At 69.1% G+C, this 56512-nt stretch carries 49 protein-coding genes and 1 rRNA gene (1 of these 50 cut by a window edge); 26 read left to right on the top strand and 24 right to left on the bottom strand.

Going from position 1 to position 56512, the window contains the following annotated elements:
* Positions 1-498, top strand: the 3' portion of a protein-coding gene (locus tag ACFQ9K_RS42480) for an MspA family porin (protein WP_378722281.1). Its footprint begins 102 nt before the window's first position; the window shows 498 of its 600 coding nt (coding positions 103-600); its start codon lies beyond the left edge, outside the window; it ends in the stop codon at positions 496-498.
* 65 nt (positions 499-563) lie between these two features.
* Here the strand turns inward: ACFQ9K_RS42480 and ACFQ9K_RS42475 are convergent, their stop codons facing one another.
* The 3 genes from ACFQ9K_RS42475 to ACFQ9K_RS42465 form a co-directional block, all read right to left on the bottom strand.
* On the bottom strand, positions 564-1403 hold the full coding sequence (locus ACFQ9K_RS42475; protein ID WP_378722280.1) for a glycosyltransferase family 2 protein: 840 nt from the start codon (positions 1401-1403) through the stop codon (positions 564-566).
* 3 nt (positions 1404-1406) lie between these two features.
* Positions 1407-2786 (bottom strand): polysaccharide pyruvyl transferase family protein, encoded by a 1380-nt coding sequence (locus tag ACFQ9K_RS42470; protein WP_378722279.1) that lies wholly within the window; start codon positions 2784-2786, stop codon positions 1407-1409.
* Between the two features lie 125 nt (positions 2787-2911).
* Positions 2912-3607 (bottom strand): TetR/AcrR family transcriptional regulator, encoded by a 696-nt coding sequence (locus ACFQ9K_RS42465; protein WP_378722278.1) that lies wholly within the window; start codon positions 3605-3607, stop codon positions 2912-2914.
* 100 nt (positions 3608-3707) lie between these two features.
* Between ACFQ9K_RS42465 and ACFQ9K_RS42460 the strand changes: the two genes are divergently transcribed.
* From ACFQ9K_RS42460 to ACFQ9K_RS42405, 12 genes are all read left to right on the top strand, one after another.
* Entirely contained in the window at positions 3708-5513 is a 1806-nt protein-coding gene (locus ACFQ9K_RS42460) for an FAD-dependent oxidoreductase (RefSeq protein ID WP_378722276.1), read from the top strand.
* Positions 5514-5663: 150 nt separating this feature from the next.
* Entirely contained in the window at positions 5664-6731 is a 1068-nt protein-coding gene (locus ACFQ9K_RS42455; protein WP_378722275.1) for a glycosyltransferase family 4 protein, read from the top strand.
* Positions 6728-7909 (top strand): glycosyltransferase family 4 protein, encoded by a 1182-nt coding sequence (locus ACFQ9K_RS42450; RefSeq protein ID WP_378722274.1) that lies wholly within the window; start codon positions 6728-6730, stop codon positions 7907-7909. The genes ACFQ9K_RS42455 and ACFQ9K_RS42450 overlap by 4 nt, the downstream gene beginning before the upstream one ends.
* A 73-nt stretch (positions 7910-7982) precedes the next feature.
* The gene (locus tag ACFQ9K_RS42445) at positions 7983-9266 is read left to right on the top strand and encodes a lipopolysaccharide biosynthesis protein (RefSeq protein ID WP_378722285.1); all 1284 of its coding nucleotides are present in this window, start codon (positions 7983-7985) and stop codon (positions 9264-9266) included.
* Positions 9263-10267 carry a glycosyltransferase gene (locus tag ACFQ9K_RS42440; protein ID WP_378722273.1) on the top strand — a complete coding sequence of 335 codons (1005 nt, stop codon included), beginning with the start codon at positions 9263-9265 and terminating at the stop codon, positions 10265-10267. Before ACFQ9K_RS42445 ends, ACFQ9K_RS42440 begins: the two co-directional genes overlap by 4 nt.
* Before the next feature lie 9 nt (positions 10268-10276).
* Positions 10277-11677, top strand: coding sequence for a hypothetical protein (locus tag ACFQ9K_RS42435; protein ID WP_378722272.1), 1401 nt, complete (start codon positions 10277-10279; stop codon positions 11675-11677).
* Positions 11668-12948 carry a Wzz/FepE/Etk N-terminal domain-containing protein gene (locus ACFQ9K_RS42430; protein ID WP_378722271.1) on the top strand — a complete coding sequence of 427 codons (1281 nt, stop codon included), beginning with the start codon at positions 11668-11670 and terminating at the stop codon, positions 12946-12948. The genes ACFQ9K_RS42435 and ACFQ9K_RS42430 overlap by 10 nt, the downstream gene beginning before the upstream one ends.
* Positions 12949-12992: 44 nt before the next feature.
* Positions 12993-14330 (top strand): glycosyl hydrolase family 28-related protein, encoded by a 1338-nt coding sequence (locus ACFQ9K_RS42425; protein ID WP_378722284.1) that lies wholly within the window; start codon positions 12993-12995, stop codon positions 14328-14330.
* Between the two features lie 6 nt (positions 14331-14336).
* Positions 14337-15716 (top strand): GNAT family N-acetyltransferase, encoded by a 1380-nt coding sequence (locus ACFQ9K_RS42420; protein ID WP_378722270.1) that lies wholly within the window; start codon positions 14337-14339, stop codon positions 15714-15716.
* 159 nt (positions 15717-15875) lie between these two features.
* Entirely contained in the window at positions 15876-17243 is a 1368-nt protein-coding gene (locus ACFQ9K_RS42415; RefSeq protein ID WP_378722268.1) for a glutamate-1-semialdehyde 2,1-aminomutase, read from the top strand.
* A complete protein-coding gene (locus ACFQ9K_RS42410) occupies positions 17240-18349 on the top strand; it encodes a glycosyltransferase (protein WP_378722267.1) in 1110 nt (369 codons plus the stop codon). The genes ACFQ9K_RS42415 and ACFQ9K_RS42410 overlap by 4 nt, the downstream gene beginning before the upstream one ends.
* An 87-nt stretch (positions 18350-18436) precedes the next feature.
* Positions 18437-19201: an SDR family oxidoreductase gene (locus tag ACFQ9K_RS42405; RefSeq protein ID WP_378722266.1), complete on the top strand. Its 765-nt coding sequence runs from the start codon at positions 18437-18439 to the stop codon at positions 19199-19201.
* A 51-nt stretch (positions 19202-19252) separates the two neighbouring features.
* On the opposite strand, the gene ACFQ9K_RS42400 is transcribed toward ACFQ9K_RS42405, so the two are convergent.
* Positions 19253-19729, bottom strand: coding sequence for a hypothetical protein (locus tag ACFQ9K_RS42400; protein ID WP_378722265.1), 477 nt, complete (start codon positions 19727-19729; stop codon positions 19253-19255).
* Between the two features lie 129 nt (positions 19730-19858).
* On the opposite strand from ACFQ9K_RS42400, the gene ACFQ9K_RS42395 reads away from it, so the two are divergent.
* Both ACFQ9K_RS42395 and ACFQ9K_RS42390 read left to right on the top strand, forming a co-directional pair.
* Complete coding sequence (locus ACFQ9K_RS42395; RefSeq protein WP_378722264.1) at positions 19859-21562, top strand: bifunctional metallophosphatase/5'-nucleotidase; 1704 nt, start codon at positions 19859-19861, stop codon at positions 21560-21562.
* A 315-nt stretch (positions 21563-21877) separates the two neighbouring features.
* Positions 21878-23893 carry an SDR family oxidoreductase gene (locus ACFQ9K_RS42390; RefSeq protein WP_378984447.1) on the top strand — a complete coding sequence of 672 codons (2016 nt, stop codon included), beginning with the start codon at positions 21878-21880 and terminating at the stop codon, positions 23891-23893.
* 44 nt (positions 23894-23937) lie between these two features.
* On the opposite strand, the gene ACFQ9K_RS42385 is transcribed toward ACFQ9K_RS42390, so the two are convergent.
* The 3 genes from ACFQ9K_RS42385 to ACFQ9K_RS42375 form a co-directional block, all read right to left on the bottom strand.
* A complete protein-coding gene (locus ACFQ9K_RS42385) occupies positions 23938-24156 on the bottom strand; it encodes a hypothetical protein (RefSeq protein WP_378984444.1) in 219 nt (72 codons plus the stop codon).
* Positions 24157-24356: 200 nt separating this feature from the next.
* On the bottom strand, positions 24357-25013 hold the full coding sequence (locus ACFQ9K_RS42380; protein WP_378721469.1) for a cutinase family protein: 657 nt from the start codon (positions 25011-25013) through the stop codon (positions 24357-24359).
* A gap of 163 nt (positions 25014-25176) precedes the next feature.
* On the bottom strand, positions 25177-26232 hold the full coding sequence (locus tag ACFQ9K_RS42375; RefSeq protein WP_378721468.1) for a zinc-binding alcohol dehydrogenase family protein: 1056 nt from the start codon (positions 26230-26232) through the stop codon (positions 25177-25179).
* Positions 26233-26397: 165 nt separating this feature from the next.
* Here ACFQ9K_RS42375 and ACFQ9K_RS42370 point away from each other — a divergent pair, with 165 nt between their 5' ends.
* A complete protein-coding gene (locus tag ACFQ9K_RS42370) occupies positions 26398-27036 on the top strand; it encodes a TetR/AcrR family transcriptional regulator (RefSeq protein ID WP_378721467.1) in 639 nt (212 codons plus the stop codon).
* Between the two features lie 2 nt (positions 27037-27038).
* On the top strand, positions 27039-28718 hold the full coding sequence (locus ACFQ9K_RS42365; protein ID WP_378721466.1) for an FAD-binding dehydrogenase: 1680 nt from the start codon (positions 27039-27041) through the stop codon (positions 28716-28718).
* Here the strand turns inward: ACFQ9K_RS42365 and ACFQ9K_RS42360 are convergent.
* A complete protein-coding gene (locus ACFQ9K_RS42360) occupies positions 28715-29650 on the bottom strand; it encodes an expansin EXLX1 family cellulose-binding protein (RefSeq protein WP_378721465.1) in 936 nt (311 codons plus the stop codon). The genes ACFQ9K_RS42365 and ACFQ9K_RS42360 overlap by 4 nt on opposite strands.
* A gap of 187 nt (positions 29651-29837) precedes the next feature.
* The gene (locus ACFQ9K_RS42355) at positions 29838-30980 is read right to left on the bottom strand and encodes an acyl-CoA dehydrogenase family protein (protein ID WP_378721464.1); all 1143 of its coding nucleotides are present in this window, start codon (positions 30978-30980) and stop codon (positions 29838-29840) included.
* A gap of 163 nt (positions 30981-31143) precedes the next feature.
* On the opposite strand from ACFQ9K_RS42355, the gene hemC reads away from it, so the two are divergent.
* A complete protein-coding gene (hemC, locus tag ACFQ9K_RS42350) occupies positions 31144-32073 on the top strand; it encodes a hydroxymethylbilane synthase (protein WP_378721463.1) in 930 nt (309 codons plus the stop codon).
* A gap of 8 nt (positions 32074-32081) precedes the next feature.
* Here hemC and ACFQ9K_RS42345 read toward each other — a convergent pair whose 3' ends face one another.
* Together ACFQ9K_RS42345 and ACFQ9K_RS42340 are read right to left on the bottom strand one after the other, a co-directional pair.
* Positions 32082-32924, bottom strand: a complete 843-nt coding sequence (locus tag ACFQ9K_RS42345; RefSeq protein WP_378721462.1) for an IclR family transcriptional regulator — start codon at positions 32922-32924, stop codon at positions 32082-32084.
* A gap of 145 nt (positions 32925-33069) precedes the next feature.
* Positions 33070-33327, bottom strand: coding sequence for a three-helix bundle dimerization domain-containing protein (locus tag ACFQ9K_RS42340; protein WP_378721461.1), 258 nt, complete (start codon positions 33325-33327; stop codon positions 33070-33072).
* Positions 33328-33498: 171 nt separating this feature from the next.
* On the opposite strand from ACFQ9K_RS42340, the gene ACFQ9K_RS42335 reads away from it, so the two are divergent.
* Complete coding sequence (locus tag ACFQ9K_RS42335) at positions 33499-33981, top strand: nuclear transport factor 2 family protein (RefSeq protein WP_378721460.1); 483 nt, start codon at positions 33499-33501, stop codon at positions 33979-33981.
* 75 nt (positions 33982-34056) lie between these two features.
* Positions 34057-35106: an aminotransferase class V-fold PLP-dependent enzyme gene (locus ACFQ9K_RS42330; protein ID WP_378721459.1), complete on the top strand. Its 1050-nt coding sequence runs from the start codon at positions 34057-34059 to the stop codon at positions 35104-35106.
* A 10-nt stretch (positions 35107-35116) separates the two neighbouring features.
* Here ACFQ9K_RS42330 and ACFQ9K_RS42325 read toward each other — a convergent pair whose 3' ends face one another.
* Positions 35117-35977, bottom strand: a complete 861-nt coding sequence (locus ACFQ9K_RS42325; protein ID WP_378721458.1) for a fumarylacetoacetate hydrolase family protein — start codon at positions 35975-35977, stop codon at positions 35117-35119.
* Positions 35974-36855 (bottom strand): amidohydrolase family protein, encoded by an 882-nt coding sequence (locus ACFQ9K_RS42320; protein ID WP_378721457.1) that lies wholly within the window; start codon positions 36853-36855, stop codon positions 35974-35976. Before ACFQ9K_RS42320 ends, ACFQ9K_RS42325 begins: the two co-directional genes overlap by 4 nt.
* 40 nt (positions 36856-36895) lie before the next feature.
* On the opposite strand from ACFQ9K_RS42320, the gene ACFQ9K_RS42315 reads away from it, so the two are divergent.
* On the top strand, positions 36896-37564 hold the full coding sequence (locus tag ACFQ9K_RS42315; protein ID WP_378721456.1) for a FadR/GntR family transcriptional regulator: 669 nt from the start codon (positions 36896-36898) through the stop codon (positions 37562-37564).
* 8 nt (positions 37565-37572) lie between these two features.
* Here ACFQ9K_RS42315 and ACFQ9K_RS42310 read toward each other — a convergent pair whose 3' ends face one another.
* From ACFQ9K_RS42310 to ACFQ9K_RS42285, 6 genes are read right to left on the bottom strand one after another with little or no spacing between them, the layout of a single operon-like run.
* On the bottom strand, positions 37573-38487 hold the full coding sequence (locus ACFQ9K_RS42310; protein WP_378721455.1) for an aldo/keto reductase: 915 nt from the start codon (positions 38485-38487) through the stop codon (positions 37573-37575).
* Entirely contained in the window at positions 38480-38809 is a 330-nt protein-coding gene (locus ACFQ9K_RS42305) for an L-rhamnose mutarotase (RefSeq protein ID WP_378721454.1), read from the bottom strand. Before ACFQ9K_RS42305 ends, ACFQ9K_RS42310 begins: the two co-directional genes overlap by 8 nt.
* A 2-nt stretch (positions 38810-38811) precedes the next feature.
* A complete protein-coding gene (locus tag ACFQ9K_RS42300; RefSeq protein ID WP_378721453.1) occupies positions 38812-39810 on the bottom strand; it encodes an ABC transporter permease in 999 nt (332 codons plus the stop codon).
* Positions 39807-41303 (bottom strand): sugar ABC transporter ATP-binding protein, encoded by a 1497-nt coding sequence (locus ACFQ9K_RS42295; protein WP_378721451.1) that lies wholly within the window; start codon positions 41301-41303, stop codon positions 39807-39809. The genes ACFQ9K_RS42300 and ACFQ9K_RS42295 overlap by 4 nt, the downstream gene beginning before the upstream one ends.
* Positions 41300-42397 (bottom strand): sugar ABC transporter substrate-binding protein, encoded by a 1098-nt coding sequence (locus ACFQ9K_RS42290; RefSeq protein WP_378721450.1) that lies wholly within the window; start codon positions 42395-42397, stop codon positions 41300-41302. The genes ACFQ9K_RS42295 and ACFQ9K_RS42290 overlap by 4 nt, the downstream gene beginning before the upstream one ends.
* On the bottom strand, positions 42394-43731 hold the full coding sequence (locus ACFQ9K_RS42285) for an enolase C-terminal domain-like protein (RefSeq protein WP_378721470.1): 1338 nt from the start codon (positions 43729-43731) through the stop codon (positions 42394-42396). The genes ACFQ9K_RS42290 and ACFQ9K_RS42285 overlap by 4 nt, the downstream gene beginning before the upstream one ends.
* Before the next feature lie 213 nt (positions 43732-43944).
* Here ACFQ9K_RS42285 and ACFQ9K_RS42280 point away from each other — a divergent pair, with 213 nt between their 5' ends.
* Positions 43945-44721 (top strand): SDR family NAD(P)-dependent oxidoreductase, encoded by a 777-nt coding sequence (locus ACFQ9K_RS42280; protein WP_378721448.1) that lies wholly within the window; start codon positions 43945-43947, stop codon positions 44719-44721.
* On the top strand, positions 44718-45950 hold the full coding sequence (locus ACFQ9K_RS42275; protein WP_378721447.1) for an alpha-hydroxy-acid oxidizing protein: 1233 nt from the start codon (positions 44718-44720) through the stop codon (positions 45948-45950). Before ACFQ9K_RS42280 ends, ACFQ9K_RS42275 begins: the two co-directional genes overlap by 4 nt.
* Before the next feature lie 2 nt (positions 45951-45952).
* Here ACFQ9K_RS42275 and ACFQ9K_RS42270 read toward each other — a convergent pair whose 3' ends face one another.
* Together ACFQ9K_RS42270 and ACFQ9K_RS42265 are read right to left on the bottom strand one after the other, a co-directional pair.
* Positions 45953-47020 carry a diacylglycerol kinase gene (locus ACFQ9K_RS42270; RefSeq protein WP_378721446.1) on the bottom strand — a complete coding sequence of 356 codons (1068 nt, stop codon included), beginning with the start codon at positions 47018-47020 and terminating at the stop codon, positions 45953-45955.
* Positions 47017-47811, bottom strand: a complete 795-nt coding sequence (locus tag ACFQ9K_RS42265) for an SDR family oxidoreductase (protein ID WP_378721445.1) — start codon at positions 47809-47811, stop codon at positions 47017-47019. The genes ACFQ9K_RS42270 and ACFQ9K_RS42265 overlap by 4 nt, the downstream gene beginning before the upstream one ends.
* Before the next feature lie 125 nt (positions 47812-47936).
* Here ACFQ9K_RS42265 and ACFQ9K_RS42260 point away from each other — a divergent pair, with 125 nt between their 5' ends.
* Together ACFQ9K_RS42260 and ACFQ9K_RS42255 are read left to right on the top strand one after the other, a co-directional pair.
* Positions 47937-48815: a helix-turn-helix domain-containing protein gene (locus ACFQ9K_RS42260; RefSeq protein WP_378721444.1), complete on the top strand. Its 879-nt coding sequence runs from the start codon at positions 47937-47939 to the stop codon at positions 48813-48815.
* Between the two features lie 313 nt (positions 48816-49128).
* The gene (locus ACFQ9K_RS42255; RefSeq protein WP_378721443.1) at positions 49129-50415 is read left to right on the top strand and encodes a DUF2786 domain-containing protein; all 1287 of its coding nucleotides are present in this window, start codon (positions 49129-49131) and stop codon (positions 50413-50415) included.
* Positions 50416-50417: 2 nt separating this feature from the next.
* Here the strand turns inward: ACFQ9K_RS42255 and ACFQ9K_RS42250 are convergent, their stop codons facing one another.
* Positions 50418-51431, bottom strand: a complete 1014-nt coding sequence (locus ACFQ9K_RS42250; RefSeq protein WP_378721442.1) for a LysR family transcriptional regulator — start codon at positions 51429-51431, stop codon at positions 50418-50420.
* A 153-nt stretch (positions 51432-51584) separates the two neighbouring features.
* Between ACFQ9K_RS42250 and dnaE the strand changes: the two genes are divergently transcribed.
* Complete coding sequence (gene dnaE / locus ACFQ9K_RS42245) at positions 51585-55124, top strand: DNA polymerase III subunit alpha (RefSeq protein ID WP_378721440.1); 3540 nt, start codon at positions 51585-51587, stop codon at positions 55122-55124.
* Positions 55125-55127: 3 nt separating this feature from the next.
* Here the strand turns inward: dnaE and ACFQ9K_RS42240 are convergent, their stop codons facing one another.
* On the bottom strand, positions 55128-56261 hold the full coding sequence (locus ACFQ9K_RS42240; RefSeq protein ID WP_378721439.1) for a hypothetical protein: 1134 nt from the start codon (positions 56259-56261) through the stop codon (positions 55128-55130).
* Between the two features lie 160 nt (positions 56262-56421).
* Positions 56422-56512 (bottom strand): 5S ribosomal RNA (gene rrf, locus ACFQ9K_RS42235); the annotation flags it as partial.

Below are 56512 nucleotides of genomic sequence, written 5' to 3'. Positions count from 1 at the left end.
CGTTCGATCGAGGCGATCCAATCCGACACGCGGATCGACTTCGTGCCGCCGTTGGATGGAAACCCGTTCACCCGTGAGTGGTTCCACATGGGCGAGGCGGCGTTCAAGGTCAGCGGCCCCGGCGCCGAGGACTGGCGTGGGCACATCACCGTCGGCTACCAGGTCGGCTATCCGGCGACGCTGAGCGGACGGTTGAAGTTCGGCTACTCGACCCCGGATCTCGGCGTCGACCTCGGCGGGGACAGCGGCGCGCTGCTCAAGTTGAACGGCCTGATCCCGCGGGCGGGCATCGAGCTCGAGGTCGGTCTCGGCCCCGGCATCCAGACGGTCGAATTCGCGGGCGGCGACGTCGCGGGCACCGGCGGCTTCATCCGGATCGGCGGCTTTCACGGCACCGTCACGGGTGTGGTGGGCCAGACCACGATCCGGCCGTTCGTGAAGCTGGTCAGCGGTAGCGGCGACACCGTGTACACCTACGGGCGGCTCTGGGCCATCTGAGCGCTGTCGAACGCGACGAAGCCGCCCTGGATCGGTCCGGGGCGGCTTCGTCGTGGTCCGGTCGGTCAGACCAGTAGATCCGGCCGGTTCCGTACGGTCGCCACCGTGCGAACCCGCAAGCGGTACAGCGCCGCTCGGGCCAGCCGGGTGTCCCCGGCCAGCACGTCGCCGCGACTGACCAGATGCGGGTAGTCGCCCGCGATGCGGTGATGGAACCGGTACATGTCGGTCAGCTTGCTCACCGTCGAGGTGCGGCTGCACAGGTTGAACGACGAATTACGCCACGCGGCAAGGATTTCCGACATCCCGAAGAACGCCCCGAAGGACGAGACCCGGGCGAACAGGTCGACGTCCATCGGGAACACCAGATCGCCGCGCAACCCGCCGACCTCATCGAAGTGCTTGCGGTAGAACATCGCCGCCGCGGTCGGCCCGAAATCGGCGGGGCCGCGCCGCACGATCACCCGGGCCAGTGCCCGCGCGCTCTGCTTGCCGAGCAGCCCGGCCAGGCCGAGTCCGGTCTCCAGCACCGCGCCGTCCTCGTCGATCACCTCGAACCGGCTCGACGAGATGGCGATCGACGGGTCGTCCGCCATCACCGCCAGCTGCGCGGCCAGCGCACCGGGACGCAGCACGTCGTCGGCGCAGACCACCTTGATCAGGTCGCCGGTGGACGCGCCGATTACCTTGTTCCAGTTGTCCCCGATCGGTAGCACGGACTCGTTGCGCAGCACCCGGATTCGCGAGTCGTCCACCGCGTGCGCGATGTCGCCGGTGTCGTCGGTGCTCGCGTTGTCCAGCACGACGAGTTCGAAATCGACGTCCTGGTCCAGCACCGAACGCAGTGTGGTGGCCAACGTGCGGCCGGAGTTGTAGGCCGGTACGCAGACCGACAGTCGTGTCATGGCTTATCCACCTCGATGATGGCCCGGGCGCACCGGGCCGCTTTCCACCAGGCGGAAGACTCGTTCGAGTCCGGCACGGCTGGCTTCGATCTGTTCGATGGCCTTGCGCTGCAGGCTTTCTCGAAGCTCCGGAGCCTCGGCCCAGGCTTCGCGCACGGCCGCGGTCAGCGCCTGCTCCAGGGCGGGATCGTTCAGGTGCACGACCCGTAGTCCGGCGCCGAACATCCGCGACAGCCCGTGGAACTTGTCGTCGTAGTACTCCGAGGCGGTGATGCCGATCGCCGGAATCCCTTGGGAGAGCGCGAACACCGCGAGATGGTAGGCGCTGGTGACCAGCACCCGGCAGCCCGCGACCTGGCGGGCGACATCGTGCGGCGTGCCACCCCGCCCGACCGCGGGCCGTGCCTCGGCCGCGCCCGCCAGCAGCGGCAGCGTGGAAAGCCGGTCCTCCGAGGCGTATTCGGAGATGATCAGCGGCACCACGCCGGCCTGGAGTTGCCCCGCACAGCTGCGCACCACCCGGCCGAGCGTGGCCTGCGCGGTCGCGCTGACCCGCGAGTAGTCCGCCACGCGCAGGCACAGACCGAGGTCCGCGCCGATCGTGGCCTTGCGCAGGCGGTAGGCGAATTCGACCGCGTCGTCGCCGGTGACCAGCACCCGTTCCGGCGCGACGCCGAACCGCGACAGCAGTTCCGGCCCGCGCCGTCCCTCGCGCAACGCCACGAAATCCACGCCGGGTAGCACCTCGGCCGCCCGCCGCACCAGCGCCGGATCCCGCAGCGGTCCGAGGCCCTGGCCGATCAGTGCGGTCGGAATGCCCCGTGCGCGAGCGTGTTCGAGCAGGTTCAACGTGCGGTGCGCCTGATACCGGTCCACGTCGGTCATGTATCCACCGCCGAGCGCGAGCACCAGCGACGCCTGCTCGACCGCGGCGGGGATCTCCACCGGGAACTCGGTTTCCGCCGGCGTCGCGACGTGTTCGGTGATGCCGGGACCGTTGGCCCGGCGCCGCGCCGCGGAGCGCAGCGCCCGGAGCCGGTCCTTCGGACCATCCGTCGCCGCCCGCCAGCGTAGTGCCGCCGGACCGACCAATCTCGTTCCGGCCGTTCGGGATAGGCGTCCGGACCAGCCGTCGCCGCCCCAGCTCCAGTCGGGTCCGCACAGCGGCTCCGCCTCGGGTAGCAGCGCCCGCAAGACGCCCGGCTGGTGCGTGAGCACCCCGATACGCGCTCGCGGCCAGCGTGCCCGCAGCCGCTCGACCGTCACGGCCATCATCGCGATGTCGCCGCGGTTGCGCAGCCAATATTCGCCGTTCTCGACGAGCACCCGGATATCACCCTCGGCGATGCCCGCGCGCTCGGCCTCGGAACCTACGGTCCCCACTGTCCATACCCTCCCGCCAGCCCCCCGCGGGTCGGTCCGTGCCGAGCACGAACCCGTCCTGAAATTTACCCCACGCTATGCATCGCGGCCACCGAACGCGGAGTTACCGGCCAGCCCCGGGCAACTCAATCCGTTGCGCGCGAATGTACTTCGTGCCGACCGGATTGTTTGGTAATCCGCCCGCCATAGAGCGCGCTGAGCGACGCGCCGGCGAATGCCGTGCAGTAGTCCACGAGTTCCTCCATCGGGACGGTCACGCGACCGCCCTGTTTCTCCACCAGCACGCGCTCGAGCATGCCGACGACCGACAGCGCGTAGATGTCGACCAGTTCGGCCGGCGGCGGCGTTTCGGGGCGCGCGCCGGTCGCGGTCGCCGCGACCAGTCGCGCGAATCGCCACAGCGCCTCGCGCATGCGGTGTTCCGCGCCCGCGCCGGTGGGTTCGACGAAGACGATCCGGAGTGTGCGCGGATCCTCGGCCAGCGCGAAGAGGTAGGTGCCGATGCCCGCCCGCAGCTTGCGGGTCCCCTCGGGCGGCTGCGCCGCCACGGCCACGGTCACCGCCTCGAACAGCTCGTCGATGACGCGGTCGAACACGGCGGCGAACAGCTCCGCGGTGCCGCCGAAGGATTCGTAGAAGTACCGGTCGGTCAGCCCGGCCGCCCGGCACAGGTCCTTGACCCCGGTCGCCGAGTAGCCGTGCGTCCCGAACAGCTCGAGCCCGGCGTCCAGCAGCTTGTTCCGTCGCGCCGCGACCCGGTCCGCCGCGCCGACCCCGCCGTACGGCCGGACCGGTCGCCGCTGCTTGGCCTCACCGCTCATCGGGGCCCTTACTCGTCATCCCCGCATTGTCTCCCATCTCGACCGCCCATCTGCTAAATATGACTATCAGGATAGTCAGAAATGCGAACGGGGTCGTGCAGTGACAGCTCACTTTCGAGACAGCGCGGTCAGCAGGCGGGCGGTACTGCGTGGCGCGGCCGGTCTGGCCGGGGCCGCCGGTCTGGCGGCGACCGCGGGTCCCGCGGCGGCACAGGTGACGCGCAGGCGAAACGGCCCGGCCCGCAACACGGTCGCGGTACTCGGCGCAGGCATCGGCGGGCTCACCGCGGCGCACGAACTCGCCGAGCGCGGATTCGAGGTCACCGTCTTCGACCGCAAGGAACTCGGCGGCAAGTCCCGCACCATCCCCCTACCCGGCACCGGCGCCGACGGCCGCGCGCCGCTGCCGGGCGAGCACGGTGCGCGCGGCTTCACCTCGTTCTATCACCACGTGCACGACACCATGCGCCGCATCCCGCTGCCGGGCACCCGGAACACGGTGCACGACAATCTGGTTCCGTTCTCGGTCAACGACCCGCGCTATCCGCGCGCCAACGACCTTCCCGACGGCTTCCCGCTGATGTTCGGGTTCTACTTCGATCCGCGGCAGGCGCTCACCCCGGAAGGCCTGCAGCGCATCCTGATCGAGGGCTTCCTGAAGAACAACCTCATCCCGCTGCCCGAGGCGATCCACATGGCCGGCCGGGTCGTCACCTACCTGACCTCCAGCGAGGACCGCCGCTTCGGCCAGTGGGAGCACGTCAGCTGGTGGGACTTCGTCGGCGCGGCGAGCCGCTCACCCCAGTTCCAGGCGCTGGCCGCGACGGGTTTGACCCGCGCCCTGGTCGCCGCGAAGGAGTACGTGGCCAGCACCAGGACGATGGGCAACATGATGGAGGCCTTCTTCCTGGCCCTGCTGCGCGAGCTCACCGGCGGACCCAAGGTGTACGAGGTGCTCAACGGCCCGACCAACGAGGCCTGGCTGGATCCGTGGCTCGCCCTGCTGCGCGACCTGGGCGTGCAGTTCCGGCCCGGGCACGCGGTGGCGGGGTTCGAGATCGCCGGCGGGCAGCTCGGCGGCGTGCGAATTCGTATGCCGGACGGGTCAACTCGGCTTCATCAAGCCGACTGGTATGTCTGCGCCGTGCCGACGGATCGCGCCCGGGGGCTCTGGACACCCGAAATCCGCGGCCTGGCCCCGGCGCTCGCGCGGATGGACGAACTGACCGTCGACTGGATGAGCGGCCTGCAGATGTTCGTCACCGAGAAGCTGGAACTCGGTGCGGGGTACAACATCTACCTCGACGCGCCGTGGCGGCTGACCTCCTACTCCCAGCGCGCGTTCTGGGACGTCGACTACGCCGCGAAGTACGGCGACGGCACCATCCAGGACGGCCTCACCATCGACATCTCCGACTGGGATACGCCCGGCATCCTGTTCGGCAAGACCGCGAAGAACTGCACCCACGACGAGATCTACCAGGAGACCTGGGCCCAGCTGACCGCCGCGCTCAACGACGACGGCAAGATCCAGCTGAAGGACGGCATCGTCCGGGATTGGCTGCTCGACCCGGGCATCACCTGGCAGAACGGGCGGAACCAGAGCGATGAACCGTTGCTGATCAATACGATCGGCTCCTGGGCGGCCCGGCCCGAAGCGCGCACCGAGATTCCCAACCTGTTCCTCGCCGCGGACTACGTGCGCACCGACTTCGACCTGGCCACCATGGAGGGCGCCAACGAGGCCGGGCGCACCGCGGTCAACGCGCTGCTCGACGCCGCGGGCTCGTCCGCCGCACGGGTCCCGATGTACACCCGCGAGTCGATTCCCGCGTTCGAACCGCTGCGTCAAATGGACGCCGCGCGGTTCCGTGCCGGGCAACCGAATCTGTTCGATTTGGGGTGACCCGTCGGTAGCTCGCCGACTGCCCGACCAGAAGGGCCACAGTCCCCTAGACTTTTGCGGGAGAGGCGAGTTCACCGACAGCGACTCGCCCGCCATCACCGCCAGTAGGGGGCATGGGTGACGGGTTGCACCGAAACAGTCCGGGTGCACATGACGGGTTCCGAATGGTTCGCGTCCGCACCCGGCGGTCTCAATCGGTACTTCACCGAGCTCTTCCACGCGCTCGTCAGACAGCCGGCCGCCGAGGTGTCCGCCGCGGCCTTCGGCACGGCCTCCCCCGCGGCCCCCGGAGCCCAATCATGGGGCGGCTCAGACGGTTCCACACTCCGGCGAGCGCGCACCGCATTCTTGGACCGGGCCGAACTGGGCCGCGACACCGTGCTCGATCGGCACTTCTGCCTGTACGGCCCGGCGGCCATCGGCCGCCGCGGACGGCTGCCGCTCGTCGTCCACTTCCACGGGCCGTGGGCCGCCGAGAGCCGGCTCACCGGACAGAGTGAAACGGCGGTGCGCGCGAAATACCTGCTCGAGCGCGTCCGTTATTCGGGCGCGGACCGATTCGTGGTGTTGTCCAACCACTTTCGCGACGTACTACATACCGACTACCGGGTTTCCCTGGATCGCATCGCGGTCATCCCGCCCGGCGTCGATCTCGACCGCTTCCACGCCGCACCCCTGCCCGAGGCGCACACCCGGACGGTGCTGTGTGTTCGCCGGCTCGAACGCCGGATGGGCATCGATACGCTGCTGCGCGCCTGGCCCGCGGTGCTCGCCGAACACCCGGCGGCCCGGCTGGTGATCGTCGGCACCGGCACCGCGGCGGCCGAATTACGCTCCACCGCAGCACCACTCGGTGATACCGTCACCTTCGCCGGGCACACCCCCGATCAGCGCCTGACCGAACTCTACGAACAGGCGGAACTGACCGTCGTGCCGACCACCGCCCTCGAAGGATTCGGTCTGATCGCGCTCGAATCGCTCGCCGCCGGCCGCGCGCCCATCGTCACCGACTGTGGCGGACTGCCGGATTCGGTGCGCGGGCTCGACCCCTCGCTCATCGTGCCGGCCGGCGACGCCGACGCGCTCGGCGCGCGCCTCGCCGCCGCGCTGCACGGCGCCGTGCCGAGCCCGGCCCGATGCCGGGCACACGCGGAAACCTTCTCCTGGGATGTCACAGCCGAACGACATCTCGCGATGTACCGGGAAATCAGGCGATGAGTACCGCCCTGTTCCTCGCACACACCGCGGCGCCGTCCGGCGCCGAGCTGGCCACGCTGCGGCTGGTCGCGGCCCTGCGCGAGCAGGGGCGCACGCGGGTCGCCATGGCCTACACGGAGGACGGCCCGATGGTCGAGCGGATGCGTGCGCGCGGCGTCGAAACCCGCGTGGTGCGTGGGCGATTCGACAGCCGGGCGATGACCATCGACTCCGGGCCGCTGCGCCTGGTCGCCGGGTTCGTCGCGCTGCTGCGGCTGGGCTGGTCACTCGGTGCCACCGCCAGGGAACTCGGCGCGGAGGTCCTGGTGGCGGAGAGCAGCAAGGCCTTGGTGATGGGCGCGGTCGCCGCCCGGCGCGCCCGGATTCCGCTGGTCTGGCAGGTGCACGACCGCATCGCCGCCGACTACTTCGGGCGGCTGCCCACACTCGTGCTGCGCCTGTTCGGCCGGCTGTGCAGCCGCGGCTATCTGGCCAACAGCCGAACGACGTTGCGTACCTTGCCGATCGGCCGCAGGCCCGCGATTGTCGCCTATCCCGGCGTCGAACTCGGCACCGAGATCGCCCGTCCGGACCAGCGCGCGCCCGCCGACACCGTCGTCGCCGTGGTCGGCCGGTTGTCCCCCTGGAAGGGTCAGGACGTCCTGCTCCGCGCCCTCGCGGCCACGAAAGTGCGGCCGCGCCGGGTATTCCTGATCGGCGGCACGTTCTTCGACGAGGAGCCCTACCGCGCCGAACTCGAACGGCTGGCCCGCGACCTGGCGCTGCCGGTGACCTTCACCGGCCACGTCGACGACCCCACCGAATACCTGCGCGACAGCGACATTCTCGTGCACAGCTCGGTGCTGCCCGAGCCGTTCGGGCAGGTCGTGGTCGAAGGCATGCACGCGGGCTGCGCCGTGATCGCCTCCGGCCCCGGCGGTCCCGCCGAGATCGTCACCGACGGGGTGAACGGACTGCTGGTCACCGGCGGCGACGAACATCAGCTCAGCACCGCACTCGACACCCTCATCGGCGACCAAGCCCTGCGCGGCAGGCTGGCCACGGCGGCCCGCGTGCGCGCCAAGGACTTCGACATCACCGAAACGGCGCGCACGGTCGCCGCCTTCCTCGACGACATCGCACAACGCAACGACGCCGCGGGCACATCACATGCATCGGAGAGAACCCCGCATGGCTGAACACCCCGCCCCCGAGGTCCCGGACCGCACGCAAGCCGCCGGCGCGACGCATCGCCGAGCTCCGCAGCACCGCATGGGCTTTCTCGGCATCATCCGCGATATCGGCTACGTCAGCTTCGGCAAGTACGGGCAGTACGTCGTCACCATAGTGACCGTTCCGCTCACCGCCAGGGTGCTCGGCACGCACGGGCTCGGCCTGCTCGCGATCGGCATGTCGGCCTACTTCATCGGCTCGCTGCTGGTCGACCTCGGCATCACCTCGTATCTGGCCGCCCGGGTGCACGACGCGGGCCTCGGCGGGGACCGCCTCCGGCACATCAACCAGTTGCGCGGCGACTACCTGGCCATCCGCGCGAGCTCGCTCGGCGTTCTCGGGGTCGCGCTGCTGTTCAGCTACGCGGTCGGCGCGCCCATCCATCTGGAGATGATCCTGCTCGGCTTGTTCGCGGGTGGGTTCTGGTCGGCATCCGAGGACTGGCTGCTCATCGGGCAGGGCCGCTTCGGCGCCTCCACCGCCTACCAGGGTGTCGGCCGGATCGGCTATCTCGTGCTGCTGGTCGCGGTGCTGCCGCGCATGCCCAATGCCCAGGTCGCGGTGCTGTGCCTGCTGGTGTCGTCCATTCCCACCGTCGTGCTGACCTGGTGGGACTCGCTGCGCACCTTCGGCCCGCCGACCCGGCCGCGCGGCGTGCGCACCGTGTTGCGTACCGGGGCACCGGTTTTCATCTCCCGACTATTGGTGACGAGCTACGGGCAGGGCGCGGCGGCGGTCTACTCGGCGGTCCTCGACGCGGTATCGCTCGGTCTGTATTCGGCCGGGGATCGTTTGGTCCGGGCCATCCAATCCACCTTGGACCCCATCGGTTTCGCGCTCCTGCCGCGGATGGCGCGCAAGAGTACCGACGACAACTTCTGGCGGCACGCCCTGCAGGCCCTGCTCGCCTGCGTCTGTACCGCGGCCGTGGCGGCCGTCGCGGTCTGGCTGACCGCACCCTGGCTGATCCACCTGGTGTTCGGCGAGGATTTCGCCGCCGCGACCGGACTGCTGCGGGTCGAGATCTTCGTGCTGCCCGCGACCGCGATCACCTCCTTCGTCACCACCGCCGTACTCCCCGTGCGCCAGGACACCACCGGCGTGCTGATCGGCGCCGTGCTCGGCACCTGCGTGGCCGCCGTCGCCCTGGGCATCGCGTTCCGCACGCACTCGGTGTGGACGCTGGTCTACGGCACCGTGGTCGTCGAATTCACCGTCGCCGCTTGGTATCTGCTGCGAATCCGTACGTTGATGAACCGCGAGCGAGTAACGACCGCCCCCGACCCCGCGATTGTGCTGATGCGGGAGGAGGGCGGGACATGAGAATTCTCTATCTGGGGGATGACTGGGTCGGCAGCAACGCCCACTCGCTCGCCGACGGCTTCCGGCAGGCCGGGCACGACGTGGTCGTCGTCGACACCACCCGGGTCACCCTGCCGGCCAGACTGTCGCCGCCCTGGGTCTATTCGAAGCTCGCGCGGCGCCGCGCACCCTGGAACGTCGACGCCCTGCACACCGAGATCGAGCAGGCCGCCGCGGCGTTCCGGCCGGACCTGGTGTTCGCGTTCAAGGGCATTCACCTCGATCAGCGCAGGCTGCTCGAGCTGCCCGCCGGACTGCATGTGCACTACAGCCCCGACGACGTGGCCAATCCCGCGAACACCAGCGCGGAATACCTTGCGCACGAAGCGGACTGGGATCACATCGTCACCACCAAGCGGCACAACGTTGCCGAGCTGCGCGATCGGGGCGCCCGCGCGGTCACCTTCGTGCGCAGCGCCTACGACCCGGCCTGGCATCACCCGGCCGCGCGGCGCGGAACCCGCCGGTTCCTGGTCGGATTCATCGGCGTGTGCCGCCCGGATCGCCGAGCCGAACTGGTCGGCCTCGCCCGCACCCACGGCTCCCGCATGCTCGTGCGCGGGCCCGGATGGCGGCGCGTCCCCGAATTGCGTTCCACCGGAGCCGAAATCGGCGGCGCGGTCTACGGCGAGCGTTACTCCGAGGTGATCGCCGGCGTCACCGCGAACCTGGTCCTGCTCAACTCCGACAACCGCGACACCCACACCTGCCGCACCTTCGAAGTACCCGCCGCCGGTGGCCTGTTCGTCGGCGAGCGCACCGACGAGCACGCGGAGCTGTTGCAGGACACCAGCGAATGCTTCCTGTTCACCACCGCCGACGAGCTGTCCGCGATCCTCGACTGGTGCGCGGCGCATCCGGACAAGGCCGACGCCGTGGCCGAGGCCGGATATCGGCGGATCGTGGCGGGCGATCACCGCTATGTCGACCGGGCGCGGGAGATCATCCATGCGATCAGCTGAGTCCCGGTCATGACCGCCACCACCGAGGTGCTGCTGATCGCCCTCGCGCTCGCCACCATCGCGGTGGCGGCCACCAGGATTCCGGGCGTGGCCCGGGTATTCCTGATCGCGCAGGCGGCGTTCTGGTCGCTGTCGTATGTCGCGCGCCCCGTGGTGCTGCTGTGGGTGCAGCCGCAACCGCATTTCGGCGACAATGTGCCGGACCCGCGCCTGGTTCTGCTCGGCTACGATCGCGGCATCGCGCTGGTGTTGCAGCACGTCGTGTTCGGCCTGTGGGTGTACGCGGGATTCGTTGTCGCCTATGCCCTGTGGGCCCGGCGGCACCCACCCGCCGAACAACCGTCGCTCACCCGCGACCCGGATTTCGTGCCGACCCTGGCCGCGATGTACGGCGTCGGCCTGCTCGGCCGGGCCGCGTCCTACGCCTCCGGTTCCATCGGCAGCGCGGGCGATGTGGAAAGCGCCAATCCGATCCTGGCCTTCGTCGCCATCCTGGCCACGATCGCCGCCCTCGGCCTGATCATCTTCATCCGGCCCGAGCGGCCGCGCACGACCTGGCTGGTCATCGGCGGACTGCTCCTCGGCGAGCTGGCCTGGACCGCGATCGTCGAATCGAAGACCCCGATCATCGGCGCGGCGATGGCCGTCGCGGTCCGCTTCGCCATCCTCGGCTGGACCAAGCGCAAGGCGGTCTCGGTCGCGGCCATCGCCGTGCTGGGCATCGGCGGGTTCGGCTGGCTGCAATCGCTGAAGCAGACCCAGTACGCGAAGGCCGAATCGGCGCTGACCGATTCCGGCTATCCGCCGATCGTGCAGCCGTTCCTCAGCATCCTGCGCCGCTTCGACCTGCTCGAGGCCGCCACCGACGCCTACTTCCACCAGCCGGGCTTCTGGCTGACCCCCGCCGAGGCGCTGCGCCACGCCACCTACAGTCTCGTCCCCAGCCAGCTCCTCGGCACGACCAAGTTCCAGTCCGGTACCGAGTGGGCGATGGAGGTGCGCGGGGCCTCGGTCGACATGACCAAGGTGTCGGTCTCGCTGGCCGAGGGCAATCTCAACGAGGGCTTCGTGCTCGGCGGCTATCCGGGCGTGGTCGTCTGTGCCGCGTTCACCTTCCTGCTGTTGCTCGCCTGGGCCAGGGCGCTGTACTCGCGCTTCTTCCCGGTCGTGGTGCTCGGGCTCGCCATGACCGGCGCCTCGGCGCTGTTCGAACGCGGAATCCTCGGCAGCATGGAGAATCTCGGCAAATTCCTGCAGGCCGCCGTGCTGGCCTGGCTCATCGCACTGGTGGTCCGCGAGTACCGGCGGCGTACCCGGATCGAAACGACTTCTACCGCAGGGCAAGACGCGCGCAGCGCGCAATTCGTCGGGGCATCCACCATCGAACAGAGAGAGTCCCCATGGGGTTGATCGACTATTGGCATATCGTGCGCCGGCGCTGGGTCATCATCGTCGCGGTGGTGGTGCTGTGCCTAGGCGCATCGGCCGGATACCTGAGTACGTTGCCCACCACGTATGTCGCCACCAGCAGCATGTATGTGTCGATGGCGACCGGCACCTCGGTCAACGACTCCTACCAGGGTGGGCTGGCCGCCCAGCAGCGCGTGCGCTCCTATCTGGACCTGGCCACCAGCACCACCGTCGCCAAGCGGGTCATCGACGACCTCGGGCTGAAGCTGTCCGTCGCCGAGGTGCAGAGCAGGATCAAGGCGTACTCCCCGCCGGCCACCACCAACATCGTGCTCACCGTGCAGGCCTCGACCGCCGAGGGCGCGCGCGACTTCGCCAACTCGGCGGTCGCCCAATTCCGCAGGCTCGTCGACGAATTGGAGACGATCGAGCGCGATGCCGCGCCGGCGGCCAGGATCACCGTGGTCGACCGCGCGGAGGTGCCGTCCGGGCCGAGCGGGCCGCAGTCGACGCGCATCCTGTTCCTCGGCCTGCTGGCCGGTCTCGCGCTGGGCTGCGCGGGCGCCTTCGTCCGCGACCGCACCGACCGCACGTTGCGCACCTCCAACAGCCTGGAAGCCATTCTGCCGGTGCCGATCCTGGGCATCATCGACGCGGGCCGCCCCGGCGCGCCGGACGAGACCCGCAGGTTGCGCACCCGGCTACTCCGCGAGGGCGAGGCCAGAACCCTGCTGCTGACCAGTCTTTCGGCGCGGTCCGAGCCGGACGTGGCGATGACCCTGGCCAAGTCGTTCGCCGACATGGGCGCCAACGTGGTCCTCATCGACGCCGACACCACGGGCAACGGGAGTTCGCGTGCCCTGGCGAACACCGGCGTCGGCCTCGCCGGGGTGTTGCGCGGGACCACACCCGTGCACGACGCGTTGACCGGATGGGCCGAAACCGGTGTCTCCGTGCTGCCGCTCGGCGAGGCCGACAGTCAGACCCCGGACCTGCTCGCGTCGGAACGGTTCGCGGCGATCGTCGCGAAACTCCGCACCGACTATGACCATGTCGTGGTGCAGACCGCACCGATCACCCACGCCGCCGACGCCATCGCACTCGCCCCGCTGTGCGAACAGACCATCGCCGTCGTGCTGCTCGGCAGCACCAGCGCGCCGCAATTGCGCGGCGCCCTGGCCACATTCGGCGACAACAAGCTGACCGGCGCGGTAGCGTACAGCCAGCCGGGCAACCGGCTGCAGCGACTTACCGGGAGGCTGCGGCTGTGAGCAACGAAGTGGTTCGTCGCCACGAGACGGTCGGCCGGCGGAGCATGCTCGCCGCCGCGCTGGGTGCGGTGGGTGCGGTGCCGGTCCTGGCGGCCTGTGACACCAGCGAGTCCCCGGCGACACCGAACATCGAATTCCGTTCCCCGCATGTCACCGACGCGCCTTCCGCGCGCAATGTGCGCGACTTCGGCGCGATCGGCGACGGCGTCGCCGACGACACGGCGGCCATCGCCGCCGCGGCCGCGGTCAAGGACGCGCCGCTGGTGATGTACCTACCCGCGGGGCACTACAACGTGACCGCGTGGCCCGAATTGGGCGACTACGCCACCGTTCTCGGCGACGGCGCCGACGTCACGGTGGTCAACTGCGCGGCCGATACCACGCTCATCTCGCTGCGCCGGCGCAGCCGGGTGCGCTTCGCCCGGCTCGGCTTCTACCTATCCGGGCCGAAGGCGACGGCGGTGCTGCTCTCGGAATGCTTTCGCTGCTCGTTCGATTCGGTGGTGATCCGCGGCAACCACATCGCCGAGAACCATCCGCGCTACCTCCAGCAGCGCGGCGTGGTGCTGGAGGGCAACACCGGCGGCACCGCGTTCCTCAACTGCGACATCAACAATTTCGGCATCGGCATCGTCACCTCCTGTATCCAGAACTACGTCACCTCGTCCAAGCTCACCAGCAACTACGTCGGCGTGCTCGGCACCGGCAACGACCACAACGCCGGATTGGCGCTCACCAACGTCGAATTCGTCTCCGACTCCGACCCGAAGACCACCGACAAGCACATCCTGATCGACGGCGCGGCCAACGACTGGTGGCTCACCAACGTCTGGTTCGAGGGCGCCGAGGTCGCGCTGTCCGTCGGCAAGGCGGGCGGCGGCGGGCCCGCGCAGTTCGGCATGATCAACTGCAAGGTCGCCGCGCGCTCGGTCGGCCTCGATCTGATCTATTGCCGCCAGCCCTATCTCGCCAACGTCCAGTTCGACAAGGACCTGGAGAAGCCGCCCGTCGAGCTGCGGATCGATCCGAACGGCTGTCCGGAGGGGACCGCGGTGAACCTGATCTCCACGGCGGCGGATGATCTCAACCCGACCCTCTTCCCGCCGCACTGGCACGTGCTCGGCCGGACCAGCATGCACGCGCCGACGTTCACCGGGACCATGGTCGGCCGGGCCGGACGCGGCGACACCGACGTCTTTCAGACCCAATCGGCCGACGGCGCCCTGCGGTCGGCGGTACTGTCCAGCGGGACTTGGCTTTCCGAGCAGACCGAGGGCGGAATCGTACTCAAAGACGCGTCAGGGACATATTGGCGGCTGTCCGTCTCCACCGAGGGCGTGCTCAAGACGATGTCACTGGGCAAAAACCGGCCCCGCGAGTAGGCGCCGATGTCGACCAGCCCGAAATCGTTGGCGCGCATCAGTCTCGGCCCGGTGTCGCTGCACGGCAACACCGTCGTGCTGCGGCCACCGCGGATCGCGGACTACCCACACTGGCGGCGGATCCGGCTACGGGACCGGCGCTTCATCGAGCCGTTCTGGTACAGCTCCACGCTGGACTGGGCCGCGCGGCATTGCGGAACCCATTGGGTGCGTGAGTGTTTGACCAGCCGAGCGGAGGCCGACGCCGGCCGCAGGCTGGCCACCGTGATCGAGGTGGACGGCCGGTTCGCGGGCCAGGTCGAACTCGGCTCGATCGACACCGCCACCGGCTCGGCCGAGCTCGGCATCTGGGTCGACGCCGAGGTCGCCCGGCACGGGATCGGCGGCATGGCGGCGGCGCTGCTGATGGACTACGGGCTCGAGCACATCGGCCTGCAGCGCATCACCGCACCGATCTCGCCGGACAACGTCGCCGCCGCGCACGGCGCCGCCGAACTCGGGTTCCAGCGCGAAGCCCTGATGGGCCGCTACTTCGACGTGGGCGGCGCGCGGCGCGACCACGAGTTGTGGGCGGTCACCAGGGCCGACGTGCCGGCTGGCGGGTTCGCCCGGTCCTGGCTGGACCGCTACGACCGGCACGCCCCGCAGCCGCCCGCCGCCCAGGCGGACGCGACCGACGCGTTCCCCAGGACCGCCGTGGTCGCCGCCGCCGCACGCTTCTACGCGGGCCGCGTCCTGCATCTGCTCGACCCGCTGCGCGCCGCCCGGCCGGTCCGGCTCGCCGAGACCGAGGGCGCGCGGATCGTCGTCCGCAGCAGGCGGCTGTCCGACTGGCGCGGGTGGCGCGACGCGCGGGTGCGCGGCCGGACGACGCTGGACCCGTATCCGGTGGCGGCCGACGACACCTGGACACGCCGGCACGGCCGGGTTCGCTGGCTGCGCCACTTCGTCCATGCCCGTCCGGGTTTGCGTTCCCCGAGCGGACTGGTGCTGGCGATCGAGGTCGACGGTGCGTATGCCGGCGAGGCCCGGCTGTTCGACCTGGACATGTTCGACCGCAATGCCCGCCTGTTCGTCTGGACCGAGCCGGGGCACGCCGACGACATCCAGGCCACCGCCACCCGCTTGCTGCTGGAGCACGCCTTCGGGCCGCTCGGGCTGTGCCGGGTGTCCACCGCGCTGGAGCCCGCGGACAGCCGCGGCGCCGACATCGCCGCCCGGGTCGGCATGACCAGGGAGGGGCGCATGCGCTGCTACGTCGGTGCCACCGGCCGCCGCGGCGACCATGACCTGTGGGCCAGCACCTCGTGCCCGGTCGCCGGTTCGGACATCGAGTCCTCGGCGCCGTCCGCGCAACGGACGCCGGGTTCCACCGAGCACCAGTGACCACGCGCGGCTGTACACCGAACGACCGACAGGCGACACTGTTGCGCGGACAAGCCGATCCGGCCGACGTACAGTTAGGCGCAGAACCCGTTGCGCGCAGGGAGGATTCGCGCAGGCGGTTCCTCCGCGTGTGCGACCCGACCCGCCAGGAGTCAGACCATGGAGCCTCTTTCCGCTGAACCGGCGGGCACCCGCCGCTTCACCCGCAGCAACGAACTCCAGGCCCGGCTGCACGACCTGGTTCCGGGCGGCGCGCACACCTACGCCAGGGGCGCGGACCAGTATCCCGAGTTCATGGCGCCGATCCTGGTGCGCGGCAGCGGTTGTCACGTCTGGGACGCGGACGGCAACCGCTACATCGAGTACGGCATGGGCCTGCGTTCGGTCACCCTCGGCCACGCCTGTCGCCCGGTGCTCGACGCCGTGCACCGCGCGATCGCCGACGGGATCAGCTTCAGTCGGCCGACCGAACTGGAATTGCTTGCCGCCGAGGACTTTCTGACCTTGGTGCCCGGCGCCGACATGGTGAAGTTCGCCAAGAACGGCTCCGATGCCACCACCGCGGCGGTGCGGCTCGCCCGCGCCGTCACCGGGCGGACCGCCATCGCCGTCTGCGATCAGCCGTTCTTCTCGGTGGACGACTGGTTCATCGGCACCACCGCGATGGACAGCGGCATCCCCGCCGAAATCGCTTCGGGCACTGTTCGATTCCGCTACAACGACCTGCCTTCGCTGGCCGCCGTGCTCGAACCGGGAACGGTGGCCGCCGTCGTCCTGGAGGCCGCCACCGCGCTCGCCGAGCCCGAACCCGGTTTCCTGGAGGGTGTTCGAGCCCTGTGCGACCGGCACGGCGCGCTGCTCGTCTTCGACGAGATGATCACCGGCTTCCGCTGGTCGGCGGGCGGTGCGCAGGCGGTGTACGGGGTGCGGCCCGACCTGTCCTGCTGGGGCAAGGCGATGGGCAATGGCTTTCCGCTGTCCGCGCTGGCCGGCAAGCGCGAGTTCATGGAACTCGGTGGGCTGCGCACCGATCAGGACCGGGTGTTCCTGCTGTCCACCACCCACGGTCCGGAATCGGGTTCGCTGGCCGCGTTCCGCGCGGTCGTGCGCGAGTATCGGTCCGGCGACCCGATCGGCCGGATGGAACACGCGGGCCGTCGCCTGGCCGACGGGGTCAACGCGGTGGCCGCCGAATTCGGCATCGCCGACTACCTACGGGTGCTCGGCCGCCCGTCCTGCCTGATCTTCGTCACCCGCGACCCGGACCGGCAACCGTCGCAGGAGTTCCGCACGTTGTTCCTCCAGGAGTTGCTGCAGCGCGGCGTGCTCGGTCAGTCCTTCGTCACCTCGGCCGCGCACACCGATGCCGACGTCGACGCGACGATCGCCGCCTGCCGGGAGGCGGCGGCGGTGTACCGCAAGGCGATCGAACAGGGCAGCGTCGACGGCCTGCTGGCCGGCCGCCCGGTCGCGCCCGCCATCCGCCGCCGGGCCGAGCCGCGCCGGATCACCGCGGAGCGCGAATGACCCAGCCGCGCATCGCGATCGTGCACGAGCGGTTCACCGAGTTCGGCGGTTCCGAGGCGGTGGTCGGTGAACTGGCCGAAACCTGGCCCAGCACCGAGGTTTTCGCACCGATCGTCGATCCCGCGGGTGTCCGGCCGCCGCTGACCACGGTGCACGACACCTGGCTCAGCCGGGCCTACGCCGCCTCCGGCCGCCGCTCGCACGCACCGCTGCTGCCGTTCGTTCCCCGCGCACTGCGGCGCCTGCCCCTCGGGGATCGCTTCGATGCCGTCGTCGTCAGCCATCACGCCTTCGCCAGCCAGGCGGCCTTGGCCACCGACGCCCCGGTCATCGCCTACGTGCACAGCCCGGCGCGATGGGCCTGGGACAAGGACTTCCGGGCGCGGGAGGCCGGTGGGCGGGCGGGTCAGCTGGCCCTCGCCGCGCTGGGTACACTGGCGCGGCGCGCCGAATTGCGAGCCGCCCCAAGACTTTCTCATGTGGTCGCCAACTCGCGCGCCGTCGCGGGGCGGGTCAACGACTGGTGGGGACTGCCCGCGACGGTCACCTATCCCCCGGTCCGGATCGATCGCTTCACCCCTGAGCTGACCGTCCCCCGCGACGACTTCTTCCTCTTCGCCGGTCGGCTCGTCCCCTACAAGCGCCCGGATCTGGCCATCCGCGCCGCCCAGCGAGCCGGCTGCCGGCTCGTCATCCTCGGCGACGGCCGTTTCCGCGCGCATCTCGAAGCACTCGCCGGCCCGGAAACGACGTTCCTCGGCGCGACCTCCCACGAGGTGCTGCTCGACCGCTACCGTCGCGCGCGAGCGCTGCTGATGCCCGGCGTCGAGGACTTCGGCATCGTCCCGGTCGAGGCAATGGCGTGCGGCACACCGATTCTCGCGGTCGATCAGGGCGGCGCGCTGGACACGGTGCGGCCGGGCGTGACCGGCGAGCACATCCCGCACGGGTCCGACGAGGCCGTCATCGATCGCCTCGCCACGGCGATGCGCGACTTCGACCCCGCCCGCTACCCGCCGTCGGCCATTCGTGCGCACGCCGAGACGTTCTCCCCCGCCGCGTTCCGCGCGCAGATGGCCGACACGGTCGCCCGGTACCTGCGCTGACCGAGCGCACGAGGCGGGAATAGCTCGGATCGCCCGATGGTTGCGGCCGATGGCCGAGTAACCACCGTGAGCGAGGGAGACAGCACTATGCCGCAGGTCAGCGCCGCCGACCGGTCCGAAGCACCCGCTGCCGCCGAAGATCTGCGCGGCCGCACGGTCGTGCTGATCGGCGGCGGCTCCGGCATCGGACTGCGGGTCGCACAGCGCGTGATCGCCGCCGGCGGCCGAGTCGTACTGGGCGGTCGCACCGCATCGCGATTGACCGCGGCGGCAGCGGAACTGGGCGACGCGGCCAGGTGGCAGACCGTCGACACCGGCGACACGGCATCGCTCGCGGCCTTCTTCGACGGCATCGACCGCGTCGATCATCTCTTCACCACCGCCGCCTCCTACCAGGTCGGCCCGATGCGCGAACTGAGTCCGGCCGCTGCCGCGTCACCGTTCGAGTCCAAGTTCTGGGGCCAGTACCACGCGGTCCGGCTGGCCGCGGCCAAGCTGGCCGAGGACGGGTCGGTGGTCCTGATGTCGGGCGCCGCGTCGGCCCGCCCCGCCGGGCTCGCGCCCGCCTACGTCGCCTGCAACGCCGCCATCGAAGGACTCGGTCGCGGCCTCGCGGTCGAACTCGCGCCGGTCCGGGTGAACGTCATCTCGCCGGGCACGGTCGACGGCCACCTGTGGTCGAATCGCTCGGACGCCGTCCGCGCGGCCGCATTCGATCAGTACCGCCGCGCGTCGCTGCTCGGCCGCCCCGCCACCGAGGCCGAGATCGCGCACGCCGTCGTCTATCTCTTCACCAGCACCTTCACCACCGGCTCGACCATCTACCCCGACGGCGGCTACACCCTCCGCTGAGCCGCACCGGGCGAAACGCGGTGCGGCCCAACGCAGGCCGTGCGAAACGGGTCAGGCCGAACAGGTGGGTGCGGGCGGCTTCGCCGCGTTCCAATCGTTGCCGGCGACCCAGTGGAAAACGGCAAGCCGCCGGTCGATATAGCGTTGGAGCCCCTGGGTGGTGCCGCAGTCCGGTGCCAGATTTCCCGGCTTGTAGTACTTCGTGATCAACTCTTTCAGTTTCCCGTTATAGGCGTCCGCCTGGTCACAGGTCGCCTTCCGGGTGTCATGGACGAACGCGGGATTCTGAAAGAGTTCGGCGCGGGTTTCGCTGTGCACCGGCTTTTCGAAGATGGCGGGCGATAACTCCAGCCATTCGCCGACCTCCTGATACCAGCGATCGTCGTGATCCTTACCGTCGCAAATCTGCCGCGAAATCTCCGGTGCGACGCCGAACAGCGAATCATCGGCCCGAGCTGGGGATCCGGACAGCAGCGCGGTGGCGGCCAGCGCACACGTCACCGCCCCGGTTTTGGCTGAGAATGTCAAAGAACGAGCCCTCCATGTGGTCGTGAACTACCCATGCCTGTCCCTTTGACTAGGCAGTATGTCACTCACCGGCGGATAAACCGGTGCTCCCCGCTGGCAGCGGCGGGCCGTGCGTGGGACAGTCGGTGAATGAACGCGCGCCGTCGGCTTGCCGCTGTTGTTGCCGGAATCATGAGCGTCGCCTTGGTCGCGGGCTGCGGCACTTCGAACGACAAGGGCGGCGGCCCGCCGACCTCGACCGCCCCCGGGGTCATCCCGCTCATCTCGACGAACGATCTGCGCGCGGCGAAGCCCGACGAGGTGCATCTGTTCGGGCTCAACGATCTGCACGGCAATCTGGAGCCGCCCGCGGGCTCGACCGGGAAGGTGGCCGGCTACGACGCGGGCGGCGCCGCCTACCTGGCGACGCACCTGGCCCGGCTGAAGGCGGCCTACCCGGCGAGCGCGATCGTCGCGGCGGGCGACGACATCGGGGCCAGCCCGCTGGTGTCCGGGCTCTTCCACGACGAGCCGACCATCACGTTCATGAACCAGATCGGGGTCGCCGCCTCGTCGGTCGGCAATCACGAATTCGACCACGGCGTAATGGAATTGGCGCGCCTCCGGCAGGGCGGCTGCGCGCCGGACGGCTGTTCGCCCGGCGAACCGTTCACCGGCGCCTCGTTCCCATACCTGGCCGCGAACGTCACCGACGCCGAGGGCAAGCTGCCGCCCGCGCTGAAGCCGTGGACCCTCGTGCAGGCCGGCGGCCACACGATCGGCCTGATCGGCACGGTCACCCCCGATACCGTGAACCTTGTTTTCCCCGAGGGCATTCGGGGGTACACCTTCGGCGACGAGGCGGCGGCGATCAACCGCTACGTCCCGGAGGTGAAGGCGGCGGGCGCCGAGACGGTGGTCGCGCTGATGCACGACGGCGGCAGCCAGCGCACCGCCGCCGGCGCCCCGGTCGATTACAACGGCTGCGCCGACATCACGCCGAACGTCACCGACCTGGCCAAGCGCATCGACCCGGCGGTGACGGCGCTGTTCACCGCGCACAGCCACCAGTCCTACGTGTGCACCATCGACGGCAAGTCGGTCACGCAGGCGGCCTCCTACGGCCGGCTGATCACCGACCTGACCCTGAGCTTCTCCCCCGACGGCGTGCGGGCGTCCGCGGTCAATCGAGTGGTGACCCGCGACGTCACGCCCGACCCGGCCACCACCGCCCTGGTGAACTTCTACACCGAGCAGGCCCGCCCGCGCACGGCCCGGGTGGTCGGCGCGGCCGCCGCGACGCTGCCGCACGATCCGGACGCGACCGGGGTCTCGCCGCTCGGCGCCGTCATCGCGGACTCCATGCTCGCGGCCACCGCCGGGCCGGTTCCCGCCGTGGCGGCGTTCATGAACCCCGGCGGCGTCCGTGCCGATATCAAGGCGGGCCCGGTCACCTATGGCGACATCTACACGGTCCAGCCGTTCGGCAATCAGGTCGTCACCCTCACCCTGACCGGGCAGCAGATCCTGCGCCTGCTCGAGCAGCAGTGGGACAACGCCAGCAAGCCCGCGATACTCTCCCCCGCCGGCCTCACCTATGCCTACTCCGGCTCAGCACCCAAGGGCGCCAAGGTGATCCGCGACAGCGTCCGCATCGCGGGCCAGCCGCTGAACCCGGTCGCCGCCTACCGCGTCACCACCAACAGCTTCCTCGCTTCCGGTGGCGACGGCTTCACCGTCTTCACCGAGGGCGCCGACAACGTCCCCGGCCCCACCGATCTCGTCGCCTTCGAGGCCCTCTTCCGGGACAACTCACCGGTCCAGCCGCCCGCCGCTCGAGTAGCGCAGCGATAACTGTTCGGTAGCCCCACTTAATTGGACGATTGACCAGTAGTGCGATACCTGGAAATTGTTGTAACACTTACCCTTTGACCTGGGCCGATGGGTGACCAGTCCCACAACGTGATCCGGCCCGGAACGCTTGCCGGAGTTGATCTGGACCCATTACAGTTTCGCATAAGTCAGGACGAAGGGGTTCCTACTTTCGGCCCGATCGCTGTTACCGCGTCAGGTCTGCGTCTCGCGGCCGAACCGAAATCTCCGCATTCACCGCTGCATGCCGGATGACTTGTGCGACAACACGGTTCGAATGAACAGCAGGAGAGGGCGATGGCTACCTACATCGTGACGGGCGGTACCGGATTCTTGGGCAGGCGGGTCGTTCAGGAGCTCCTGGACCGGGAGCCCGACGCCGTCATTCATGTCCTGGTGCGCGAGGAATCGTTGCAGAAGTTCGCCGACCTGGCCACCGGCTGGGACGGCGGCGAGCGGGTGTTCTCGCTGGTCGGCGACCTCACCGCGGACGGGCTCGGCTTGACCCGCGAGGCGCCGAGGGCCGACCACGTGATCCACCTCGGCGCGGTCTACGACATGACCGCCGACGAGGAGACCGCGCACGCGGCCAACGTCGCGGGCACCCGGTCGGTCATCGATCTGGCGCGCTCGATCGGTGCTGTGCTGCACCACGTTTCGTCGGTCGCGGTGGCCGGTGACCACAAGGGCAAGTTCTTCGAGGAGGACTTCGACCTCGGCCAGCGGCTCACCTCGCCGTACCACCGGACCAAGTTCGCCGCCGAGCGGCTCGTCCGCGAATCGCGGGGCGTGCGCTGGCGGGTGTACCGGCCCGCGATCGTGGTCGGCGACTCGCGCACCGGCGAGATGGACAAGATCGACGGCCCGTACTACTTCTTCGCCGCGATCGCCAAGCTCGCCGCGCTGCCGGCCGAGCTGCCCATGCCGCTGCCCGATCTCGGCGCGACCAACATCGTGCCGGTCGATTACGTGGCCGCCGCGATGGCCGCGCTGGTGCGCAGGCCGGGCCTGGACGGGCGCACCTTCCACCTGGTGAACCCGGAGCCACAGCCGTTCAGCGACGTGTACGGGGCGCTCGCCACGGCCGCGGGCGCGCCCGCCGGGATCGGCGTCGTCCCGCTCAGCGCCCGCGCGCTGAGCGGACTGTCGCACCTGCCCGGCGTGCCCGCCGTGCGCGATTTCCTGTTGGAGCAGCTGGGGATTCCGGCCGCCGTGGCACCGCACACCTCGTTCGCGGCGGAGTTCATCTCCGACTCCACCCGGGCGCAGTTGCGCGGCACGGGCCTGTCGGTGCCGTCGTTCGACAGCTACGCCGACCGGCTGTGGCAGTACTGGCGCGCGCACCTCGACCCGCATCGCGGGCAGCCCGCGGTGTCCAGCGAGCCGCTCAACGGACGGATCGTACTGATCACCGGCGCGTCGTCGGGCATCGGCCTGGCCACCGCGCACGCGGTCGCCCGGCGCGGCGCCACCGTGCTGATGGTGGCCCGCGGCAAGGACGATCTGGCCGACGCAGCCGATTCGGTGCGCGCGGAAGGTGGTGTGGCCTATGACTATCCGTGCGACATCACCGACGCGGACGGAGTCGAGACACTGGTGCAGACGATCCTCACCGAGCACGGTCACGTGGACTACCTGGTGAACAACGCGGGCCGGTCGATTCGCCGTTCGGTGCTGAACTCCACCGACCGCATGCACGATTTCGAGCGGACCATGGCGGTCAACTACTTCGGCGCGGTCCGGCTGATCCTGGCGCTGCTGCCGTCGATGCGGGCCCGGCGCTTCGGCCACGTCGTCAACATCTCCTCGATCGCGGTGCAGACCAAGGTGCCCCGGTTCGCCGCCTATGTGGCGAGCAAGTCGGCGCTGGACAACTTCAGCGAGATCGCCGCGGTCGAAAACAAGGACGCGGGCATCACTTTCACCTCGGTGCGGATGCCGCTGGTGCGCACACCCATGATCGCGCCGACCGATCTCTACAAGTCGCTGCCGGTGCCGGACCCGGATCAGGCCGCCGCCATCGTAGTGCGCGCGCTGGAAGACCGCCCGCACCGGATCGACACTCCGGTGGGCACTTTCGCGCAGGCCGTCGATCTGCTCATGCCCTCGGTGAAGCGGACGATCCTGCATCAGGGCTTCCGCATCTTCGGCGAATCCACTGCGGCACAGGGCAAGAAGCCCGCGACGAAGCAGCAGGCCGGCGAAACCGGTCGCACCCCGTTGACCGTGCTCGCCCCGGTGCTCATGCCGTTGATGTCCATGCCCGGCCCCGCGGCGCGCGTGGCCAGGGTGGTGCCCGGATTGCAGTGGTAGTCACGTCGGCTTCCGCAAATTGTGCGCGATCGGGCGCGGGTCGGTCAGATTCGCGCCCGGCCGGGCGGGGTGATATCGGGATACCGGCAGTGGATTCGATCGATGCAGTGCCGCACGGTGTGCAGTTCGGCGTGGAGTTCGCGCAACCGCTGCGCTTGATAAGTTCGTTCGGCGGTATTGATGGCACGCGCGAGGGCACGTGCGTGCGTGGCAAGCAAGTCCAGAAATACCCGGGCCTGTGCGATGTCGGAATCATCGGACATTCGCTGTTCCTATCACGCACCCCGACCCGGCGCCGTCCGAACTCCGCGCGTTCCACAGGATTTCGCCGCAGCGTATCCGAATCGAAAAGGACCACGTTCGTTTCAGAGAATTTGCTGTGCCGGTGCGCAATTCGGCGCCGGACCGCGAACGGCGGGGCCGGCATTGCGCCGGCCCCGCCGCGGATTCCCCGGTCGGGGACTCAGACCCGCGCGGCCGCGAACTGCGCCGCGGGCCACATGGCCCAGCCGTAGTTGCCGTGCTGCGCGGGGTCGACGCCACCGCCGCAGACCGGATCGCCGCCCGTGCAGTAGTTTCCGGTGCGCCAGCCGTACAGGTCGGGCACGTTCCAGCCGATCAGCCGGAGCGGGTCGCCGAACAGCAGCACCGCCGCCACCCTGGATTCGAGATAGCCGGGCAGCGTGGACATGCCGCCGAGCGCCGTCACGATGCCGGTGCCGAGCACGCCGTGCGTGACGACCGCGCCTTGCGAATAGCCGACCAGGATGAACCGCTGATCCGGGCAGACCGAGGCCTGCCAGATGATGTGCGCGGTCATGTCCTGGGTGCCCCGGCTGATCGACGCCGGATCGAGCAGATCCGCCGGGTAATCGACGCGGTAGGCGCTCGAGCTCACCGGAAGTGCCTGGAGCAGCGTGCCATACAGGGGATCACCGACCGCGGCGCCGAGGTATCCGGGTTCCTGCGTGCCGCGGGCGACCACCACCTCGACCGCCGTGCAGGGCGACGCCCACGCACTCAATCCTGTCGTCGTTCCGAATCCCGCGACCAGCAGTAGCACGATGAATGCTCGTACCACCCGCCGCTTTTCGAAATGAATTACCTTCCGGTCTGCCATTGTGATCACCTGCTCACGCCGTTGTGAGAAGCCGAATGACACTTGTCAGCGACAAGTGCCACTCGGCTATATCTGCGAAGGTAAGAACGGCGGAGCGGGCCGTCAAGCAAAACGACCCGAACGATGCGCACTCAGCGCCGAATCGTGTCCTGGCGCGCTATTTCTAGGGCACGAGAACCGCTGCGCCCGTGAAACGTCCGTGCGCGAGGTCGGCGAGGGCCTGATTTGCCATCCCCAAGGAGTACCCACGGGTGGTGACTTCTATGCGATGTTCGCCTGCGAGAGTAAGAAATTCACGGGCGTCGGTGCGGGTGTTCGAGGTGACCGAGCGAATTTCCCGCTCCTGGAACAGATGTTGCTGGTAATTCAGGGCCGGGATGTCGCTGAGATGAATACCGGCGATGGACAGGATGCCGCCGCGGTCCAGCGCCGCCAGCGCGGGCAGCACCAGGGTGCCGACGGGCGCGAACAGGATCGCCGAATCCAGTTGCACCGGAGGCGGATCCGCCGCACCCTGCGCCGAGCTGGCGCCGAGTTCGCGGGCCAGCTCCTGCGCGGCCGGGTCACGGGTCATCACGTGCAACTCGGCGCCGCGGGCCAGCGCGACCTGCGCGGCGATGTGCGCACTGCCGCCGAAGCCGTAGAGGCCGAGCCGCCCGCCGGGCGGCAGCGCGGCGCGTTGCAGCGCGCGATAACCGATGATGCCCGCGCACAGCAGCGGAGCAAGTTCGTTGTCCGCGTAGCCATCCGGTAGCCGCAGCGCGTAGGCCGCAGGCACGGTGGCGAATTCGGCGTATCCCCCGTCGGCATCCCAGCCGGTGTATTCCGAACGGGGGCAGAGGTTTTCCGCACCGCGCAGGCAGAACTTGCAGGCGCCGCAGGTGTGCCGCAGCCAGGCGATGCCGACGCGGTCGCCGACGGCGAACTCCTCGGTGAAGCGCGCGTCCTCCGCGACCGCGCCGACCGCCGAGCCGACGGCGACCACTTCCCCGACCACCTCGTGCCCCGGTACCACGCCCACCCGATGCACCGGGAGGTCGCCTTCGGCCACATGGAGATCGGTGCGGCAGACACCGCACGCCAGCACCCGCACGAGTAACTCGTCGGCGGCCGGTTCGGGCACCGGCTCGTGTACCTGATCCAGCGGCGCGGCATCGATCGGCCCTGGGCGGCGAACCCGCCAGCCGGTCATCGATGCGGTCCGGGCCACCTCGTTCATACCGATCTCCCCTCGTGGTCAGGATGCACGGTGGTATCGAGCTGCGCCCACCCTACTCGTCCGATTTCGCCACGTCACAGCTCCGCTTCTGATACATTTGTGTATTGAATACATTTCTGTATCCATTTGGCCTGCTCCGGTCGGCCGCGCCCGAGGAGGTGCCCGTTGGCGTCGTCCGCCGAAGCGAAGACCTCGGCGATCCGGGTCACCCGCCGCCGCGCCGAGACCAGGGATCGGCTGCTCACCGCCGCGTACGAGGCGTTCGCCGAGGAGGGTTTCGGCAAGGCGACCGTGGAACGGGTCTGCGAGCGGGCCGGATTCACCCGGGGCGCGTTCTACTCCAACTTCGGCTCGCTCGACGAGCTGTTCCTGGCCATGTGGGAGCAGCGCTCGGCGGCGATGCTCGCCGACGTGCGGCGCATCCTCGACGAGATCCCGGTCGGCAGCGACGACGTGCGCACCTCGATCGAACGCCTGGAACGCGCGGTACCGGTCGATGAGGGCTGGTATCGGATCACCGCGGAGTTCACCACGCACGCCCTGCGCAATCCCGAGCTGCGCCGGGTGATGGCCGCGCGCGAGGAGGCGATCGTGAACGCCCTCATGCCGACCGTCGTCGCCGGGCTGGCCCGGGTCGGGCGCACCGTGCCCGATCCGGAGGCGCTCGGGCAGGCGCTCGTCGCGGTGCACGACGGCACCAGCGTGCAGGTGCTGATGGAACCGCGCAGCCGGATCGCGCGGCGGCGGCGCACCGACCTGATCTATCACGTCGTGCTGGCCTACAGCACCGAAACCGAAGGATGAACATGTCCGATCCCGCATTCGCCGAGCAGGCAGATGTCATCGTCGTCGGCGCCGGGCTGGCCGGCCTGGTCGCGACCCACGAGCTGGTCAAGGCGGGGCGCAAGGTGCTCGTGCTCGATCAGGAGAACCGCAACAACCTCGGCGGGCAGGCGTTCTGGTCGCTCGGCGGGCTGTTCATGGTGGACACGCCGGAACAGCGGCGGCTCGGCATCAAGGACTCCTACGACCTGGCGTTGCAGGATTGGCTCGGCTCCGCCGGTTTCGACCGCGACGACGAGGACCTGTGGGGCCGGCGATGGGCCGAGGCCTACGTCCGCTTCGCGACCGACGTGAAGCGCGACTACCTGCACGAGCTCGGGCTGCGGGTGACGCCGCTGATCAGCTGGGCCGAGCGCGGCGGCGGTTTCGCCGACGGGCACGGCAATTCGGTGCCGCGCTTCCATCTCACCTGGGGCACCGGGCCGGAGGTGGTGCGGGTGTTCGCCGAGCCGGTGCTGGAGGGCGAACGAAAAGGGCTGGTCGGCTTCGGTTTCCGGCATCGGGTCGATGAACTGATCGTCGAGGACGACGCGGTGGTCGGCGTGCGCGGCAGCGTGCTGGAGGCAACCGAGCTCGAGCGCGGCAAGGCGTCGTCGCGGAACACCGTCGGCGAGTTCGAGTTCCGGGCGAAGGCGGTGATCGTCACCTCCGGCGGCATCGGCCACAATCACGAGCTGATCCGCCGCAACTGGCCCACCGAACGACTGGGCAAGTGCCCCGAGACCATGATTTCCGGCGTGCCCGCGCACGTGGACGGCCGGATGCTCGGCATCACCGAGGCCGCGGGCGGCGCCATCGTCAACCGGGATCGCATGTGGCACTACACCGAGGGCATCAACAACTGGGATTCGATCTGGCCCGATCACGGCATCCGGATCATTCCCGGTCCGTCCTCGCTGTGGTTCGACGCGAACGGAAAGCGGTTGCCCGCACCGTGTTTCCCCGGTTTCGACACCATGTCCACCATGAAGGAGATCCTGGCCACCGGCTACGACTACTCCTGGTTCGTGCTCACCCAGTCGATCATCGAAAAGGAGTTCGCGCTGTCGGGTTCCGAGCAGAACCCCGACATCACCGGCAAGGACCTGAAAGTCACGCTCAAGAGCCGGCTGGCCAAGGGCGCGCCGGGTCCGGTGGAGGCGTTCAAACAGCACGGCGTCGACTTCGTGGTCGCGGACAACCTGCGCGAGCTGGTCGCCGGGATGAACAAGATCGCGCGCGGCCCCCAGCTGGACCACGACACGCTGGAACGCCAGATCGTCGCCAGGGACCGGGATGTGGCGAACAAGTACTCCAAGGACAGCCAACTGATGGCGATCACCAACGCGCGCCAGTTCCTCGGCGACAAGATCAGCCGGGTGGCCAAGCCACACCGCATCCTCGACCCCGCGGCCGGTCCGCTGATCGCGGTGCGGTTGAACATTCTCACCCGAAAGACGCTGGGCGGCTTGCAGACCAACCTCGACTCGCAGGTGATGCGCCCGGACGGCACCGCGTTCCCCGGCCTCTACGCGGCGGGCGAGGTCGCCGGGTTCGGCGGCGGCGGGGTGCACGGTTACAACGCGCTCGAGGGCACCTTCCTCGGCGGGTGCATCTTCTCCGGGCGGGCCGCGGGGATGGCGCTGGCCGCGAAACTCGGTTAGCGCCTGCAGCTTGCGGGCAGCTTCGACGCGGGCGGCGGCGCGGCGGCGACCGAGGTCGGCGCGATCGCCGGCGCGTGGGTCGGCTCCGGCCCGGTGAACGGCGGTGTCCCGGCGTAGAGCCGGGCGCCGGTCGCGCGCACGCCCGGAGTGAGGGTGATGCCGAGGATCTCCGCCTGGTCGCCGTGCACATCGGTGACGCGCGCGTCGAACGGTCCCGGTCCGGCGCCGGAGATGGACCAGTAGTTGTCCATGCCCCGGGTCAGGTTCTGCCACGCGCCGCCGGTGTAGGGCCGAATCGCGACCTCCCGCAACGGATTTCCGGATCCGCTGAGCAGGATGGCGAACCAGGCGCTGCTGGAGTCCGGCTTCACCTGATAGAACAGCTCCGGCACCGGCTCGGGATTGCGCACCACGTTGTAGCGGACCTTGGCCACCCCGTCGGACAGATCGGCGAGCTGGGTGAACGCGGCGACGCTCAAATCCAGTTGTCCCGGAGCACATGCCGGGCAACGGTCCACGATGAGCGCGCGCACATCGCCACGCGGACCTTGGATGTCGAGGTAGGCCCCGCACGGATCGGCCCGGCCGAACTCCTGGGTCGACATGCCGACATAGAAGCCGTCCATGGGCAGCCCGGGGAACGAGCAGGACACGCCCTGGCTGAACGAATAGAAGCGGGCCTCTCCCGTCACGACCTGCTGCGGCTCCTGCGCGGGCGCGGCGGTGGGCTCGATACCGTTGGCGGCCACCGGCGTTCGCGAGGTCGCCGACTGGACCAGCACATTCGACGTGGCCGGCGCGGTGGACGCATCGCAGTGCACCGGCTCCGGGCGGGTCAGCCACACGGCCACGCCCGCGATGGCGACCAGGCCGACCGCGGACCAGAGCCACCCCGAACGGAAGTGTCGTTGGTTGATCGGTATGCGGTGCATCGCTCCCCGACTACGCCTCTACCTGCTCACGGACTCTCCATCCTGACGTCCATAGGAAAGCAGCCGAACGGTCGTCGCATGTCCTGAACGTAAATTCTCCGCAGTGAAAGGAGCACGCTTCAGCAAGCGTGAGGCAAATGCCCAGCATCCTCCTGGACACTTCCGCAGCCCACCGGAAATTCACCGGCTAGCTGAACCCGTCCATCAGCGAAAGCACCCGCAGCATGACCTCATCCGCGCCGCCGCCGATGCTCAGCAGGCGACTGTCCCGATACGCGCGCGAGGTCCAGGTCTCCGTCATATAGCCGGTGCCGCCGTGAATTTGCAGACACCAGTCGGCCACCTGACGCGAGAGCCGGCCCGCGTCCAGCTTGGCGATCGTGGCCATTCGCGTGACATCCCTACCGGCCGTGTAGGTCTGAGCGATCGCCTCGGTGTAGACGCGCAGCATGTCCACCTTCGCGGCGAGTTCGGCGTAGGTGTATTGCAGGTACTGATTCGCGGTCAGCGGCTGCCCGAACACCTTTCGCTGCTTGGCGTAGTCGCGGGTCAGTTCCAGTTGCATGGCACAGCTGATCGGCGCGCTGTAGGCGGCGAACATCCGCTCCATGACGAACTGCGACATCTGCTGCTGGAAGCCCTTGCCGATCTCACCGATGGTGTTGCGCACCGGAACTCGCACGTCCTCGAAGGTGAGCAGCCCGGTGTCGGAGGCCCGCATGCCCAACTTGTCGAGCTTGCGGTCGACGCGGAAGCCGGGCGCGTCGGTGGGCACGATGATCTGGCTCATCCCGCGATATCCGCCCTCCGGCGAGGTGCGCACCAGGGTGCACAGCCAGTCCGCCTGAACGGCGTTGGTGATGAACACCTTCGAGCCGTTGATCACCCAGTCGTCGCCGTCGCGGCGGGCGCTGGTCCGGATCCCGGCCACGTCCGAACCGGCCTCCGGCTCGGTAACCGCTACGCCGCAGACGGTTTCACCGCGCATGGCGGGCGCGAGGTATTCCTGCTTGAGTTCCTCGCTGCCGTGCGCGTGCAGCGACGGCGTGGCCATCGCGACGTGCACGCCGAGCGCCATCGGAAACGACCCGTGCGCGACACGACCCAGCTCCTGGCACAGCACCACGGTGAACAGGTGATCGGCGCCCTGCCCCGAGTAGGCCGGGTCGTACTCGAGCCCCAGGATGCCGAGCTCGGCCATGTCGGCGAAGATCTCGTGCAGCGGCATCAGCTCCGCCTGCTCCCACTCGTCGACGTGGGGATTGATCTTCTGCTCGAGATAGCGCCGGACCATCGCCCGGAACTCCTGATGTTCGTCGCTGTACATCACGCGCGCTCCTACTCCGAGTTTCCTCGCCCCTCTTATTGTCACCGTGCCAGTACCGCCCGTCACACCATTTCTCGATTCCACCGGGGGAATCTCGGCAGTGCTGCGCGCGCAGCGATCAGAGGGCGTGCGGATCGTCGATAGCGGCAGGAGTAACGTGCCGGGCATGTCGCGTGCCCGCACCATCCGGATCGCCACTCGATCCAGTCCCATGGCCCTGGCCCAGGCCGAACAGGTGGCCACCCTGCTCGGCGAGCTCGGGGTGGACAGCGAACTGGTCAAGGTCACCACCGCGGGCGATCGCTGGATGGGCGACCTGTCCAAGCTCGGCGGCAAGGGCGCCTTCGTCAAGGAGATCGACCACGCGCTGCTGGTGGACGACGCCGACCTGGCGGTGCACTGCCTCAAGGACATCCCCGGCGACATCCCGGTGCCCGAGGGCCTGAAGTTCGCCGGCTACCTGCCGCGCGACGACGTGCACGACGCGGTGATCACCCGCAACGGCGCTCCGCTCGCCGAGCAGCCTGCGGGCACCGTGGTCGGCACCAGCTCGGTGCGCAGGCGGGCCCAGTTGCTCCTGCACTACCCGCAGCTGACGGTGAAACCGTTGCGCGGCAACGTCAACACCCGGCTGGCGCGGCTCGAGGAGGGCCACATCGACGTGCTGATCGCGGCCGTCTCCGGCCTGCACCGCGTCGACCAGGCCCACCGGATCACCGAGACCCTAGAGCTCGACACCATGTGCCCGCCCATCGGCGCGGGCATCATCACCCTGGAATGCCGCGCCGACGACACCGAACTCCTGGAGCTCGGTGCCCGCCTGGATCATCCGGACACGCACCGGCAGGCCGATGCCGAACGCGCCATGCTGCACGCGCTGCAAGGACACTGCAACTCCCCCATCGCGGGTTACGCGAGCACCGAGGCGACCGGCCGGTTGACCCTGCACGGCAAGGTGTTCAACGAGGACGGCACGCAGTGGCTGGACTCCCACCAGTGGGGCGTGCCGGAGGATCCGCAGGCGCTCGGCTTCTTCGTCGGCGCGGATCTGCTGCGGCAGGGCGCCAGGGCGATCATCGACGCGATCCCGCACTGAGCGGGTAGTCAGCGCCAACGGGCGTGGCGCGGGAACAGGGAACGACCCGCTTCGTGCGCCACCTCGACCAGGACCCGAGCCAGTCGCGCGGTATCCAAAGCCGTTCGCTCGCCACCGATGTGCCCGGACAGCGAGAGCGCGGCCACCGCGGCGCCCCGGCCGCGGATCGGCACGGCGACGCAGGCGATGCCCGACACCGATTCCTCGTTGTCGACCGCGACACCCTGGCGTTGCCGGATGCGGGCGAGCTCGCGATGCAATTCGGCTCTGTCGCAGATGGTTCGGGCGGTCAATTGCGGAAGGTGATCGCGGAACGACGTTTCGACGATGCTCGGCTCCAGCGACGCGAGCAGCGCCTTGCCGAGAGCGGTGCTGTGCGCGGGCATTCGGCCGCCGAGCCGGGTCGGCACGGTGGCGGCGAACCGGCCGCCCGCCTTGTCGAGATAGAGCACCTCGCGGCCGTCGAGCACGCCGAGATGTCCGACCATGCCGGTCCGTTGACAGAGATCGTGCAGCAGCGGGCTCACCACATCGCGAATCTCGTTGTGGTCCGCGGCAAGTCCGCCCAGCTCCAGCGTGCGCATGCCCAGCCGATAGCCGCCGGGGGCATGCGCGAGCCAGCGGAGCCGGATCATCTGGTCGAGGATGCGATGCACGGTGGAACGGGGCAGGCCCGTGCGCTCGGACAGGCCGAGCAGGGTGAGGGTCGGCGTCGCGCCGTCGAAAGCGTCCAGTATCAACGTCATTCGCTCGATCATCGATACCGGCGGCTGCGGCGGCCGGGCGGACACCGGTGCCGAACCCGCCCACAACTCGCCGGATTCGGGAGGAGTCACCGCCTCGACCGTCATAGCTCACCTCCACTGTGGCGCTCGCCTAGAGCTTAGATCACGTTTGTGTCACCCATCACAGTGCCTCGGCGAGGGCTCGGTGGAATCCCGGAAACTACGGAGGCCACTACGGATCTTCTCGGTAGCCGGGAACGAGACTTGACAGCTATGCCTTGCCGTCGCGGTGGCCGGCTATGGCGTACAACCACTCTCGCGTGTACCGCTCGGCCAGCAGCGGTAGGAACGTGTCGATGGTCGCGTGGTCGGCGACGTGTTCGTAGGCCGAGCGCAGGAACTGCTCGATGGCGTCGTCGTCGATGACGCCGGCGAACTCCTGCTCCAGGCGGACCGCGGCGGCGTGCAGCGCGACGGCCTGGTCGAGCGCGGGATCGTGCGGGCTGGGCGAGGTAACAGGGCTCTTCACAACAGACTCCCGATCGTGACAAGACATTCGGTGCGGTGAGCGCATGCGCCGGCTTCGGCATGCCTCATCGAGTCGAGTACCCAGCGGTCGGCTCGGAACACATCGACGTCCCGGCCGAGAAAAGTAGAACAGGTTATTGTTTGTCGGACGGCGGCGTGCCACGCTGGTCGAATGGATCTCGCCGCCATCGAAGCCGTCCGCCAGCTCAAGTACCGCTACTTCCGGACGCTCGACCTCAAACGGTGGGACGAGTTCGGCGACACCCTCGCCGTCGACGCCGCGGGCCGCTACGGCACCCACGCCCTCGGCGAGCCGCTCACCCTCGACGGCCGCGACGCCATCACGACGTTCATGCGCGAAAACCTGGGTCCCGCGATCGTCACGGTGCACATCGCGACCCACCCCGAGATCACCGTCGACGGCGAAACCGCCACCGGCTCATGGGCTTTCGAAGACACCGTCATCGCCACCGAATACGGCGTGCTCATCCGCGGCGCCGGCTACTACACCGATACCTACCGCCTCGACGCCGACGGCAGCTGGCGCATCACCTCGACCGGCTACCAGCGCATCTACGAGTCGACGCAGTCCCTCGCCGACACCCCCAGCCACCAGCTCCTGACCAATATGTGGGCGACACCGACACCGGAGTAGCCAGCACCCGCGAGCGGTCCACTTTCGGGGTGCTGGCGCTGGACGGGGGTGGACTGGCGGCGGATGCTCCTAAGTATGTCCTCCCTTGCGCCCAACGAGTTCTCGACCGAAGTCACCTACCTCAATACCGCCTCGTTCGGGCTGCCGTCCGCGCGTGCGCTGACCGCCCACCGCGAGGCGAGCGCGCGCTGGGCGGCGGGCCGCGGCGGTCCGATGTCGAACGACTACCTCATCCCCGCGCTGCGCGAGTCCTACGCCCGGCTGCTGGCCGGGGCCACCGCCGACGATATCGCGCTCGGCAGCGCCGCCTCGCAGTTGATCGGGCCGGTCGCGGTGGCGCTGCCGCCGGGCGCCGAGGTACTGGTGGCCGAGGGTGAGTTCTCCTCGGTCACCATGCCTTTCCTGCACCGTGGCAATCTCGCGGTGCGGGTGGTGCCGCTGGAGCGGCTGGCCGAGGAGGTCCGGCCGGAGACCGCGCTGGTCGCGGTGAGCGTGGTGCAGTCGGCGGACGGGCGGATGACGGATCTGCCGACGCTACGGGCGGCGACCCGCGCGCACGGCGCGCGGCTGCTGGTGGACGCGACGCAGGCGGCGAGCTGGCTGCCGTTGAGTTTCGCCGACGCCGACTACTGGGTGTGCGCGACGTTCAAGTGGTTGATCGGCGCGCGCAGCGTCGCCTTCTTCGCCGCGGGACCGGAGGCGACCGAGTCGGTACGGCCGGTCGGGCCCGGCTGGTACGCGGCCGCCGATCCGTGGGCCGAGCTGTACAACGCGACCGCACTGCCGACCACCACCCGGCGCTTCGATTCCACACCGGACTGGCTCGGGGTGATCGCCGCGAGCGCGGGCATCTCGCTGATCGAGGAGCTGACCATCGAGAAGATCAACGCGCACAACCTCGACCTGGCCGACCGCTTCCGCGCCGGGCTGGCCGAGCTCGGCCTGTCCGCGGTGGCGAACCGGTCGCCGATCGTCAGCGTGCCCGGTGCGGGCGACGCGGCGCCGCGACTGGAGCAGGCCGACGTGATCACCTCCGCGCGCAACGGCGGGCTGCGCTTCTCGTTCCACCTGTACAACACCGTCGAAGAGGTGGATCGGGCGCTGGAAGTGCTTGCCGCGCACTGATCGACCGGGTTCACGTCGGCGCCGCGGCGGTGTCACGGCAGCGCTGCCTGGCCCGGCCGATACCCTCGATCTCGACCTCGACCACGTCGCCCTCACGCAGATACGGATAGCGGCCGGAAAGCGCTACGCCCTCGGGAGTTCCGGTGTTGACCACGTCGCCGGGTTCGAGGACGGCGTACTGCGAGAGATGCCAGACCAGGTAGCCGACGTCGAAGATCAGGTCGGCGGTGCTGGAGTCCTGGCGCGGTTCGCCGTTCACGAACGACCGCAGCCGCAGGTTTCCCGCGTCGAGCTGATCGCGCGGCACGAGGGCGGGGCCGAGCGGGTTGAATGTCGCGCAGCACTTGCCTTTCGACCATTGCCCGCCCGATTGTTCGAGCTGGAAGGCGCGTTCGGAGACATCGTTGGAGATGGTGTATCCGGCGATGTGCCGCAGCGCCTCGTCGACGGAGTCGAGGTAGTGCGCGCGGCGCCCGATCACCACGGCCAGTTCCACCTCCCAGTCGGTCTGCCAGGAGCCGCGCGGGATCAGCACGTCGTCATAGGGGCCGACGACCGTGTTCGGGGTCTTGAAGAACAGCACGGGGGTTTGCGGCGGGGCCGACCCCGATTCGGCGGCGTGCGCGGCGTAGTTCATGCCGATGCACCACACCGCGTGCGGGCGGGCGATCGGGGCGCCGACGCGCTCGCCGGTGATGTCGACGCGTGCAAGCCGGTCCGCGGCCAGTGCCGCGGCGACGGCCGCGATGCCGTCCGCGGCGAGGAAGTCACCGTCGATATCCGCGGTGAGCGGGCGCAGGTCGTAGGCGTGGCCGCCGTCCAGCACGATCGGTCGCTCCGCGCCCGGTTCGCCGATGCGCTGCAACTTCATTCGGGTACTCCTTCGGTCATCCACGGGTTGGCGAGGGGTAGTCGGTACGTGCGCACGGCGACATCGGTCAGCACTCGGACGCGGTCGGCCGGCGTCAGCCGAGTCAGCGTGCCCATCGTGGTGTGCCAGACGGTCCGGTACGACGCCGCGGTGAGCGTGAACGGCCAATCGCCGCCGACCATCAGCCGCCCGGGCCCGAACACCGCCAACGCGTGGTCGACGTAGGGTTGCCAACGGGCAGAGCTGATTTCGGCGCCGGAGACCGTGGCGAGCCCGGAGATCTTCGCGACCACGTTGGGCTGGGCGGCCGTCTCGGCGAGCAGGTCGGCCCACGGTTGCCATCCACCGGTCGCGATCGGCGGCTTGCCCAGGTGATCGAGGACGATGGTCAGCTCGGGGTGCGCGCGGGCGATCCGCGGCACCTGGGCGAGCAGATCGGGCCGTTCGGCCACCGCGTCGAAGCTGAGACCGGCCTCGGCAAGGAGCGCGAGACCGGCCGAAACCTCCCTGCGCAGCAACCATTTCGGATCCGGATCACGGTGGATCATGTGCCGGACGCCGACGAATTCCGGTCGCGCGCGCAGGCTGGGCAGTTCGGCGGCAACGACATCCGGTCGATGCAGCGGCAGCCAGCCCACCACGGCCGCCGGGTATGGCGCCGCCGCCGCGGCCGCCAGCAGCGCCCGATTCTCGGCCAGCGAGTCGGACGCCTGCACCAGCACGACAGCGCCGACCCCGTGCTCGGTCAGCTCCGGCTCAACGTCCGCGAGGGTGTAATTCCGGTATAAAACATCCGATGTTTCGGTTAACCAGTCGTACTCGACGTTGAACATTCCGCCGTCTATCCGCCAGATATGGACATGGGAGTCTACAGTCATCGGAGGCATACGTTCACATTCCCGAAGGCGAAGGAAACAGGTGTCGGTCACCGACGACGCGATAGCGAAGATCAAGGCGATGATCATCTCCGGCGACCTGGAGCCGGGGGCGCGACTGCCAAGGGAGGCGGACCTCGCCGCGCAACTCGGTGTCTCGCGCAACTCGTTGCGCGAGGCGGTCCGCGCGCTCTCGCTGGTCCGGATCCTGGACGTGCGACAGGGCGACGGCACCTACGTGGCGAGCCTGGAGCCCAAGTCGCTGCTGGACGCGATGAGCTTCCTGCTCGAATTCCATCAGGACGACTCGGTATTGGACATCCTCGGCATCCGGCGCATCCTCGAGCCGGCCGCGACCGCCCTTGCGGCGCAATCGATGCCGGAGAACGGGATCGCGCACCTGCGCACGCTGGTGGTGCCGGAGACCCACTCGGTGACCGAGCTGGTCGCGCTCGATCTCGAGTTCCACGCCGCGATCGCCGCCGCCTCGGGCAACAAAGTGCTTGCCTCGCTGCTGGATTCGCTGTCCTTGCCGACCATGCGGGCGCGGATCTGGCGCGGCATCACCGAGGAGAAGGCATTCGAGCGCACGGTGGCCGAGCACCGCGGGATCTGCGACGCGATCGCCGCCCGCGACCCCGAGCTGGCGCATGCCCGCGCCCTCGCGCACGTAGCCGGCGTGATGGAGTGGCTGCGACGCGCGGCGGTCTGACCAGTGGCTCATGCGATTCCGTCCAGGTGGTGCCAGAGGGCTTCGGGGACTGGGGTGTTGAGCATGGCTATGGTGTCTTCTACCTCTGTTTTTGTGCCTGGGCCGATGACTGTGGCGGAGACTGCGGGGTTGCGGCGCGGGAATTGGAGGGCGGCGGCGCGCAGGGGGACGTCGTACTTCGCGCAGAGCCGGTCCATCGCCCGTGCGCGTTCGATGACGGGGCCTCGGGCGGGCCGGTAGTCGAAGGTGGCTCTGCGCAGCGGGTCGGCCAGGATCCCGCTGTTCAGGACGCCCGCGACGAGCACTCGAATGCCTCGGTGGGCGCATTCGGGCAGTAGCTCGGCTTCCGCGCGCCGGTCCAGCAGCGTGTATCGGCCGGCGATCATCACGTGGTCGATGGCTGTCTCGCGGACGAAGCGCAACGCCACGTCCACATCGTTGACGCCGACTCCGATGCCGGACACAACGCCGGCGTCGCGCATCCGCACCAGTTCGGGCATCGCGCCGGCGAGCGTTTCGGCTTGATACTCGTCCGGATCGTGGATCAGGAGCAGGTCTACCCGGTCCAGGCCGAGGCGCGCCAGCGAATCGGCCAGGGACTGGCGCACCCCGGCGGCCGAATAGTCCCGTCGCCGTGCGCGTTTCGGCGCTCCGTAGAAATCGTCGACACCGTCGGGCACGGACGGGTCGGCGTAGAGCAGACGGCCGACCTTCGTCGACACCGTGTACTCCGACCTGGACCGCAGAAACCGCCCGAGGCGCTCCTCGCTGCTGCCCGCGCCATAGTGCGGCGCGGTGTCGAACGCGCGAATGCCTGCGTCCCACGCCGCCGCCAGACCCGCCTGGGCGTCGTCCTCGCTCACCGCACGGAACAGGCCCGCGTAACCCGCTCCGCCCAGCACGATGTCGGCTACGTCATTCATCCGAACCGCCAGGGGGATTCAGCTCCCACATCACCGGCAACGGTGCGTCGACGGCCGAATAGTCGTGTACCGCTTCGAGATACTCGTTGATCCGCGCCTGCCATGCGATGTTGACCGGCAGTTCCGCCAACCGGCTCAGCAGCAGATCGTAAGCGGCACAGTCGATCACGTGGAACAGGTCGGTTCCGCTGCGCCAGATGGTCCAGGACGTGGCCCCGGCATCGGTGATCGCGGCGACGAGTTCGGTCGGCACCGCACGATGAGCAGCCGCGTAGTCGGCCTCGGCACCGGGTTTCAGCTTGGTGTGCAACGCGATTCGCATACTCACTCCTGCCGTCGGCCGCTGGCCACGCGGGTGATCACCAGGGCGACCAGGATCAGCGCGCCGTTGATGAACTTCAGCGAATCGGCGCTGACTCCGCCGTAGGACAGCAGCTTCTGGATCAGCGTGAGGATCAGGACGCCGAAGAACGCGCCGAGCACCGAACCGCGCCCGCCGTTGAGCGCCACCCCGCCGATCACGCAGGCGGCGAACACCTGGAAGATCATCCCGTCGCCCTGGCTCACCTGCACGCTGGCGAACTGCCCCGAGTAGATGAGCCCGCCGATCGCGGCGAGCCCGCCCGCGACGATCAGCACGGCGATGACCACGTTGTCGGTGCGGATGCCCGCGGCCCGCGCCGCGGCCTCGTTGCCGCCGACGGCGTACAGCGCCCGCCCGGCCGTGGTGTAGGTGAGCACGAGATAGCCGGCGAGGAACAGCGCCAGACAGAGCGCCACGTCGACCGGCACGCCCATTATCCGCGTGTTCCCGAGCCATTCGACCGACGGCGGGATCTTGGTGAGGGTGAAGCCCTCGGTGAGGAACGTGAGCAGCCCGCGCAGCGCGATGAGCATCGCCAGCGTCACGATGAAGCCGTTCAACCCGAACCGGACGATCAGCACCCCGTTCAGCGCGCCGACCGCGAGGCCGACGAGCAGCGCGATCGGAATGGCCATCCACGGTGCGGTCCAGGTGTAGGCACCGACCTTCGCGGTACCCATGGTCGCCCAGATGGCGATGCCGGGGGCGAGCCCGAAGGTCGACTCCAGCGACAGGTCCATCCGGCCGACCACCAGCACCAGCACCTCGGCCAGCACGATCAGCGCGATACCGCTCATCGAGGTCAGCACATTGGTCAGATTGGCCGCGGAGACGAAGTTGGTGTTGATGAAATACCCGACCACCAGCACCAGCAGGATCGGCGGCACGAGCAGGAAGTCGCGCAGCGCACCCCAGCGCACCGCGGCAGGGAAGCGCCGGGTCGGAGCGATCGCGGTCATGACAGTCCTTCCATGGCCGCGACGAGTTCCTTGTCGCCCCAGCCCTGCTCGAATTCCTGAACGATCCGGCCCTGCACCATCACCAGGACCCGATCGCAGTCGCGCAGATCGTCCAGCTCGTCGGAGACGACCAGGACGGCGGTCCCCCGGTCCGCGGCATCGCGCACCACCCCGCGCAGCGTCTCCTTCGACCGGACGTCCACGCCCGCGGTCGGCGTGATCAACACCAGGACCGCGGGGTCGGTGGCGAGCGCACGGGCGAACACCACCTTCTGCTGATTGCCGCCGGACAACTCGGCGACACTCTGATCGGGCCCCTCGGTCTTGATGCCCAGATCGTCGATTGCCCTGCCCGCCACCGCGTTTCGGGTCCGGCGAGACAGCAGTCCCAGGCGGCCCAGCCGACGCGGCACGGTCAGCGTGGCATTGTCGGCGACGCTCATCTCCGGGATCAGCCCCTCGTCGTGCCGGTCGCGCGGCACGAATCCGATGCCCGCGCGCAGCGCGGCGTGCACACCGCCGCGGCGCAGCCGGGCGCCGGACACGACAATGGAACCGGCTGCCGCCCGGTGCAGGCCGACGATGGTCTCGGCGACCTCGATCCGGCCGCTGCTGCCGCCACCGGCGAGGCCGACGATCTGCCCCGGCTTGACCTCGAACGTCACGTCGTCGAATATGCCTGCCCGAGTAAGCCCTTCGACCCGTAGCGTCGGCGCGGCCGACGCATCCGGAGCGCGCCGCGCGACCGGTGTCTCGAGCTCGACCGAGTCACCGGTCATCGCCGCGATGAGTTCCCGCTTGCCCAATTCGGCGACCGGCGCGGTCACCACCTGCCTGGCGTCCCGGAAAACGGTGATGTCCTGGCAGATTTCGTAGGTCTCGTCCAGGTGGTGGGAGATGAACAGAAAGGTGACACCCTGCTTCTGCAGGTCCTCGATGCGGCCGAACAGCCGCTTGATCGCCGGTCCGTCGAGTTGCGCGGTCGGCTCGTCCAGGATGATGAAACGCGCACCGTGCGAGAGGGATCGCGCGATCTCGACCAGCTGCCGATGCTCCACCGACAGATCCCGGGCGACGGTATCCACGTCGACCGGCACCGACCAGGTATCGAGCAGCGCGCGGGCGCGCCCACGCACCGTGCGCCAGTTGATGATTCGGCCGCCGAAACCCTGACTGTTGACGAACAGGTTCTCCGCCACCGACAGATCCGGGATGATCGTCGACTTCTGATACACGCACGCCACCCGGGACCGCCAGGCGTCCCGGTCGGCGGGTGACGGCGCCGGGAGACCGTTGAACCGCACCTCCCCCGCATCGGGGGTCTCGAGCCCGGTCAGGATCGACACCAGGGTCGACTTCCCGGCACCGTTGCGCCCGACCAGGGCGTGCGTGCGGCCCGCCGCGACCCGCAGGCCGACCCGGTCGAGCGCGATCACGTTGCGGCCGAACCGTTTCGACACGTCGATCGCCTCGGCGATCGGTTCGCCGGTCATCCGCCGTGACCCCACAGACCGGGCGCGGTGGTGTTCACCGTGTCGAGTTCACCGACCTTGCCGCCGGTCCGGGTGACCACGGGCGCGGACAGCTGGTCCTCGAGCGTGCCGCCGACGCCGGTGTCGATGATCGTCGAGCCGTGGTCGGTCGGCCCCGGGGCGAACGTGCGGCCGTCGACGGCGGCCTTGGCGTAGAAGGCCGCGTACTGTGCGTACAGGTCGGCGGGCTGCGAGATGGTCGCATCGATCTCACCCGCCTCGATGGCGTCCAGTTCGGCCTTGATGCCGTCGTTCGACACGATCGTGATGTGGCCCGGCGCACCGGCTTTCACCAGTTTGCCGCTGCGCCGCAGCAGCGCCATCGTCGATTGCAGGAACACCCCGCCCGCCTGCATGTAGATGCCGTTGATGTCGGGGTCGGTGAGCAACTTGTCCTGGAGGCCGGAGACGGCGCGGTCGCCCTTCCAATCGGTCGGGATCTCGATCACCTTGATGCCGGGGTATCGCGTCCTCATACACTCGGCGAACGCCTCGGACCGATCGCGCCCGTTGATCGAACTCAGGTCACCCTGGAACTCGACGACTTTGCCTGTGCCCTTCAGGGTTTCACCGAGATAGATACACGACTTGGTGCCGTACGCCCGATTGTCCGCGCGCACGACCATGTACACGCCGCCGCTGTCCGGCCGGGTGTCCACGCTGACCACCGGCACGTTCTTCGCGGCCGCCGCGGCGAGGGCGGGTTTCACCGCCGCGGTGTCCTGCGGCGCCATGATGATCGCCTTCACGTTCTTGGACAGCAGGGTGTCGACATTCGATTTGAGCCGGTTGGCGTCGTTGTCGGAGGACGTGTTCTCCAGCTTCACCCCGGCGGCAGCCGCTTTCGGGCCCAGATAGCCCGCGTAGGCGCTCCAGAAGTCGGAGTCCGAGCGGGGCTGGTCCGCGCCGACGAGCACGCCGTTGTCCGCGCCGCTGCCCACGGTGACGGCCGGGGCGCCGGGGCCGGTGCCGGTGGACTCCCGGGAACAGGCGGCGCCGGCGGCGATGACCAGTGTGGCGCCGAGGGCTACGCCGATGCGGCTGGCGGTTTTCATGAGTTCTCCTGCTGTCGGGTCGGGCGGGCCTGCGGATCCGCGCGCCACGCGGCTCCCGTCGGATACGTGTAGTCGCGCAATGATTCCGGCCGCATCTCCGCGCTGAAGCCGGGCTCGCGCGGGGCGAGGTAGCGACCGCCGGCCACGCGCACCGGATGCCGGAAATGCTCGTGCAGATGGTCGACGAATTCGATCGCCCGGCCCTCGATGGTGCCGGTGATCGCGATGTAATCGATCATCGCCAGATGCTGGACCAGTTCACACAGCCCGACGCCGCCCGCGTGCGGCACCACCGGAACGCCGAACTTGGCCGCCAGCAACAGGATTGCCAGATTCTCGTTCACGCCGGCCACCCTGGCCGCGTCGATCTGCAAGATGTCGACCGCGCCCGCTTGCAGCAGTTGCTTGAACAGGATCCGGTTCTGGCCGTGTTCGCCGGTCGAGATCCGCACCGGCGCGACCCTTCGACGGATCGCGGCGTGGCCGAGGATGTCGTCCGGGCTGGTCGGTTCCTCGACCCAGGCCGGATTCGCCGGCGCCAGCCGGGAAATCCAGTCCACGGCGGCGTCGACGTCCCAGCGCTGGTTCGCGTCCACGGCCAACCCGATGTCGGGTCCGATCGCCTCCCTGGCGACCTTGATCCGGCGCACGTCCGCGTCGACGTCGCGGCCGACCTTGATCTTGATGGTCTCGAACCCATCGGCCACCGCCTGCCGCGCCAGCCGGGCCAGCTTGTCGTCGGAGTAGCCGAGCCAGCCCGGTGAGGTCGTATACGCCGGATATCCGATGTCTACCAGCCGGGCGGTGCGCTCTCGCTTCCCCGGCTCGGCGCGGCGGAGGATCTCCAGCGCCTCGCCGGGGGTGAGCGCGTCGGTCAGATAGCGGAAGTCGATCAGGTCCACGATCTGCTCCGGCGACATCTCGGCGACCAACTGCCACACCGGTTTTCCCGCAAGCTTCGCGGCCAGATCCCACGCCGCGTTGAGCACCGCGCCGACCGCCATGTGCATGACGCCCTTCTCCGGTCCGAGCCAGCGCAATTGGGAGTCGGCGGCGAGATCGCGGGCGAATCCTCCGAGGTTCTCGGCGATTTCGGCCACCGAGCGGCCGAGCACCAGGTGCTCGAGCGACTGGATCGCGACCCGCTGCACGTCGTTGCCGCGCCCGATCGTGAACGCGAATCCGTGCCCCTGCGGACCCGCCGGATCGTCGGTCCGCAGGATCACGTAGGCCGCCGAATAGTCGGGGTCGGGGTTCATCGCGTCCGAGCCGTCCAGCTCGCGCGACGTCGGGAACCGGACGTCGAAGGTGTCCAGCGCCGTGAGGTGCGCCATGGGGAGATCCTCGTTCCAGATAGTGATCTGGGTCACGACTATACATCGGATGTCTAATCGCGCAATGGGAGAATGAAGATTCGTCAATCCTGGTTGCGCAGTGGCAATCTGGCGCGAGCCACGCGGATTGATGTTATGTTCGCCGCAGTTAAACATCGGATCTGTCCGGTGCCGTGCCTCGCGCACCGGAACCGAGGTGAGAAGGTGGTCGGTATGTCGTCGCATGATCCGCTCGACGGACTGGTAGCTGTGGTCACCGGAGGTGCGTCCGGCATCGGGAAGGCGGTCACCGAGGCGCTCGGCACGGCGGGCGCGCGCGTGGCGGTGCTCGATCTGAATCCCGGCGACGGCCCGGCGGCCGCATTCCGTTGCGATGTCGCCGATGACGATTCGGTGCGTGGCGCGATCGCGGGCGTCGTCGACACCTTCGGCCGGCTCGACATCCTGGTCAACAACGCGGGCATCGGCGCGCAGGGCACCGTCGCGGACAACCCCGACGACGAATGGCGGCGGGTGTTCGAGGTCAACGTGTTCGGCACGGTGCGCGTTTCCCGCGCGGCACTGCCCCATCTGCGCCGATCCCCGGCCGCGGCGATCGTGAACATCTGCTCGATCGCGGCCACCACCGGATTGCCGGACCGAGCCGTCTACAGCGCGAGCAAGGGCGCGATCCTCTCGCTCACCCGCGCGATGGCCGCCGACCACCTGCGCGAGGGCGTGCGGGTGAACTGCGTCAACCCCGGCACCGTCGACACACCCTGGGTGCAGCGACTATTGGCGTCCAGCGCGGACCCCGACGCCGAGCTGGCCGCGCTCCGGGCCCGCCAGCCACACGCGCGGCTGGTCACGGCGCAGGAGGTCGCCGGGGCGGTCACCTACCTGGCCGGTCCGGCGGCCGCGTCCATCACCGCGACCATGCTGGAGGTCGACGGCGGAATGCATTCCCTGCGGTTGCGGACGGCGGCGCAGGTGGCCGGGGCCGCGCGATGACCGCGCGCAGGCTGCCGCGACCGCGCGAGCTCGCGCCGCTGGTCAGGTTCGAGCGGCCGTTCGGCGGCCGGGCGCGCAAACTCGCACGCGCGCAGACGATCTGGGACCTGCGGGAGCTGGCACGCAGGCGCACGCCGAAGGTCGCGTTCGACTACGCCGACGGTGCCGCCGATGCCGAGCTGAGTCTCGCGCGGGCGCGGGAGGCGTTCTCCGACTTAGAGTTCCAGCCGGCGATCCTGCGCAATGTCGCCGCGGCCGACCCTTCGGTCCAGGTGCTCGGCCGTACTTCGGCGCTGCCGTTCGGCATCGCGCCCACCGGGTTCACCCGGATGCTGCACACGGCGGGCGAGCTGGCCGGGGCGCGGGCGGCCGAACGCGCGGGCATCCCGTTCACGCTGTCCACGATGGGGACCGCCGCGATCGAGGACGTCGCCGCGGGGACCGGCACCAACGCCCGCAATTGGTTTCAGCTCTACATGTGGACCGACCGCGATCGCTCGTCGGCGCTGGTCGAACGGGCCGCGCAGGCGGGATTCGACACCCTCGTCGTCACGGTCGACGTGCCGGTGGCGGGAAACCGGATGCGCGACGTGCGCAACGGAATGACGATCCCGCCGTCCCTCACGCTGACCGGCGCGTTCGACGCCGTGCGCAAGCCACGGTGGTGGTGGGACTTCCTCACCACCGAACCGCTCTCGTTCGCCTCACTGGACCGCTGGTCGGGCACGGTAGCCGAGCTGATCGGCGTCATGTTCGACCCGACCGTCACCTTCGACGACCTGGCCTGGATCCGGGCGACCTGGCCGGGCAAGCTGCTGGTGAAGGGCGTGCAGACGGTCGAGGATGCCAAGCGCCTGGCCGGGCTCGGCGTCGACGGCGTGGTCCTGTCCAATCACGGTGGGCGCCAACTGGATCGCGCGCCCGTTCCGCTGCACCTGCTGCCCGGCGTGGTGCGCGAGGTGGGCGACGACGTGGAGATCCACCTCGACACCGGCATCATGCACGGTGCCGACATCGTCGCCGCGCTCGCGCTCGGCGCGCGCTTCACCCTGATCGGCCGGGCCTACCTGTACGGGTTGATGGCCGGCGGCGAGGCCGGGGTCGACCGCGCCGTCGACATCCTCCGCACGCAGATCGTCCGGACCATGAAGCTGCTCGGCGTCGGCTCGGCCGAGGAGCTGGAGCCGGCGCACGTGCGGCTGCTCGAGCGGTATCGCGCGCGCGAATAGGATTACCGCTGTGCGGGTTTGGTGATCAGCGGCAGATCGAGGGCGGTCAGGATGCCCGCGGGCGCCTCGACCACCGCGGGAATGGCGTTGACGATGCGCATGGCGGTGGCGAGCAGGGTGGCGTGGTTGTGGTCGCCGTGGTGGCTCGACGTCACCAAATCCATGGCGTAGCTCGGTTCGCCGGTGATCTCCACCCGGTAGGAGCCCTCGTGGTGAGCGGGTTGCGGCCAGTCCGGGCACAGGTCGGGGTGTAGTCGGGTGACGTGCTCGAGGACCGTGACCGGGGTGTCGCCGACCATGCCGCGCACCTCGAAACGCAGTGCGGCAGCGGTGCCTTCGGCGATGTGGCCGGTGGCTATGTCGAACGCGTGGGTGGCCGGGACGCGCTGGTAGGTCTCGGTGACCGCGTCCAGGGTGACGCCGATGCCCGCCGCGAGCTGGCGCACGGTGCCGCCCCAGGCGAGCGACAGCACGCCGGGCTGGAGCAGCATCGGGATGTCGTCGAGCGGTTTGCCGAAGCCCATGATGTCGAACATGACTTCGCGATTGTCGTAACTGGCGTAGTCGACGATCTCGATGCAGCGGAGCTCGTCGATCCGCAGGCAGGTGCCCGCGAGCGCAAGCGGCATCAGGTCGTTGGCGAAGCCGGGATCGATGCCGTTGACCCACAGCGACGAATCGCCCTGCGCGGCCGCCTCCTGGATCGGCTTCAACAGCTCGTCGGGCAGGACACCGTAGGGGTACTGGAAGAACACCGGGGCGCACGCGACCACATTGATTCCGGCGCTGAGGATCCGTTGCAGGTCGCCGATGGCGTCCATCAGCCGGTTGTCGGTCATCGAGCAGTAGACGACGCAGTCGGGTTTCGCGGCGAGGATCGCCTCGGTGTCCGTCGTCGCGGCCACGCCGACCGGATGCTCCAGTCCGGCAAGGCTTCCGGCGTCCTCGCCGTCCTTTTTCGGGCCGGAGACCCAGACGCCGGTCAGTTCCAGGTCGGGGTTGGCGATGACGCCGGCCAGGGCATGCCTGCCGACATTGCCGGTGCCCCACTGCACTACGCGATAGGTCATGTCAGATCCGGAATCGGGAGGTCGAGGTTCGGGGTGATCAGGCCGCCGTCGGGTTCGAGGATCTTGCCCGTGACGTACTTGCCGGCCGGGGACACCAGGTAGAGGGCGGCCGCGGCGATGTCTTCGGGATCGCCGATGCGTTGCAACGGTGTCTTGGTTTCCAATTGGGTGCGCATCGCGTCGTTGCTCGCGACGATCTCCAAGGCGGAGGTCAGGATCGAGCCCGGCGCAATGGCATTCACCCGGATGCGCGGGTTCAGGTCCAGCGCAGCGAGTTTGGTGTAGTGCGCGAGGGCGGCCTTGGCCGTGCCGTACGCCGCGAACGCGCGGCCGGGCAGCCGCCCCATGGTGGAGGTGATGTTCAGAATCGAACCGCCGCCCGCGGTTTCGAGGATGCGCGGCACCGCGGCACGGACCAGGGCGTGTGCGTTGGTGACGTTGAAATTGAACGCGTCCACCAGCGCCTGCGGGGTGGTGTCGAGCAGCGGGCACGGCATGGCGCCGCCGACATTGTTCACCACGATGTCGAGCCGGCCGAACCGCTCCACCGCGATCGCGGCCAGCGCCGCGCTCGCCTCGATGTCGCTGAGGTCGGCCGGCACCACGTGCGCCTGCCGGCCCGCCGCGCTCACCCGCTCGGCCACCTCGTCCAATTGGCTCTTGGTGCGGGACGCGATGACCACGTCCGCGCCCGCCTCGGCGAAGGCCACCGCGATCGCCGCGCCCAGACCGCGGCCCGCGCCCGTCACGATGGCGACCTGGCCGTCTATGCGGAACCGATCCAGAATCATTCGCGCTCCATCCATGCCGTGCGCGATCCCGCGCCGCCCTGCGGGTGTCGAATATTCGACAGTGAATGCACTAATATTCGACACATAGTAGGTCGACCGCCCGAGCAGAAACAAGGGGTTCCGTCATGCCGGACCGCTCCGCCTCCCCACCGACCCGCCGCGTCGTGGACATCGTTTCGCTGCTCGCGACGACCACCGAACCGATCAGCGTCGCGGGGATCGCCGAACGACTCGACATCGCCAGGGCAACCGCGACCGCGATCCTCGCCGAGCTCGATGCGGCAGGCTGGGTCGGCCGGGACGCGTATCGGGGTTACGTGATCGGGCCGGCCCTGGCCGGGCTGCACGGCACCGCGCTCCCCCACGGCGTCGGCGCGATCCTCGCGACACTCGCCGCGCGCACCGGCGCCGGGGCGACGTTCAGCCGGATCGAGCCCGACCGGCTCACCGTGCTCGATGTCCGGCACGGTACCGACCGGGTCGTGCCGGGAATTCCGGTCGGACATCGCATTCCACTCCAGTTCCCGGCCGGGGCGAGCGTGATGCCGTGGCGTTCGGCGAGCGAGCAGAACGCGTGGACGGCGACCGCCGCCGGCGCCGATCGGCGCACGGCCGGTACGCTGCTCGCCCTCGTGCGCGACCGCGGGGTCGCCGTCTTCCGGCCGCGCGCCGACGACGCGGGACTGGTGGACCTGCTCGCCGATCTGCTCGGCGCGGTGGGATCCGAACTGCTGCAACCACATCTGCGCACCCGTGCGCTCCGGCAGCTCGCCGCGCTCACGTCGCGACCGTTCACCAGGGCCGAATTGGATTCCGACGAAGCGCTTCCGGTGAGCTACCTCGCCGCACCCGCCTTCGACGCGACCGGTACCGCCGCCTACGAGGTGCAGCTCGGCCCGCTGCGCGCCGAGGCGACCAAACCCGAACGGGACGAATACATTTCGGCGACCCTCGACGCCGCGCACCAACTGACCACCGCGCTTTCGCAGGCGGCACGCAGTTGATCGGACAGGCAGGATCACGCCGATCACGCCCGGGCGTTCCTTCCATGGCTACCGCGCACGGCAATGCCGGCCTGGACAAGGCACGCAGCATCTACTTCGACGATCCGACACCGACGATGGTCCGGTCCTGGAGCACGAGCAGGACGACCTGACCCGGCACCTCGGCTGAATGGCCCGCAATCGGACGCGATCGCCGAATACCTGCGGCGGGGCCGCCGCCGACTGACCCGACCGGGCGGCGTGACCGCGAGTCGGTGGGCTGCCCTATCGTTGCCAGGTGTTCGGCGCTGCTGGAACGTGGACGGGGGTGAGCATGGGTAAGCAGAATCGGCGCAAGCGCACGGGGCGGCGACCGGAGACCGGCGCTACCTGGTCTACGCAACAAGAGTCCGCGGCTCCGGTAGACGCGGAACAGATCGCCACTGCGTTGACGGCCGCCGCCATGGAGACCGCGCAGGGCGCTTCGGCGGCCGCGCGGCACTGCGCGACGGCACTCGCCGGGCACGGGCCGCTGCGCGCACAGGTGGAGCACGGCGCGGATCTCGCCGGTCAGCACCTCATCACCCGGGTGTTCCGGAACGGCTGGCTGCCCGAGGACGTGCACCAGGCGGCACGGCGGCACCTGGACGAATACGCGGTAGCGCTGCTGACCGACCTGATCGCCGCATACCTACGGCCGTTCGCCGACGCATCGGTTGACGAGACGTGGCGCGCGCAGGTCGACGCGCTCGATGCCGCCGTCTGGTGGTCGTCCACGGCACCACACCTCGGGCAGTGGGCGGCGAAGCAGTTGCTGACTCCGGTCGAGGCGGTCACCACCGTGGTCCAGGCGCTGGCGCTGCTGATCCGGCTGCCCCGGCTCGAACTCATTCGTCCGCTGCCCGGCACCGCGCGACCGAGCGCTGCCGCGCCGCACCATGTCGACGCGAAGGTCCTGAGCCGGGTCCGCGGGTTGCTCGCGAAGGCCGAGTCGACCACGTTTCCGGATGAGGCCGAGGCGCTTTCGGCGAAAGCGCAGGAGTTGATGACCAAGTACGCCGTGGATCGCGTGCTGGTCGATGCCGACACCTCCATGCCCGATCTTCCCGGCGCGGCGCGGATATGGCTCGACACGCCCTATGTCGACGCCAAGGCGCTGCTCGCCGACGTGGTCGCCGGTGCGAACCGTTGCCGCGCGATCTTCGCCTCGGCGTGGGGATTCATGACCATCGTCGGCGACGACGCGGACCTGGAGGTCGTGGCGATGCTGACGACCTCGCTGCTGGTCCAGGCCACCAGGGCGATGATCGCCAGCGGCAACCAGGCCGAGCGCAGCGCCGACTCGCGCAGTCGTGCCTACCGCAAGTCGTTCCTCATCGCCTATGCCACCCGAATCGGCGAACGGCTGGCCGCGGCGGCCGCGGCCACGATCGCCGAATCCGCGGACGCCGAACGATTGCTACCGGTTCTCGCCTCGCACCAGCTGAAGGTGGACAAGGCCTTCGACACCTTGTTTCCGGCGGTACGCAACCGTGGTGTCTCGATCCCCAATGCCAACGGCTGGGACGACGGTCGCGCCGCCGCCGACAACGCCGAACTCGGCGCGCGCGGCCGGAAGTAGCGTCACACGGCACCCGTCGGGGCGAGTCCGCCCGCGGCGAACACGGCACGATCGAGGTCGGGTATCCAGCAGTCGGCCGCGATATCGCTGTTGTAGTTCGCCCGGAAGTGGCTGATCAGCGCGGGCAGGTCGGGATGGGTGTTGGTGATGTCCCACAGGAACGCGTGCGGATAGGCCGGCGTGGGGTCCACGATCGGCACCCGCCGAATATGCGGGTGCCATGGGCTTTTGAATCCGTCACCGCTGAAGGTGGCCAAGGTATCGGACGCGGCGATCCGGTCGACCAGCAGCTCGATCGGCGCGGGCCCGCGCGTGGCGTCGGGGTTGCCGAGCACGTCGGGCCTGCGCGTGGCGTCGATCGGGACGCCGCTGAATTCGCTCAGATCCCGGTAGTAGTCGGACCATTCCGACGGCACCGCGGCGCCGGGCACCCAAACGGTGCGGGCGCGGAGGTCGGCGAGCCGCACCGCGGGCCGCCCGGCGAGCGGATGATTGCGGCCGACCAGTAGGTGCAGCGGCTCCAAATAGGCCGGGGCGGCGGCAATCTGGGCAGGCAATGGTCGCGGCCCGCCGTGCGCCCTGGCAAACGCCGCGTCGGCGCGACCGCTCAGCAAGGCGTCGCGCGAGGTGGTGAACGCGTTCGACAGGACGATCTCGGTATCGGCGCCGGGATGGCGGTCGAGATAGAACTGCAGGGCCTGCATCGCCGCCTGTCGCTCACCGAGGACGGCCACCCGCAACGGGCCCGGGTTGTCCCGCACGGCCGCGACCGCCTCGCCGGCCATGGCCAGCAACGATCTGGCGTGCGGTAGCAGCCGGAGACCCGCGGTGGTCGGCGTGATCCCGGTGTGGATCCGCTCGAACAACGTTGCGCCCAACTGGGTTTCCAGCTTGACGATCCGTTTGGAGACCGCCTGCTGGCTGAGCCCGAGCACATCGGCGGCCAGACTGAACTGACGATGGTCGGCCGCGGCGACGAATGCCCGGACGGCGGCCAGATCGAGGTCTGCGGTCACCTCGATATACAACCATCAGTTGTGCCGCCAAGCATGTCTATTGTTCGACGCGCCCTATTTCACCTGGTCACATGAGTCCGAAAGCTGTGGCGCCCCGGCCCTTCGGACAACCGGACGGTCGACGCCACTCTCGTCGAGGGCACAGGTGATCCGATGACAGGCACGTCTTTCGTGCATCTCCACAACCACACCGAGTACTCGATGCTCGACGGCATGGCGAAGATGGGTCCGCTGTTCGCCGAGGCCGAACGTTTGCGCATGCCCGCGGTGGCGATGACCGATCACGGCAACATGTACGGGGCCGCGGAGTTCTTCCGGCAGTCGAAACGGTCGGGAGTCAAGCCGATCATCGGGATCGAGGCGTACGTCGCGCCCGAGTCCCGGTTCTCGAACAAGCGAGTGTTCTGGGGCGATCCGGCACAGAAGGGCGACGACGTGTCGGGTTCCGGCGCGTACCTGCATCTGTCGATGTTCGCCAGAAACGCGGTCGGCCTGCGCAATCTGTTCAGGCTGTCGTCGCTGGCGTCGTTCGAGGGACAGCTGGGCAAATGGCCGCGGATGGACGCGGAGCTGATCGCCGAGCATGCCGAGGGCATCATCGCCACCACGGGCTGCCCGTCCGGTGAGGTGCAGACGCGCCTGCGGCTGGGACACTTCGACGCGGCCTACGCCGCGGCGGGCCGCTGGCGGGAGATCTTCGGGCCGGAGAACTTCTTCCTCGAGCTGATGGATCACGGGCTGACCATCGAACGCCGGGTCCGGGAGGATCTGCTGGCGGTCGGCGCGAAGGTCGGCTTGACGCCGCTGGCGACGAACGACTGTCACTATGTGCTGCGCGAGCAGGCGGCGGCGCACGAGGCGATGCTGTGCGTGCAGACCGGGAAGACGCTGTCGGATCCGACCCGGTTCCGGTTCGACGGCGACGGCTACTACCTGAAGTCCGCGGCGGAGATGCGGGCGCTGTGGGACGAGGAGGTTCCCGGCGCGTGCGATGCCACCCTCGCCGTGGCCGAGCGGGTGGAACCGTACGACGAGGTGTGGGAGTTCCGGGACCGGATGCCGGTGTTCCCGGTGCCGGAGGGGCACACCGAGGACAGCTGGCTGCGCCGCGCGGTCGAGGCCGGGCTGCGCTGGCGGCTGCCGTCCGGGGTTCCCGAAACCTACCGCCGCCGAGCGGAATTCGAGCTGGATATCATTCGGGACAAGGGATTCCCGGCGTACTTCCTGGTGGTCGGCGATCTGGTGGCGCACGCCCGGCAGGTGGGGATCCGGGTAGGGCCTGGCCGCGGTTCGGCGGCCGGGTCGCTGGTCGCCTACGCGCTGGCGATCACCAATATCGACCCGATCGAGCACGGACTGCTGTTCGAGCGGTTCCTCAACCCGGAGCGGCCGTCGGCGCCGGACATCGATATCGACTTCGACGACCGCCGGCGCGGGGAGATGATCCGCTACGCCACCGACCGCTGGGGTGCGGACAAGGTCGCCCAGGTGATCACCTTCGGCACGATCAAAACGAAGGCGGCGATCAAGGACGCCGCGCGGGTCAATTTCGGCCAGGCCGGATTCGCCATCGCCGATCGCATGACCAAGGCGCTGCCGCCCCCGGTGGCGGCCAAGGACATCTCCGTCGCGGGCATCACCGACCGAAACCACGACCGGTACGGCGAGGCCGCCGAGCTGCGCGCGCTCATCGACAACGACCCGGATGTGCGCCGAATCTATGATACCGCAGTGGGATTGGAAGGGATCGTCCGCGGCGCAGGCGTGCATGCGTGCGCGGTCATCCTGTCCAATGAGCCGCTGCTCGACACCGTTCCGCTGTGGCGGCGGCCGCAGGACGGCGCGATCATCACCGGCTGGGACTACCCGTCGTGCGAGGACATCGGCCTGCTCAAGATGGACTTTCTCGGGCTGCGCACGCTGACCGTGATCGGGGACTGCCTGGACAACATTCGCGCCAACCGCGGTATCGACATCGACCTGGACACCCTCGCCCTCGACGACGGGCAGGCCTACGCGATGCTGGCCCGCGGTGACAATCTCGGTGTGTTCCAAATGGATTCGGCGGGCATGCGGGAGCTGTTGCTCCGCATGGCGCCCACCGAGTTCAACGACCTGATCGCCTCCAACGCGCTGTACCGGCCCGGCCCGATGGGGGTCGGCGCGCATTGGGCCTACGCCGATCGCAAGAACGGCCGCGAGGCGGTCACCCCCATTCATCCCGAGCTGGACGAGCCGCTGCGGGACATCCTGGCCGAAACCTATGCGCTGATCGTCTATCAGGAGCAGATCATGCAGCTGGCGCAGCGGGTGGCCGGGTACTCGCTCGGCCAGGCCGATCTGCTGCGTCGCGCGATGGGCAAGAAGAAGCCCGAGGTGCTCGCGCTGGAATTCGAGAACTTCCGCGCCGGCATGCGCGACAACGGGTACGGCGACGGAGCCATCACCGCGCTGTGGGACGCGGTGCTGCCGTTCGCCGGCTACGCCTACAACAAATCGCATGCCGCGGGCTACAGCCTGGTCATGTACTGGACCGCCTACCTGAAGGCGAACTACCCGGCGGAGTTCATGGCCGCGCTGCTCACGTCCGTCGGGGACGACAAGGACAAGTCGGCGATCTATCTGGCGGATTGCCGTAAGCGCGGTATCCGGGTGCTCTCGCCCGATGTCAATCACTCGGTGGGCACGTTCTCCAGTGTGGGAGCGGATATTCGGTTCGGGCTCGGCGCTGTCCGCAATGTGGGCGAGCCCGTGGTGGCGGCCGTCATCCAGGCTCGGGAGCGGGGCGGGGCGTTCACCGGTTTCTCCGACTACCTCGCGAAGGTCGACGCGATCGGCTGCGCCAAACGGGTGGTCGAATCGCTGATCAAGGCGGGCGCCTTCGACTCGCTCGGTCACCCGCGCCAAGGGTTGCACCTGATCCACGACGCGGCCGTCGACGCGGCGATGAACACCAAGAAGGCCGCGGCGCGCGGGCAATTCGATCTGTTCGCCGCCGATAGTGCGGGCGCGGAGACGCTCGGTTCCGTTTTCGAGATCCCGGTGCCGGACCAGGAATGGGACAGTAAACAGCTGCTCGGTTTCGAACGGGAAATGCTGGGGCTCTACGTTTCCGGTCATCCGCTCGACGCGGTGGCCCCGCTGCTCGCCGCGCGGTGCGATACCCCCATCGTGACGATCACCGAGGGGCGGGTGCCGCACGGCAGGCAGATCCTGGTCGGCGGCATCGTGGCGGCGATCGATCGACGGGTGACGAAGAAGGGCGAGCCGTGGGCCATCGTGCGGGTGGAGGATCTGGACGCGAGCACCGAGGTTCTGTTCTTCCCCGCCGCCTATGCCGGCGCGGCGGCCAGTCTCGTCGAGGACGCCGTCGTGGTGGTCGCCGCCCATGTCAGCGTTCGGGAGAACCGGCTTTCGGTGCTGGGCGATCAGGTCACGGTTCCCGATCTGGGCGGGCTCGCCGCGGGACACCCGATCACCGTGACGATTCCGGTCTCCGCCTGCACCGCCGAGAACGTGCGCACGCTGCGCGAGACGCTCGAGCGCCACGCCGGACCGGTAGCGGTGCGGATCAGGCTGGTCGGCAAGGCCGGGCCGCAGTTGCTCGCGATCGACCCGCGATTCCAGGTCACCAGCTCGCCGGCGTTGATGGGCGAGCTCAAGGCGTTGTTCGGGCAGGCCTGTCTGCTGTAGTCGCTATTCGGCCTGGTCGAAGGGCGTGGGGCTGTGGCCGGTCCAGCGATACAGGTGGGCGGTGCCGGTCTGTTTGGTGCTGCCACCCGATTTCGTGGTTCCGGACGTGGCGACGTAGTAGCGGCCATCGCCGAGCGCGATCAATCCGTAGGGGGCGTGGAACTGCCAGCCACGGGTGCCGGAACTGTCGTCCCGCTGACCGCCAGGTGCGAGCGAGAGCACCTGCGCCTGTTCAGGCCGGGGCTGTCCGATCAGCGGTTGGCGTTGCGGCTGCTGCTTCGCCTCGACCATGAAGAACGGATAGTTGGGGAACTGCGGCTTCTTGCCCGGATAGACGGCCAGGAACCAGTTGCCGGTGTGCCGATCGAACTCGAGGTTCTGCACGCCGAAGGTGGTGTTTCCGGTGCGGACGAAGTACTTCCCGTCCGGGGTCGCCGGCCCGCTGGTGTGCGGGGAACGCTGAGTGAGCGGGCGCTCGTACTCGCGCCAGCGACTGGTGTCGTACTGGAGGATGACCTGATAGTCGTTGTCGGTGCGGCTGGTTTCGGAATAGATCCCGTAGGCGACGGTGAGTTTCGGGTCGCCGTCGAGGCTGCCGAAGGCCGGGCCGAATGCCACGCCGTCGATGCCGCTGCAGCCGTAGCGGTGGTCGGGGGTGTCGGCGGTGTCGCCGTCGAATTTGCCGTCCCCGTTCATGTCCGCGGTGTAGTCGGCGACCACCTCGCGCAGATACACCGTGGTGACGATGCCGGTGGATTCGGCGTTGAGGTTCCGCTCGGTGATCCGGTCGACATCGATGATGGCGATGTAGAACGCCTGCGCGGCTTTGTATTCCAGCGAGCCGTAGACGCGGCCGTCGCGCTCGTCGAAGGCCAGGTCGCCCAGGTGGCCGGTGAATCCGGTGAGCGTGCCGATCACCGTGCCGTGCAGGTCGGTCTTCACCAGCAGGTCGGTGAAGGAGAAGTACATGAACCCCTTGCGGGTGTCGATCGCGATGCCCTGCACGTGGCCGGATTTCCAAGCGCCGCCGGATATTTCGGTCGGCAGCTGCTGGACCTCCGCGCCGGCCGACGGCAGTGCGGTCAGCGCCGCCGCGAACAGGGTCAGCACTCCGAGCCGCAGTAACCGGGCGAACATCGCACACCTCCATCGTCGAACGACGTCGATGTCGTGACGCTAGGGTGGCGAACCGACCGGGTATCGACTATGCGGAGAACAGCATTCGACGAATCGGTGAGCGAAGGGTCGGAAAACGACGAAAGCCCCTGACCGAAGTCAGGGGCTTTCGTGAAGGATGTTCCGGCGGTGTCCTACTCTCCCACACCCTGTCGAGTGCAGTACCATCGGCGCTGGCAGGCTTAGCTTCCGGGTTCGGAATGGGACCGGGC

The sequence above is a fragment of the Nocardia sp. NPDC056564 genome, from assembly GCF_042793755.1.
Classification (GTDB): Bacteria; Actinomycetota; Actinomycetes; order Mycobacteriales; family Mycobacteriaceae; genus Nocardia.
The sequence above is the reverse complement of the archived record's forward strand: the minus strand, read 5'-3'. Positions and strand labels throughout refer to the sequence as shown.

Excerpts from the sequence above, each read along its gene's own strand:
- ACFQ9K_RS42465 (WP_378722278.1), bottom strand. The coding sequence starts at position 3,607 with ATGAGCGGTGAGGCCAAGCAGCGGCGACCGGTCCGGCCGTACGGCGGG.
- dnaE (WP_378721440.1), top strand. The coding sequence starts at position 51,585 with ATGACAGGCACGTCTTTCGTGCATCTCCACAACCACACCGAGTACTCG.
- ACFQ9K_RS42280 (WP_378721448.1), top strand. The coding sequence starts at position 43,945 with ATGTCGTCGCATGATCCGCTCGACGGACTGGTAGCTGTGGTCACCGGA.
- ACFQ9K_RS42330 (WP_378721459.1), top strand. The coding sequence starts at position 34,057 with ATGTCCTCCCTTGCGCCCAACGAGTTCTCGACCGAAGTCACCTACCTC.
- ACFQ9K_RS42375 (WP_378721468.1), bottom strand. The coding sequence starts at position 26,232 with ATGAACGAGGTGGCCCGGACCGCATCGATGACCGGCTGGCGGGTTCGC.
- ACFQ9K_RS42275 (WP_378721447.1), top strand. The coding sequence starts at position 44,718 with ATGACCGCGCGCAGGCTGCCGCGACCGCGCGAGCTCGCGCCGCTGGTC.
- ACFQ9K_RS42260 (WP_378721444.1), top strand. The coding sequence starts at position 47,937 with ATGCCGGACCGCTCCGCCTCCCCACCGACCCGCCGCGTCGTGGACATC.
- ACFQ9K_RS42410 (WP_378722267.1), top strand. The coding sequence starts at position 17,240 with ATGACCCAGCCGCGCATCGCGATCGTGCACGAGCGGTTCACCGAGTTC.
- ACFQ9K_RS42295 (WP_378721451.1), bottom strand. The coding sequence starts at position 41,303 with ATGACCGGCGAACCGATCGCCGAGGCGATCGACGTGTCGAAACGGTTC.
- ACFQ9K_RS42325 (WP_378721458.1), bottom strand. The coding sequence starts at position 35,977 with ATGAAGTTGCAGCGCATCGGCGAACCGGGCGCGGAGCGACCGATCGTG.
- ACFQ9K_RS42430 (WP_378722271.1), top strand. The coding sequence starts at position 11,668 with ATGGGGTTGATCGACTATTGGCATATCGTGCGCCGGCGCTGGGTCATC.
- ACFQ9K_RS42265 (WP_378721445.1), bottom strand. The coding sequence starts at position 47,811 with ATGATTCTGGATCGGTTCCGCATAGACGGCCAGGTCGCCATCGTGACG.
- ACFQ9K_RS42450 (WP_378722274.1), top strand. The coding sequence starts at position 6,728 with ATGAGTACCGCCCTGTTCCTCGCACACACCGCGGCGCCGTCCGGCGCC.
- ACFQ9K_RS42395 (WP_378722264.1), top strand. The coding sequence starts at position 19,859 with ATGAACGCGCGCCGTCGGCTTGCCGCTGTTGTTGCCGGAATCATGAGC.
- ACFQ9K_RS42345 (WP_378721462.1), bottom strand. The coding sequence starts at position 32,924 with ATGACGGTCGAGGCGGTGACTCCTCCCGAATCCGGCGAGTTGTGGGCG.
- ACFQ9K_RS42435 (WP_378722272.1), top strand. The coding sequence starts at position 10,277 with ATGACCGCCACCACCGAGGTGCTGCTGATCGCCCTCGCGCTCGCCACC.
- ACFQ9K_RS42390 (WP_378984447.1), top strand. The coding sequence starts at position 21,878 with ATGGCTACCTACATCGTGACGGGCGGTACCGGATTCTTGGGCAGGCGG.
- ACFQ9K_RS42310 (WP_378721455.1), bottom strand. The coding sequence starts at position 38,487 with ATGAATGACGTAGCCGACATCGTGCTGGGCGGAGCGGGTTACGCGGGC.
- ACFQ9K_RS42255 (WP_378721443.1), top strand. The coding sequence starts at position 49,129 with ATGGGTAAGCAGAATCGGCGCAAGCGCACGGGGCGGCGACCGGAGACC.
- ACFQ9K_RS42385 (WP_378984444.1), bottom strand. The coding sequence starts at position 24,156 with ATGTCCGATGATTCCGACATCGCACAGGCCCGGGTATTTCTGGACTTG.
- ACFQ9K_RS42420 (WP_378722270.1), top strand. The coding sequence starts at position 14,337 with ATGTCGACCAGCCCGAAATCGTTGGCGCGCATCAGTCTCGGCCCGGTG.
- ACFQ9K_RS42285 (WP_378721470.1), bottom strand. The coding sequence starts at position 43,731 with ATGGCGCACCTCACGGCGCTGGACACCTTCGACGTCCGGTTCCCGACG.
- ACFQ9K_RS42405 (WP_378722266.1), top strand. The coding sequence starts at position 18,437 with ATGCCGCAGGTCAGCGCCGCCGACCGGTCCGAAGCACCCGCTGCCGCC.
- ACFQ9K_RS42320 (WP_378721457.1), bottom strand. The coding sequence starts at position 36,855 with ATGACTGTAGACTCCCATGTCCATATCTGGCGGATAGACGGCGGAATG.
- ACFQ9K_RS42445 (WP_378722285.1), top strand. The coding sequence starts at position 7,983 with ATGGGCTTTCTCGGCATCATCCGCGATATCGGCTACGTCAGCTTCGGC.
- ACFQ9K_RS42380 (WP_378721469.1), bottom strand. The coding sequence starts at position 25,013 with ATGGCAGACCGGAAGGTAATTCATTTCGAAAAGCGGCGGGTGGTACGA.
- ACFQ9K_RS42475 (WP_378722280.1), bottom strand. The coding sequence starts at position 1,403 with ATGACACGACTGTCGGTCTGCGTACCGGCCTACAACTCCGGCCGCACG.
- ACFQ9K_RS42365 (WP_378721466.1), top strand. The coding sequence starts at position 27,039 with ATGTCCGATCCCGCATTCGCCGAGCAGGCAGATGTCATCGTCGTCGGC.
- hemC (WP_378721463.1), top strand. The coding sequence starts at position 31,144 with ATGTCGCGTGCCCGCACCATCCGGATCGCCACTCGATCCAGTCCCATG.
- ACFQ9K_RS42305 (WP_378721454.1), bottom strand. The coding sequence starts at position 38,809 with ATGCGAATCGCGTTGCACACCAAGCTGAAACCCGGTGCCGAGGCCGAC.
- ACFQ9K_RS42240 (WP_378721439.1), bottom strand. The coding sequence starts at position 56,261 with ATGTTCGCCCGGTTACTGCGGCTCGGAGTGCTGACCCTGTTCGCGGCG.
- ACFQ9K_RS42440 (WP_378722273.1), top strand. The coding sequence starts at position 9,263 with ATGAGAATTCTCTATCTGGGGGATGACTGGGTCGGCAGCAACGCCCAC.
- ACFQ9K_RS42455 (WP_378722275.1), top strand. The coding sequence starts at position 5,664 with ATGACGGGTTCCGAATGGTTCGCGTCCGCACCCGGCGGTCTCAATCGG.
- ACFQ9K_RS42300 (WP_378721453.1), bottom strand. The coding sequence starts at position 39,810 with ATGACCGCGATCGCTCCGACCCGGCGCTTCCCTGCCGCGGTGCGCTGG.
- ACFQ9K_RS42335 (WP_378721460.1), top strand. The coding sequence starts at position 33,499 with ATGGATCTCGCCGCCATCGAAGCCGTCCGCCAGCTCAAGTACCGCTAC.
- ACFQ9K_RS42290 (WP_378721450.1), bottom strand. The coding sequence starts at position 42,397 with ATGAAAACCGCCAGCCGCATCGGCGTAGCCCTCGGCGCCACACTGGTC.
- ACFQ9K_RS42415 (WP_378722268.1), top strand. The coding sequence starts at position 15,876 with ATGGAGCCTCTTTCCGCTGAACCGGCGGGCACCCGCCGCTTCACCCGC.
- ACFQ9K_RS42360 (WP_378721465.1), bottom strand. The coding sequence starts at position 29,650 with ATGCACCGCATACCGATCAACCAACGACACTTCCGTTCGGGGTGGCTC.
- ACFQ9K_RS42425 (WP_378722284.1), top strand. The coding sequence starts at position 12,993 with ATGCTCGCCGCCGCGCTGGGTGCGGTGGGTGCGGTGCCGGTCCTGGCG.
- ACFQ9K_RS42270 (WP_378721446.1), bottom strand. The coding sequence starts at position 47,020 with ATGACCTATCGCGTAGTGCAGTGGGGCACCGGCAATGTCGGCAGGCAT.